The sequence below is a fragment of the Pseudomonas sp. ERMR1:02 genome (genome assembly GCF_002277815.1).
In the GTDB taxonomy this organism is placed as follows: Bacteria; Pseudomonadota; Gammaproteobacteria; order Pseudomonadales; family Pseudomonadaceae; genus Aquipseudomonas.
Window position 1 is genome coordinate 573,604 of the sequence record NZ_NKJI01000001.1, and the last position, 57,671, is coordinate 631,274.

The window sequence follows — 57,671 nt, forward strand, 5'->3', positions numbered from 1 at the left end:
CCCTTCACCGGCGCATCGCCAGCCACATAGTAGTCAGCCTTGCTGCGCGGCAATGGCTTGCGGCCGCGGATCTTGTCGGCGATTTTTTCGGCCATCATGATCGTCGGCGCGTTCAGGTTGCCGGTGGTGATGATCGGCATGATCGAGGCATCAACCACGCGCAGGCCTTGCAGGCCATGCACGCGACCTTCGCCATCGACCACGGCCATCTCGTCGGTGCCCATCTTGCACGAGCAGGACGGGTGGAACGCGGTTTCGGCGTGCTCGCGGATGAACGTGTCCAGTTGCTCATTGGTTTGCACTTCAATGCCGGGGCTGATTTCGCGGCCACGGAAAGCGTCCAGTGCAGGTTGCTGCATGATTTCGCGGGTCAGGCGGATGCCGTCGCGAAATTCCTGCCAGTCCTGCTCGGTGGCCATGTAGTTGAACAGAATGCTCGGGTACTGGCGCGGGTCCTTGGACTTGACCTGGATGCGACCGCGGCTCGGCGAACGCATGGAGCCCATGTGCGCCTGGAAACCGTGCTCTTTCACACCGTTGCTGCCGTTGTAGTTAATCGCCACCGGCAGGAAGTGGTACTGAATGTTCGGCCATTCGAATTCCGGACGGGTGCGGATGAAACCACCGGCTTCGAACTGGTTGCTGGCGCCGATGCCGGTGCCGTTGAACAGCCATTCGGCACCGATGGCCGGTTGGTTGTGCAATAGCAGCGACGGGTACAGCGAGACCGGTTGGGTGCAGGCGTATTGCAGGTACAGCTCAAGGTGGTCCTGCAGGTTCTCACCGACGCCCGGCAGGTCGTGGACCACCGGAATGTCGAGACTTTGCAACAGTTTCGCCGGGCCCACGCCGGAGCGTTGCAGAACCTGCGGCGAAGCGATGGCGCCGGAGCACAGCAGCACTTCTTTACGCGCTTTGACTTCAACGCGCTCTTCCGCGGCGCCGACCAAGTAACGCACGCCGACCGCACGCTTGCCTTCGAACAGAATCTTGTCGGTCAGGGCGTGGGTGACGATGGTCAGGGTCGAACGCTTCTTGGCGGTGTCCAGGTAACCGCGAGCGGTGCTGGAGCGACGGCCTTTGGGCGTCACGGTACGGTCCATCGGGCCGAAGCCTTCTTGCTGGTAACCGTTGAGGTCTTCGGTACGCGGATACCCGGCCTGCACGCCCGCTTCAACCATGGCGTGGAACAGCGGGTTGTTGCCGGCTTTAGGCGTAGTCACGCTAACCGGACCTTCGCCACCATGGTAGTCGTTCGGGCCGATATCACGGGTTTCCGCCTTGCGGAAATACGGCAGGCAATCGAGGTAGGTCCAGTCTTCCAGGCCTGGCAGTTTGGCCCAGCCGTCGTAGTCCATCGCGTTGCCGCGGATGTAGCACATGCCGTTGATCAGCGAGGAACCGCCCAGGCCCTTGCCGCGACCGCATTCCATCCGGCGACCGTCCATGTGTGGTTCCGGATCGGTTTCGTAGGCCCAGTTGTAGCGACGGCCTTGCAGCGGGAACGCCAAAGCGGCTGGCATTTGCGTGCGGAAATCCATGCGATAGTCCGGGCCGCCGGCTTCGAGCAGCAGGACGGTGACGCCTTCGTCTTCAGTCAGACGGGTCGCCAGGGTGTTACCGGCCGAGCCGGCCCCGATGATGATGTAATCGAATTCTTGGGACATTGAATGCACCCTCTTTGAATATGGTCAGGTCCGGCGAGTGCTGCGCACTCGATTCGCGGGCAAGCCTCGCTCCTACAGGTTTTGCGTCATGCGCAAAATCTGCGGCAACCTCGATCCTGTAGGAGCGAGGCTTGCCCGCGAAGACGGCTTCGCGGGCAATACAAAGCTCGGGTCTTAGAACACCGAGGCGTAATCGCCCAGCTCGACCTGTACCGATTTGATGCGGGTGAAGTTGTTCAGCGAGCTGATGCCGTTCTCACGGCCGACACCCGACTGCTTGTAACCACCGACCGGCATCTTGGCGTCGGATTCGCCCCAGGCGTTGATCCAGCAGATACCGGCTTCGAGTTGATGAATCACACGGTGAGCGCGGTTCAGGTCCTTGGTGACGATACCGGCGGCCAGGCCGAAGTCGGTGTCGTTGGCACGGCGGATCACTTCTTCTTCGGTTTCGTAGGTGAGGATGGCCATTACCGGGCCAAAGATTTCCTCACGGACGATGGTCATGTCGTCGGTGCAGTCGGTGAACACGGTCGGTGCGACGAATGCGCCTTTGGCGAATTCGCCGTCAGTCAGACGCTCGCCGCCGCACAGCAGGCGTGCACCTTCTTCTTTGCCCTTGGCGATGTAGCCCAGCACGCTTTCCATGTGGGCAAAGCTGACCAGCGGGCCGAAGTTGGTGTTTTCGTCTTCCGGGTTGCCGATGCGGATGCGCGCAACGCGCTCGGCGATCTTGGTTTCGAAAGCGGCTTTCAGGTGGCTCGGTACGAACACGCGAGTACCGTTGGTGCAAACCTGACCGGAGCTGTAGAAGTTGGCCATCATTGCGGTATCGGCAGCGCGATCGAGATCGGCGTCGTCGCAGATGATCAGCGGGGATTTGCCGCCCAGTTCCATGGTCACGTCTTTGAGCGAAGAGCTGGAAGCGCTGGCCATGACTTTCTTGCCGGTGTCGGTGCCGCCGGTGAACGAGACTTTCTCGATGCGCGGGTGCTCGGTCAGCCAGGTGCCGACTTCGCGGCCGCTGCCGGTCAGGACGTTGAACACGCCTGCTGGCAGGCCGGCTTCGGTGTAGATCTCGGCCAGTTTCAGGGTGGTCAGCGAGGTGACTTCGCTTGGCTTGAAGATCATCGCGTTACCAGCCGCCAGGGCCGGTGCGGATTTCCACAGGGCGATCTGGATCGGGTAGTTCCACGCGCCGATACCGGCCACCACGCCCAGCGGCTCGCGACGGGTGTAGACGAACGAAGTGGTGCGCAGCGGAATCTGCTCGCCTTCGATGGCCGGAACCAGGCCAGCGTAGTACTCCAGCACGTCGGCGCCGGTGACGATGTCGACGTAACGGGTTTCGGAGTACGACTTGCCGGTGTCCAGGGTTTCCAGGGCGGCCAGTTCGTCGTTGCGCTCACGCAGGATGTCCACGGCGCGACGCAGAATGCGCGAACGCTCCATGGCGGTCATCGCAGCCCAGATTTTCTGGCCTTTTTCAGCGCTGACGACAGCGCGCTCGACGTCTGACTGGGTCGCACGTTGTACTTTTGCGAGGACTTCACCGTTAGCCGGGTTGATGGCTTCGAAAGTGGCGTCGCCGCCAGCGTCACTGTAGCCGCCATCGATGTAGAGTTTTTGCAGTTCGAAACGGGCCATAAAGTCCTCGCAAGAGCATAAGTGGTTGGCGCGGTCCGGGGGTTGAGCGTTCTGTGTCTGCTCTAACTCACCCGCTTGGCCAGTTGGAAATCCATGTATTCGTAAGCGATTTGTAGCGCCTGCCCGGTATCGAAAGCGTCTCCCGACAGCGCGCCGCGCAACCACAAACCGTCAATGAGCGCTGCCAGACCACGAGCGGCGTTGCGCGCATCATCGAGCGGCAACACACGGCGGAACTGGCAGCACAGGTTGGAATACAGACGGTGATCGTTGATCCGCTGCAACCTGTGCAAAGACGGCTGGTGCATGCTGGTGGCCCAGAAGGCCAACCAGGTTTTCATTGCCGGGCCATTGACCTGGCTGGCGTCGAAGTTGCCTTCGATAATCACCTGAAGATGGGCCCGTGGGCTGTCATCTCCCAACGCCAGACGGCGCGCGGTGACGTTCTCGCTGAGGACGCTCATCAGATACCGCATCGTGGCGGCGATCAGGCCGTTCTTGTCCTGAAAATAGTGACTGATGATGCCATTCGAGACACCGGCCAAACGGGCGATCAGCGCAATGCTGGCGTCCCCATTCCGACCTGATCGACCGCCAGAAGGGTGGCTTCGATCAATTGCTGGCGGCGGATGGGTTGCATACCGACCTTGGGCATCTTGCACATCTCCTTAGGCCTTCCGGCAGACGCAAAACGTCTATCGGATTGAGGGCCAGTCTATTTTGTTTTGATTGAACGTTCAATCAACAAAGAATAAGATCTGCGACAATTCGTCGCTGCCTACAGGTTTTTCCTACGTGTAGTTGGCGGAAAAACGACATCCCAAAAGGCTCGAAACCCAAGCGCACTGGCGCTCCCGGGCTTCGGGCTTTTTTCGGGCTGTCTTTATATCACCCACTGGTCGGCTGCCCACTAACCGATTGGTCGGGTAACCCATTGCCTTGCGTTCTTCTCCCGCACTGCCCGGAGCCTCTGTGCCATGAGTTCTGCCTCGCTAATAAAGACCCCACCCGAGAAGGTGACGGTCAACGGTTGGGTGTTTTACACCTCGACCGCGTTGATTCTGTTGTTGACCGCCATTCTGATCATCGCCCCGCAAGAAGCGGGCAGATTGCTCGGTATTGCTCAGGCCTGGTTGTCCCGCAGCTTCGGCTGGTACTACATGGTGGTGATCGCTGCTTACCTGGTGTTCGTCGTCGGCCTGGCGTTTCGTCCTACGGCAAACTGAAACTGGGCAGCAAGGACGACACCCCGGACTTCAGCTACGGCGCCTGGGCGGGGATGCTGTTCTCGTCGGGTATCGGCATCTCGTTGCTGTACTTCGGTGCATCCGAGCCGCTGGATCACTATTTCAACCCGCCCGAAGGTGTGGCCGGCAGCAACCTGGCGGCCCGTCAGGCGGTTCAGCTGACGTTCCTGCACTGGGGCCTGCATGGCTGGGCGATCTACGCACTGGTTGGTTTGGCGGTGGCGTACTTTGCCTACCGTCACAACCAGCCGCTGGCGCTGCGTTCGGCGTTGTATCCGCTAGTGGGCGAGCGTTGGGTCAAGGGCGCGGCCGGGCATGCGGTGGACGGCTTCGGCATGTTCGTGACCCTGCTGGGTCTGGTGACCAACCTGGGGATTGGTTCGCTGCAAGTGTCATCGGGCCTTGAAAACCTGTTCGGCATGGAACACAGCAACACCAACCTGCTGATCGTGATCATCGTGATGAGCACCGTGGCGACCATCGCTGCCGTGTCGGGTGTGGAAAACGGCATTCGTCGTCTGTCCAACCTGAACATCGTGCTGTTCAGCGGCCTGCTGATTTTGTATTGCTGTTCGGTCCGACCCTGCACCTGCTCAACGGTTTTGTGCAGAACGTCGGTGACTACCTGAACGGCGTGGTGCTGAAGACCTTCGACCTTTACGTGTACGAAGGCGACAGCGAGAAGTCCGACCGCTGGTTGGGCTTGTGGACTCTGTTCTACTGGGCCTGGTGGATTTCCTGGGCCCCATTCGTAGGCATGTTCATCGCGCGTATTTCCCGTGGTCGCACAGTGCGTGAGCTGGTGGCAGGTGTGCTGTTGATTCCACTGGGTTTCACCCTGGCGTGGCTGTCGATCTTCGGTAACTCGGCTCTGGACCTGGTGATGAACCACGGGGCGGTGGAACTCGGCAAGACGGCGCTGGAACAGCCGTCGATGGCGATCTACCAGTTGCTTGAGCATTACCCGGCGTCGAAGGTCGTGATCGGCGTCTCGATTTTCGTTGGTTTCGTGTTGTTCCTGACCCCGGCGGACTCCGGCGCGGTGATGATGGCGAACCTTTCGTGCAAGGGCGGTAACGTCGATGAAGACGCCCCGCACTGGCTGCGGATTTTCTGGTCGGCAGTGATCACCCTGGTGACCATCGGTCTGCTGTTCGCCGGTAACTTCGAAGCCATGCAAACCATGGTGGTGCTGGCCGGTCTGCCATTCTCGTTGGTGCTGGTGTTCTTCATGTTTGGCCTGCACAAGGCCATGCGTCAGGACATGGAGGTCGAGCAGGAGCAAGCGGAATTGGCGGCACGCAGTCGTCGTGGTTTCACCGAGCTTCTGACCGAGCTGGATCTGCAACCTGGGCAGTCGCAAGTGCGTACCAGCGCAACGGCAGACAAGATTACGAGTTGATGGGTTTCACCCAGGATCAGATCACCCGTGACGTGCTCGATCAGTTCGAAAGCCATCGGCAGCTCCTTGGCCGGGTGTATAGCTAAGTTCTGATCCAGGATCGTTCCCACGCTCTGCGTGGGAATGCCTCAAGGGACGCTCCGCGTTCCAGCCACGCTGTGATTTCTGGCCTGGCACCGATGGGACGCAGAGCGTCCCGGGCTGCATTCCCACGCGGAGCGTGGGAACGATCATCACCCGATATCCCCAGACACAAAAACGCCGCGATGTTCTCGCGGCGTTTTTGTGTCTGTAGCCTTAGCCCAGGTTCTTGCCGAGCAGCGCGTGGTACAGCTCGCTGTCGCCGAGAATCCCGACCACATGGTTGTTGTCGTGCAGCACCAGCTTGTTGCCGGTCTGGTAGCGAATCTGCAGCGCGTCGCGCATGCCGATGTTCGAATCCACCAGTGTTGGCCGACGACCCAGACCTTCAACAGCCTGGCCCGGTACCCAGTTCTGCAGATCGAGGGCCGAGCCGTTCTGGCGTGCGCCCTTGATGGTGTTGCCTTCAGCCAGGTCCAGCCACGAATCGCCGCCCGGATCCAGGCAGACCGAACCGTTGATGCGTTTGCAGTTGTCCAGGGTGCGCATCAGGCTGCGACCGCACAGTACGTTCAGCGGGTTGGTGTGGGCCACGAAGGTCCGCACGTAGTCGTCTGCCGGGTTGAGGACGATTTCTTCAGGCTTGCTGTACTGGATGATCCGGCCGTCTTTCATGATCGCGATACGGCTGCCCAGCTTCAGGGCTTCATCGAGGTCGTGGCTCACGAATACGATGGTTTTGTTGAGCTTGCGTTGCAGTTCCAGCAGTTCGTCCTGCAAGCCCTGGCGGATCAGCGGGTCGAGGGCCGAGAACGGTTCGTCCATCAGCAGAATGTCGGCGTCCATCGCCAGGGCACGGGCCAGGCCCACACGCTGCTGCATGCCACCAGAGAGTTCATCGGGTTTCTTGTTGCGCCATTGGGTCAGGCCCACCAGTTCGAGTTTTTCATCGACCAGTTTCCTGCGTTCCTTCTCCGGCCGGCCCTGCATTTCCAGGCCGAAGCTGATGTTCTCGCGCACGGTCAGCCAAGGCATCAGGGCGAATTTCTGGAACACCATCGCAATGCGCTTGGTGCGCATCATTTTCAGTTCGGCGGCGGAGCAGGACGCAATGTTGATCTGCTTGCCTTCGTGCTCGACGAACAGCTTGCCACGGCTGACGGTGTTGAGACCGTTGATGCAACGCAGCAGGCTGGACTTGCCGGAGCCGGACAGGCCCATCAGCACGCAGATTTCACCTTTTTCGATATCCAGGCTGGCCTTTTCGACACCGACGATCTGCCCGGTTTTTTTCAGGATCTCGCTGCGGGTCAATCCTTGATCAAGCAGCTTAAGCGCTTCGCGTGGATCTTTGGTGAAGATCACGTCGACGTCTTCAAAGCGAATAATGCTCATGCGTCACCCCCTACTTTGGCGTCGGGTTGTTTGCAGATACGGTCGAGCATGATCGCCAGCAGTACGATCGCCAGGCCGGCTTCGAAGCCCAGGGCGATATCAGCGGTATTCAGTGCGTTGACCACCGGTTTGCCCAGGCCGTCGGCGCCCACCAGTGCCGCGATCACCACCATCGACAACGACAGCATGATGCACTGGGTGATACCGGCCGCGATGCTTGGCATGGCGTGGGGCAGTTCGATCCGTGTAAGCAGTTGACGACGCGAGCAGCCGAAGGCCTTGCCGGCGTCCATCAGTTCTTGCGGGACATCGCGGATGCCCAGGTAGGTCAGGCGGATCGGCGCGGCAATCGCGAACACGACCGTGGAGATCAGGCCCGGCACCACACCCAGCCCGAAGAGGGTCAGGGTAGGAATGAGGTAAACGAAGGTCGGTACGGTCTGCATCAGATCGAGCACCGGACGCATCATGGTGTAGAACATCGGTTTATGCGCGGCGACGATACCCAACGGTACGCCGATGACCACGCAGACCAGGGTGGCGAACAACACCTGGGCGAGGGTTTCCATGGTTTCCTGCCAATACCCCAGGTTGAGGATCAGCAGAAAGGAGGCAATGACAAAAACAGTCAGTCCCCATTTTCGTTGGATGAAGTGTGCAAGTAGTGCAATCAGGCCGATCAATGCCAGCGGGTTGAACCAGGTCAGCGCAAACGTCACGCCGTGGATCATCGTTTCCAGTGTCACAGCGATTGCGTCAAAGGTGCTGGCGCCGTGTTGCGTCAACCATTCAACGAAGCGTGCGATGTACTGGCCTAGGGGTATTTTCTGATCAATCAGCATGGTAGTGAACGTCCGCATGCAAGGAAATAAACAGCCCGGGCGACCTGGGTCGCCCGGCATAAGCGATTACTGAGCAAGCTTGGCTTTCACGGCGTCCAGGCCAGGTTTACCGTCAATGGTGGTCACGCCAGCGAGCCAGGTATCGAGCACCTGTGGGTTCTTTTTCAGCCAGGCCTTGGCGGCCGCGTCAGGCTTCATCTTGTCGTCAAGGATGTTGCCCATCAGGGTGCTTTCCATGTCGACGGTGAACTCCAGGTTTTTCAGCAGCTGACCCACGTTGCTGCATTCCTGGGCATACCCTTTGCGAGTGTTGGTCAGGACGGTGGCTGCACCGAAATCCGGGCCGAAGTAATCGTCGCCGCCGGTGAGGTACTGGATTTTGAAGCGCTTGTTCATCGGGTGGGGCGCCCAGCCGAGGAACACGACGGCGGTGTCGCGTTTCTGAGCGCGGTCGACTTGCGAAAGCATGCCGGCTTCGCTGGACTCAACCACTTTGAATCCGGCGTCTTTGAGGCCGAAGGCGTTCTTGTCGATCATACTCTGGATCAGACGGTTGCCGTCGTTACCCGGTTCGATGCCGTAAATCTTGCCGTCGAGCTCTTTCTTGAACTTGGCGATGTCGGCGAAATCGTGCAGGCCTTTGTCGTAGAGCGCCTGGGGTACAGCCAGGGTGTATTTGGCGCCTTTGAGGTTGGTGCGCACGGTTTCCACGGTGCCGGCATCACGGTAAGCCTTGATGTCGTTTTCCATGGTCGGCATCCAGTTCCCCAGGAAGATGTCCATGTTCTTGCCGTCGGCCAGGGACTTGTAGGTCACCGGCACGGAAATCATCGTGGTTTTGGTTTTGTAGCCCAGGGCATCGAGCACGACGCTGGTTGTGGCGGTTGTTGCGGTGATGTCGGTCCAGCCGACATCGGAGAAGTTTACGGTGCTGCATTGGGCCGGTTCGGTGGCATGCGCAAGAATCGGCAGACTAAGCATGGCGGCCAACAACAACGACGGGGAACCTTTCATGGATGGACTCCTTGGTGTTTTTTTTGGCAGTGTTCCGATTGGACCACCGCACTTATAGGTTGCGGTTGGATGGCGTTCTGGAGACAGCTCTACCGCAGCGCCTTGCAATCGAGTCGATATGATCATGTACCAGTGAAAATCTGACGCCTACAGGGTGCGTCGTAACCAGTACAGGGATGGTCGCTTCCAGTGTCGGTAACGTCGCTTACAGATTTTTTCAGGCCCTTTTCCCCCTCTGCTTCGCAAAAAAATGGCGAAAACATGGCGTAAAACGCACGCGGCGTTTGTGGACATGAGTGCGTCGGTTAGAGACGTCGAACGACACGACAAAAGCCTGATGATGCGGTTATCTCGGCGGATTGCAGCTTGAGCGTAGCAGCTCCGCCACCGGGCGCTTTTGCGTCTGGAGTTGGCTCATTCAGGAGTTCGGCAGTAATGGCTATCAGCGTTTTCGACTTGTTCAAAATCGGCATCGGCCCTTCCAGTTCGCACACCGTGGGGCCTATGCGGGCGGCGGCGCTGTTCGTGCAGGGTTTGCGTGAGCAGGGGTTGCTGGAGGAGGTGCGGCGCGTCGAAGTGCAGCTCTTTGGTTCGTTGTCGGCCACCGGCATCGGCCACGGCAGCGACAACGCGGTGATCATGGGCCTGATGGGCGAGTGGCCGGATGCGATCGATCCGTCGCAAATTGGCATCCGCATTGCCACCCTGCGCGAAACCCACACGCTGTTGCTCGACGGTCGCTTGTCGGTGCCATTCATCTGGGCTCGGGACATGCGCCTGATCGACGAAAACCTGCCGTTCCATCCCAACGCCATGACGCTCATTGCCGAAGGCGATGACGGCGAGCTGCATCGCGACACTTACTATTCGGTTGGCGGCGGTTTCGTCGTCGATGAAGCACAGGCCTCCAGCGGTGTCGTCGACCTCGATCGCACCGTGCTGCCCTATGATTTTTCCAGCGCCGCCGAACTGCTGGAGTTGTGCAAAAAGCACAACCTGCGCGTGGCTGAATTAATGATGGCCAACGAGAAGGTCTGGCGCAGCGAAGAGGAAATCCGAGCCGGGCTTATGAAGCTCTGGCGCGCCATGCAGGACTGTGTGGAACAGGGCCTGCGCCACGAGGGCATCCTACCCGGCGGCCTGAACGTGCGCCGGCGTGCGGCCAAACTGCATCGCAGCTTGCAGGAGTTGAACAAGCCCAACGTGATCGGCTCGACCCTCAGTGCCATGGAGTGGGTCAACCTGTTCGCCCTGGCGGTCAACGAAGAAAACGCCGCCGGCGGGCGCATGGTCACGGCGCCGACCAATGGCGCCGCGGGGATCATTCCCGCAGTGCTGCACTACTTTATGAAGTTCAGCGAGGTCGTGACCGACGCCAATGTCGTCGACTACTTCCTTAGCGCGGCGGCCGTCGGGATTTTGTGCAAGAAGAACGCCTCGATTTCCGGAGCCGAAGTTGGTTGCCAGGGCGAAGTCGGCTCGGCCTGCGCCATGGCGGCGGCGGGGCTGGCGGAAATCCTCGGCGCCACGCCGGAGCAATTGTGCAACGCGGCGGAAATCGGCCTGGAACACAACCTCGGGCTGACGTGCGACCCCGTGGGTGGTCTGGTGCAGGTGCCGTGCATCGAGCGCAATGCGATTGCCGCCGTGAAAGCGATCAATGCGGCGCAGATGGCTTTGCGCGGCGATGGTCAGCACTTTATCTCGCTGGACCGGGTGATTCGCACCATGCGTGATACCGGTGCTGATATGCATGACAAATATAAGGAGACATCGCGGGGTGGGTTGGCTGTAAGCGCGGTGGAGTGTTGATTCAGTAATATTGGGGGGCCTTCTTCGCGGGCAAGTCGGATCGCCGCCCGCTCGCTCCTACAAGAGCAATGAAATACCCGTAGGAGCGAGGCTTGCCCGCGAAGGCGTCAGACCAGTCAAAACTGCGCGTTAAGTGAACACCCGATCCAAACCACGCCACCTTTTGGCGCGTCGCAAACAGGTAAACGACTTCCTCAGCGTCAGGGATCCGAACCGGCCCTGACCGCCCGTCACCCGTGCCTGCGGTGACACACTTTCCCTGCTGCTGGCAGCCCGGTTCCCACAAGTGCTACCGATTTGCTCACACGCGTCGGGGCAGGGCACTTGTCGTCGTTGATGGCACTTATAACCCCTACTCGCCGCGCGTCATATATAGACACATTCCGACGTCGTTTTTAGGAGTTATTGAACGCGCATTCAAATTTAGGCATGGCAATTGCTCTGTCATTACAAAGCCCGTCTCCCACGCGAGAACGATGGCAATAACAAGAGCCTCCGCCTGAGGCCATCACCCGCTTTGTGTGAGGAGATACCGCGATGACGTCGTTCAACTCCGGGGCCCAACCCCAGAACCGTGCGCCTCAATCCATCGGCTTTCTGCTGCTGGACAATTTCACGCTGATTTCCCTGGCCTCCGCAGTCGAACCACTGCGCATGGCCAACCAGTTGTCCGGCCGCGAGCTGTATCGCTGGACCACCCTCACCGTCGATGGCGGTCAAGTCTGGGCCAGTGACGGTCTGCAGATCACTCCTGACGCCTCCATGCACAAAGCGCCCCCAATGGACACAGTGATTGTCTGTGGCGGTATCGGTATTCAACGCACTGTCACCCGTGAACACGTGTCATGGCTGCAAAGCCAGGCGCGTCAGTCTCGTCGCCTCGGTGCGGTCTGCACCGGTAGCTGGGCCCTGGCGTGCGCCGGTCTGCTGGACGGATTCGATTGCAGCGTGCACTGGGAATGTCTGGCGGCGATGCAGGAAGCCTTCCCGCGGGTGGCCATGAGTACCCGCCTGTTCACCCTCGACCGTAACCGTTTCACCAGTTCCGGTGGCACCGCGCCGCTGGACATGATGCTGCACCTGATCAGCCGCGATCACGGTCGTGAACTGTCCGCCGCGATCTCTGAGATGTTCGTCTACGAGCGCATCCGCAACGAACAGGATCATCAGCGCGTGCCGCTCAAGCACATGCTCGGCACCAACCAGCCGAAACTGCAGGAAATCGTTGCGCTGATGGAAGCCAACCTTGAGGAGCCGATCGATCTCGACGAGCTGGCGGTGTATGTCGCCGTGTCCCGTCGTCAGCTGGAGCGGCTGTTCCAGAAGTATCTTCATTGCTCGCCGTCGCGTTACTACCTGAAGCTGCGGCTGATCCGTGCGCGGCAGCTGCTCAAGCAAACGCCGATGTCGATCATCGAAGTGGCGTCGGTGTGTGGCTTCGTGTCCACGCCGCACTTCTCCAAGTGCTACCGCGAGTACTTCGGCATTCCGCCACGTGACGAGCGCGTAGGTTCCAATACCACGCAGCAAGTGGCGATGATGCCGTTGCCGCAAGCGCTGGTGCTGTCGCCGCTGTCCGGGCCGTTGTCGGCGTTGAGTCAGGCGCGTAATGAGTCGACTTTTGCCAGTGTAAGGCTCTAAACCGAGGCGTCTTCATCGCGAGCAGGCTCACTCCCACAGTTGACCGAGTTCCAACATTGGAATGCGGTCGAATGTGGGAGTGAGCCTGCTCGCGATAGCGATTTAACGGGCGGTGTGACTCTGTTGGTATTCCGCGAGAGCTGGCAGCAACTGCTTGTCGATGGCCTGGCGCACAGCCGGCAGGATCGTCGCGCTGCTGGTGTACATCTGCTTGACCATGGTGCGCAGCACTATTGCCCGTTCGTTGTTCAAACCTCGTACCGCAAACTCGCAAGCCTGCTCGGCTGTGGCGCCGTTTGGCACTTGAAAGCCCAATGACTTGAGCTGGCCCAACAGGTCTTCCTGGTCAATCAAATCGGCGTGCATCATGACGCAAATCCTTCTTCTGGGAACGGTGTCGTGGCTCGATTCTGGTAGTGGCACGCAGAGGCGGCAAGGGCGATTTGTCGCGATGGCCGCAATGGCTATGAACATGTCGTTTTCGGCTAACTTGCTTGCGAGGGGAGTGGGCACACTGGACTCAGCTTGCTTCACGAAGGTTTGGTCACCCTCGCACGGCAGCTCCTCAACAGTACCCTCTGCCTCGATCCTGTCACGGCTTGATCGGGGCTTTTTTTTCTGTGAATCAGGAATATCTCGGGTGTCTGGCCTGACGCATTCGCGAGCAAGCCCGCTCCAACATTCAACCGCATTCCTCTGATGGAACTCGGTCAAATGTGGGAGCGGGCTTGCTCGCGAAGAACGATGACGCGGTTTACCTTTGCAACACCAAAATCCGCGACAACAACTCATCCCGATCGACATAGCACCCCTGGAAATGCCGCGCCCCGGTAGCGGGATCGAAAGCATTGCGAGCATGCAGGGTACGGCGGTTGTCGAAGCACCACAGTTCGCCGGGATTGAGCCTTTGCATCAGCCTGAACCTGGGTTCGCGGGTCATCGCGATAAAGCGGCGATAGGCGCGATACAGCCTGGGCATCTGTTCCACCGACGCATCGAACGGGCCGCGCAGAAAGTTCGCCATGCGGATTTCCGACACCTGCCCTAAAGCGTCCAGGGCGATGATCGGTGCGAGGCAACGGTAGTCGCTGTGGCGATCCTTGTTGCGAAACTCCACGGGGATCTCGCAGAGGCTTTTGAATGACTCCGGATCCTCTCGGCGCAAGGCGTCGGCGATGGCAAAACCGTCGACAAAAATACTCTCGCCTCCTTCAGCGTCGTTGACCAGGCAATGCAGAAATTGCAGCCCCGGTTGCAACTCCCGGGTTGGCAAATCGCTGTGCAACGGCAGATTGAAAGCGGTGTAGGCGTTGCTGTCTGCATCGGCCTTGGATTGCACGTTGAACAGCACGCCGAAATTGCTCTCGCGGATGAAGGAAATCCGCTGCGCGATCAACTTCAGTGAGCCGGGTTCGGTGGGCACACCACGGACCTGCGTCAGGCCTGTATCCCGCACGGCCAGCAGCCATTGCAACAGCGCATCGTTGTCGCTCATCAGCGCCTGATACTCGAACACCGGCAGCGCCAGATCACTATGCCAAAGCCGGGCTTTTGGCTTGCCTGCCAGGCGTTCGGCACGGGACTCGTCGTCATAGGCGTGGGCACGCAGCCAGCCGGGGTCGAAGCGGCTGAGGTGGCCGTCCTGCCACTGCACGCGCAGGCAGCCTTCAGCATCGACGCTGGTCTCGACAGGTATCAGGTTTTCCGGAACGTCGACGATTTCCAGCACCTGTTCGCGGGTCACCGTGTAAACGCATTGCGGGCACGGGCAGTTGTCCCGCAGCCATTGATGATGAAAGGGGCTGACACGGTCATCGGCCCACTTCACCAGAACACGATCGGCCATGGCTTGCACGCCTGTCAGCGCGCTGATCAACGGATAAGTACGAAAGTCGGCAAAAGCGGCGGCGGTGTTCATGCGATCTCCTTGTTATTTTTTTGGCGGTAATGCGATCACTCGGCCGACATAGGCGGGGGTTGGCAGGTCGGTCTGCTCGGCGACGATGGCTTGCAGTTTGCCCAAGGTCAATTCGCTGAACGGTGTGGAACTTGGCCCGGCGAGGCCGACGTGCAGCAGCATTTGCTCGTTGCCCGCCAGCTCCTTCGCGTCGCCCACCAGGTGCAGGCTGTGGTAGAGGTGCAGGCGTTTGCTGTCGTGGCCGATGATTTGCGTATGCACTTCGACATCGGCGTCGAGCTTCACCTCGTGCAGGTAGTTGAGGTGCAGTTCGAGGGTGAACAGCGAGTTGCCGCTGGCTTCGCGGTTGTTGCTGTCCAGCCCTAAGCGATCCATCAACGCGTCGGTGGCGTAGCTGAAGATCAGCAGGTAGAAAGCGTCGCGCAGATGGCCGTTGTAGTCGACCCAGTCGGGGATGATTTTGGTTTGATAGGTAGTCAGTGCGGGCATGTCGTCACATCCGAAATTGGTTGAAACCTGTAGGAGCGAGGCTTGCCCGCGAAGGCGGTATTCCTACCGCAGGAGAATCGTCGGATGTACCGGCCTCTTCGCGGGCAAGCCTCGCTCCTACAAGTGTTTGCGGTGTTTAGTCGGCGAACGCCATCCCATGCTTCTCTTTGGTGGTCTTCACCGCCTCCAGCACCGCCAGCAGGCAGTCATCACGATAGCGCTCCAGCGCCGAAATGCTGTGTTTACCCAATTGATCGCTGGTGCCATCCACCACATCGTCGATCAGTTTGTCGGTCAGTTCAGGCGCCGGCAGGTAGGTCCACGGCAACTGCAAGGCCGGGCCGAACTGTGCCATGAAGTGGCGCATGCCGGCATCACCCCCGGCCAGGGTATAGGTCAGGAACGTACCCATGAACGACCAGCGCAGGCCGGCGCCAAAACGGATGGCGTCGTCGATCTCGCCGGTGGTCGCCACACCATCGTTGACCAGATGCAGCGCCTCGCGCCACAGCGCTTCGAGCAAACGGTCAGCGATGAACCCCGGCACTTCCTTGCGCACATGCAGAGGGCGCATTCCGAGGAACTCATAGACTTTCATTGCCGCTTGCACAGCTTCGGGGGCGGTGTTTTTGCCACCGACCACTTCCACCAATGGCAGCAGATAAACCGGGTTGAACGGGTGCCCCACCACGCAGCGTTCAGGGTGCGTGGCGCTCTCGTAAAACTCACTCGGCAACAGGCCCGAGGTACTCGAACCGATCAACGCATTGGGCTTGGCCGCGGCGCTGATTTTGCTGTGCAGTTCCAGTTTCAGCTCAAGACGTTCCGGAGCGCTTTCCTGAATGAAATCAGCATCGCGAACGCATTCTTCGATGGTGGCGACGAAGCGTAGGCGATCCTGCGAGGCGCCGGGCGCCAGGCCTTGTTTTTCTAGCGCGCCCCAGGCGTTGGCGACGCGTTTGCGCAGCGCCGCTTCGGCACCGGGCGCCGGGTCCCAGGCCACCACGTCGAGGCCATGAGCGAGAGCGCGCGACACCCAGCCGCTGCCGATGACGCCGCTGCCCAAGGCTGCGAAGGTTTTGATTTCGGTAATGAAGGTCATGGCAACTTCCTTAAAAAATCGGTGATCCCTTGTAGGAGCCGGCTTGCCAGCGAAAGCGGTTTCAGCAGCACTAACATTGCGTCGGCTGTACCAGCCTCTTCGCCAGCAAGCCGGCTCCTACAGGGTGATGTGTGTGATTAACCGCGCTTTGTCAGGCCCATTTTTTTGCGGCCTTCAGCCGGGGTGAGGACCCGGGCGCCGAGGCGACTGAGGATTTCGCCGGCGCGTTCGACCAGTTGGCCGTTGGTCGCCAGTACGCCCTTGTCCAGCCACAGGTTGTCTTCCAGGCCGACTCGGACGTTACCGCCGAGCAACACCGCCTGCGCCGCCATCGGCATCTGCATGCGGCCGATGCCGAAGCCGGCCCAGACCGCATCGGCCGGCAGGTTGTCGACCATGGCTTTCATGGTGGTGGTATCCGCCGGGGCGCCCCAGGGGATGCCCAGGCACAACTGGAACAGCGGGTCGTCGAGCAGGCCTTCCTTGATCATCTGCTTGGCGAACCACAGGTGACCGGTGTCGAAGATTTCCAGCTCGGCCTTCACGCCAAGCTCTTGAATTCGCTTCGCGCCCGCTCGGAGTTGCGCGGGGGTGGACACGTAAATGGTGTCGCCATCGCCAAAGTTCAGGGTGCCGCAATCGAGGGTGCAGATTTCCGGCAGCAGTTCTTCGACATGGGCCAGACGGGTCAGCGGGCCGACCAGGTCAGTGTTCGGGCCGAACTCCATCGGGTTCTCGCCCGCGCCGATCTCCAGGTCACCGCCCATGCCGGCAGTGAGGTTGACGATGATGTCGACGTCGGCTTCGCGGATGCGCTCCATCACTTCGCGGTACAGCGCCACGTCACGGCTGAACTTGCCGGTTTCGGGATCGCGAACGTGGCAGTGAACCACGGTGGCGCCGGCCTTTGCGGCTTCCACGGCGGCAGCGGCGATTTGTTTCGGGGTGACCGGCACGTGTGGGCTCCTGGCGGTCGTGTCGCCAGCACCGGTGAGTGCGCAGGTGATGATGACGTCGTGGTTCATTTGGCGGTTCCTTACAGGCTGTGCTTTTTAGGTGAAAAGCCGGGCGTGATGGTGCCGTTCGCAGCCCGGTCGGGCTGCGAATCGGTGGTTCGGTTCAGGTCTATTTTCGGGTGAGCTATTTGCTGGTCAGCTTCAGATTTTCAGCAGCCGGTTTGCCATCGAAGGTCGTCACGCCTTCGAGCCAGCGCTGTTTGTCCTGCGGGTGATCTTTCAGCCATTGCCTGGCCGATTCGAAGGCGTCCTTGTGATCCAGCAGCGGCTGCATCATCCGGCTCTCGTCTTCGGCGGTGAAGGTCAGGTTGCTCAGCAGGCGGCCGATGTTCGGGCACTGCTCGGCGTAGGTCGGCGCGGTAACGGTCCAGACCGTGGCCATGCCTTCGTTCGGGCCGAGGGCGTCGTCGCTGCCGGTGAGGTAGGTCATTTTCACGTTGACGTTCATCGGGTGCGGCGCCCAACCGAAGAACACCACGGCTTCGTTGCGGCGTACGGCGCGATCCACTGCCGCGAGCATGCCGGCTTCACTGGACTCAACCAGCTGGAACTTGCCCAGGCCGAACTGATTTTTGGAGATCATCGCCTTGATCTGGGTGTTGGCACCCGAGCCCGGCTCGATGCCGTAGATCTTGCCACCCAGTTCCTTTTCGAACTTGGCGATGTCGGCGAAAGTTTTCAGGCCTTTATCGGCGAGGTAAGTAGGGACGGCGAGGGTGGCGCGGGCGTCCTTCAGACTCGGCGCCTGAAGCACCTTGACCTGGTTGGCGTCGACGAATGGGGTGATGGTCTGGGTCATCAGCGGGTTCCAGTACCCCGTGAACAGGTCCAGGCGCTGATCGCGAATCCCGGCGAAGATGATTTGCTGGGAGGCGCTGGTTTGTTTGGTGTTATAGCCGAGGCCGTCGAGCAATACCTGGGTCATGGCACTGGTGGCGATAACGTCGGTCCAGTTCACTACACCCATGCGCACGTTCTGGCACGCGGCGGGGTCGGCGGCCATGGCACTGGCGCTCAGCAAAGCGGTACCGCTGAGTGCAAGAACACAGCTGCTGATCAGTCGTTTCATCTCAGGATTCCTCGGCAGTTTCGTTATTGTGGGTTCCGGTGTCTGATGCGCCGGTGATGTCACGTTACGCAGCAAAGCACCTGTGAAAGCGCACTGCGGCGACCGACTCTTGCACTGCAGCGACCTGTCCTCTTGAATGCCGCCTGCAAGTGGCGTATCAACGTCCTCACGCTACCCGTCCTCTCGTTACCCGGCTTTTCGTTACTTGCCTATCGAGTGCGCTCCATGTCCCAGGATTACTATTTCTTGTTGATGCCGGGTTTCTCGGCCATTGGATTTATCTCGGCCATCGAGCCGTTGCGGGTCGCCAATCGCTTTCGCGGCGAGCTCTATCGCTGGCACGTGCTGAGCGCTGATGGCGGGGCGGTGCTGGCCAGTAACGGCATGTCGGTCAACGCCGATGCGGCACTGGAACCGCTGAAAAAAGGTGCGACGTTACTGGTGGTCGCCGGCTTCGAGCCGCTGAAGTTCGCCACACCGGCCCTGGAGCACTGGCTGCGTCGCCTGGACAACGAAGGCGTGACCCTCGGCGCCATCGACACCGGCAGCTTTATCCTTGCCGAAGCCGGCCTGCTCGATGGCCATCGCCTGACCCTGCACTGGGAAGCCATCGATGCCTTCAAGGAGTCCTATCCGCAGCTTAGCGTCACTCAAGAGCTGTTCGAGATCGACCGTCGACGCATCACAAGCGCGGGCGGCACCGCCTCCATCGACCTGATGCTAGATCTCATCGCCCAGGCCCATGGCCCGGAACTGGCGATCCAGGTCAGCGAACAGTTCGTGCTAGGCCGCATCCGTCCGCGCAAAGACCACCAGCGCATGGAAGTCGCCACGCGATACGGCATCAGTAATAAGAAACTGGTGCAGGTGATTGGCGAGATGGAGCAGCACAGCGAACCGCCGCTCAGCACACTGGAGTTGGCGGAATCGATCAAAGTGACAAGGCGGCAGTTGGAGCGCTTGTTCCGCCTGCACCTGAACGACACTCCGAGCAATTTCTACCTGCGGTTAAGGCTGGAGAAGGCGCGGCAGCTGCTGCGGCAGACGGATATGAGTGTGCTGGAGGTAAGCATTGCGTGCGGTTTTGAATCGCCTTCATATTTCACCCGCAGTTATCGGGCGAAATATGAGCGGTGCCCGCGAGAAGATCGGCGTACCGCGAAGGCATAAACACCACAAAACCCTGTAGGAGCTGGCTTGCCAGCGAAGGCAATCTGAAGAACGCCGTGATGCTAAGGGCCCTTTCGCCAGCAAGCCGGCTCCTACAGATCTGTGTCGTTATTTTTTCATTAACGCTGAACAGGCCGCCTTATACGCCTCATGCTGATACTTGTTCAGCGTCTGCGGCAGCTCAAAACCGTGTTTCTTGGCCTGCGCATTGATGGTCTGCGGCGACAGCAGCGTCACCTCGCAACTCTCCAGCAACTGGAAGACACCCTCGATCTTGAATGTGGTCGGCCCGCCGGCGAATTCGCCTTTCTTGCTGCGCTTCTTGATCGCGATCCGATCTATCGAATTCTCGCGAACAAAGGATGCGACCTGAGCGGCAAACACTTTGACGTTGGCGGCTTCGTCGTCATCGTCCAGAGCGATTTTCTTGGTGGTGAGCGCGATGTGGCTCAGTGCTGATCCATCGAGGGCCGCTACGGCGATGATCGCTTCGCTGCCTTTGATTTCGATGCCGCAGATTTTCATATCAATCCCTTCAAAGCCTAAAGCTCAAGTTGGTTAGCCGTGATGCCAAAAGCAGCGGCAATTTTTTCACGAGTAGCCCTTCGAGGCTTCGCAACGGTCTCTTGCTGGGCAAAAGCCGGTTGCGAAACACCCATGCGTTTGGCTACTTCATCCTGCGTAAGGTTCAAGTGCTCGCGCCATGCGCGGATCGGTGTCGCGCCTTCGACGATGCGGCTGACAACTTCGTGGGGGATCAGATCGGGCTCAATCTTCTGTGCCACGTACTGGGCGTAGGGAATGACCACAAAGGCCGGGTTTCCGTCTGCATCATTGATGATTTGAACGTCAGTAGGTGCGTTCATCGCGTTTTTTGACCTCTTGAATACTGACCACTTTGATTGCGCCATCCCAATCGAACATGACTCGGTAGTTACCTACCCGAAGTCGATAGGCATAGTCATGACCGACCAGCGCTTTGACATTGCCTGTATCCGGCATATCAGCCAGCGCTGTTACGGCATCACGAACCTTGACCTGGTGAGGGGAGTGCAATTTCAGAAGCTGCTTAACGGCCTTTCGAGTTCAGTAAATACTGTTCATGGGAGAATATAAGTCTTTTATAAGATTTATCAATCTTTACTTATATTTGTTCCGCGGCCAATTAACGAAGCATGTCGGGATGTTGCCCGGCGGGGAGTGTATGAGGCCGGGGTATTCGGGTGTTGTAGGTATAAGCAATGCAGTGTATAGGACATTGCATCCGCAATAGATCGAAAGCCAGCGAATGTGCCGGCTTCTGACGGAAGTTCAGAGCTATTCCTGCCCAATCGACTCCAAAAACTCCGACCGCTCATCACTCACCCGCGCCACGCAATCATTTTGCGCAATAGTGAATGCCTTGCTGCCGGCGGTGGCCGGGAAGACTTCGACGGCGCAGTCTGCATCGCGGGTTTTCAGCCATTGTTGCTGGGCGGTCTTGATTTTGGCGGTGATGTCGGCCAGTTGTGCGGGATTCTTGCCGTAGAGCGACTGCATGCGCTCGTTCAGGCTTTTGTAATTTTCGCTCAGCAGTTCTTCGGCGGTGGTTTTGCTGAAAGCGGAGCATTCCAGGGTCTGAACGTCGTTTTCGACTTTATCGCAGGGGTTGTCGTCCGCCTCTTGCGCCGCGTGTACGCCAGTCGCAATCAGTGCCAGTGCCAGGATGATCGATTTCATTTACGTCGCCGCCCTTTGTTTCAGTAAGGCAAAAAGAGATGCGGCGAATTCTGGCCCATGCGGACGGCCTTGAACAGGTCGCCAATTGTGCCCGGCGACGACCCTTTGTCGCGGATTGACGCTTTCGGCAATTCCCCTGTCGTTTTTGCACCCGGCTGCCAAGGCACCGAGGCATATGCTGGCCCCAAAGCGCCGGCACACGATTCGGCGCATGAATCGCTAATAGGGGACAGCCTGATGAGCCCAGCCGAATTGCACGCCGACAGCATCGTTATCGACGGGCTGATTATTGCCAAGTGGAACCGTGAGCTGTTCGAAGACATGCGTAAGGGCGGTTTGACCGCGGCCAACTGCACCGTGTCGGTGTGGGAAGGTTTTCAGGCGACTGTCAACAACATCGCCGCCAGCCAGAAGCTGATCCGCGAGAACAGCGACCTGGTGATTCCGGTGCGTACCACTGCCGACATCCGCAAGGCCAAGGAGCAGGGCAAGACCGGCATCCTCTTCGGCTTCCAGAATGCCCACGCCTTTGAAGACCAGATCGGCTATGTCGAGGTGTTCAAGCAGCTCGGCGTCGGTATCGTGCAGATGTGCTACAACACTCAGAACCTGGTGGGCACCGGCTGCTACGAGCGCGATGGCGGCCTGTCTGGCTTCGGTCGTGAAATCGTCGCCGAGATGAACCGTGTCGGCGTGATGTGCGACCTGTCCCACGTCGGTTCCAAGACTTCCGAAGAAGTCATCCTCGAATCGAAAAAACCGGTCTGCTACTCCCACTGCCTGCCGTCGGGACTGAAAATTCATCCGCGCAACAAATCCGATGAAGAGCTTAAGTTTATTGCTGACCACGGCGGTTTTGTTGGCGTGACCATGTTTGCACCGTTTCTGGCCAAGGGCATCGATTCGACCATCGACGACTACGCCGAAGCCATCGAATACACCATGAACATCGTCGGCGAAGACGCCATCGGCATCGGCACCGACTTCACCCAGGGTCACGGCCAGGACTTCTTCGAATACCTGACCCACGACAAGGGCTACGCCCGCCGCCTGACCAGCTTCGGCAAGATCATCAACCCGCTGGGCATCCGCACCGTGGGCGAGTTCCCGAACCTGACCGAGACACTGCTCAAGCGCGGCCATTCCGAGCGCGTGGTGCGCAAGATCATGGGCGAGAACTGGGTCAACGTTTTGAAAGACGTCTGGGGCGAATAAGCCGCAGCACTTCTGAATCCTTTCCCCGGGCCGTTCGCTGCCTGGGGCTACACCAAATTTTTCTGGAGTTAAGTTTCCATGGCCAAGATCGCCCCGCAATTGCCTATCGAAGTCGACAGCGAAACCGGTGTCTGGACCTCCGACGCCCTGCCGATGCTGTATGTGCCGCGCCATTTCTTCGTCAACAACCACATGGGCATCGAGGAAGTACTGGGCGCCGACGCTTACGCCGAGATCCTCTACAAGGCCGGCTACAAATCCGCCTGGCACTGGTGTGAAAAAGAAGCCGAGTGCCACGGCCTGGAAGGCGTCGCGGTGTTCGAGCACTACATGAAGCGCCTGTCGCAGCGCGGCTGGGGCCTGTTCAAGATCCAGGACATCGACCTCGACAAAGGCACCGCCAGCGTCAAGCTCGAACACTCGGCGTTCGTCTACGTGTACGGCAAGGTCGGGCGCAAGGTCGACTACATGTTCACCGGCTGGTTTGCCGGCGCGATGGACCAGATCCTCGCCGCTCGTGGCAGCAAGATCCGCACCGTGGCAGAGCAAGTCTACGGTGGCTCCGAAGAGGGCCACGAAGACGGCTTGTTCACCGTCAAGCCGTTGTAAGTCGAGGAACCCGCCATGGCTTTCGAAGCAATGTTCCAGCCGATCCAGATCGGCAAACTGACCATCCGTAACCGCGTGCTCAGCACCGCGCACGCCGAGGTCTATGCGACCGACGGCGGCATGACCACCGACCGGTACGTCAAGTATTACGAAGAGAAGGCCAAGGGCGGGATCGGCCTGGCGATCTGCGGTGGTTCGTCCGTGGTAGCCATCGACAGCCCGCAGGAGTGGTGGAGCTCGGTGAACCTGTCCACCGACCGCATCATTCCGCACTTCCAGAATCTTGCCGACGCCATGCACAAGCACGGCGCCAAGATCATGATCCAGATTACCCACATGGGCCGTCGCTCCCGTTGGGACGGCTTCAACTGGCCAACGCTGATGTCGCCATCAGGCGTGCGTGAGCCGGTGCACCGCGCCACCTGCAAAACCATCGAGCCGGAAGAAATCTGGCGGGTGATCGGTAACTATGCCCAAGCGGCACGCCGCGCCAAGGCCGGTGGCCTGGACGGTGTCGAACTGTCGGCCGTGCACCAGCACATGATCGACCAGTTCTGGAGCCCGCGAGTCAACAAACGTACCGACGAATGGGGCGGTAGCTTCGAAGGCCGCATGAAGTTCGGTCTGGAAGTGTTGAAAGCCGTGCGCGCCGAAGTCGGTGACGATTTCTGCGTGGGCATGCGTATCTGTGGTGACGAGTTCCACCCGGATGGTCTGTCCCACGAGGACATGAAGCAGATCGCCAAGTACTACGACGACACCGGCATGCTCGATTTCCTCGGCGTCGTGGGCTCGGGTTGCGACACCCACAACACCCTGGCCAACGTGATTCCGAACATGAGTTACCCGCCGGAGCCGTTCCTGCACCTGGCCGCCGGCATCAAGGAAGTGGTCAAGGTTCCGGTGCTGCACGCGCAGAACATCAAGGACCCGAACCAGGCCACCCGTATTCTGGAAGGCGGTTACGTCGACATGGTCGGCATGACCCGCGCGCACATCGCTGACCCGCACCTGATCGCCAAGATCAAGATGGGCCAGATCGACCAGATCAAGCAATGCGTCGGCGCCAACTACTGCATCGACCGTCAGTATCAAGGCCTGGATGTGTTGTGCATCCAGAACGCGGCGACCTCCCGTGAGTACATGGGCCTGCCGCACATCATCGAAAAAACCACCGGCGTGAAACGCAAGGTCGTGGTGGTCGGTGCCGGTCCTGCCGGGATGGAAGCCGCCCGTGTGGCCGCCGAGCGTGGTCACGACGTGACCCTGTTCGAGAAAAAGGAATTCATCGGCGGGCAAATCACCACCGCGTCGAAAGCGCCGCAGCGTGACCAGATCGCCGGTATCACCCGCTGGTATCAGCTGGAACTGGCAAGGTTGAAAGTCGACCTGCGCCTGGGCACCGCGGCTGATGCGCCGACCATCATGGACCTGCGTCCGGATGTGGTGGTGCTCGCGGTTGGTGGTCATCCGTTCCTGGAGCAGAACGAACACTGGGGCGCGGCTGAAGGCCTGGTGGTCAGCAGCTGGGACGTGCTCGATGGCAAGGTTGCGCCGGGCAAGAACGTGCTGGTCTACGACACCATTTGCGAATTCACCGGTATGTCGACCGCCGACTTCCTCGCTGACAAAGGCAGCCAGGTCGAGATCGTCACTGACGACATCAAGCCAGGCGTGGCGATCGGCGGTACGTCGTTCCCGACTTACTACCGCAGCATGTACCCCAAAGAAGTGATCATGACCGGGGACATGATGCTGGAGAAGGTCTACCGCGAAGGCGACAAGCTGGTGGCAGTGCTGGAAAACGAATACACCGGCGCCAAAGAGGAGCGGGTGGTGGACCAGGTGGTCATCGAAAACGGCGTGCGCCCGGACGAAGAAATCTACTACGCGATGAAGGAAGGTTCGCGCAACAAGGGTCAGATCGACGTCGAAGCCCTGTTCGCGATCAAGCCGCAGCCATGCCTGGAGCAGAGCGGCGACGGCTACCTGCTATTCCGCATCGGCGACTGCGTGGCGCAGCGCAATGTGCACGCCGCCATCTATGACGCACTGCGGCTTTGCAAGGATTTCTAACCACGAACTGATCGTTCCCACGCTCTGCGTGGGAATGCCTCAATGGACGCTCTGCGTCCGCTCTTGGGACGCGGAGCGTCCCGGGCTGCATTCCCACGCGGAGCGTGGGAACGATCATTGATCAATGAGTCCCGTGGGAGCTCCTCATGTTGAACACCCTTCTTCCAATCCTGTTGTTCGCTGCCTTGGGCCTCGCGGTTCTGGGCGCGTTGCGGCGGGTGGCCATGTGGCGCCGGGGCCGGGCCTCGAAGGTCGACCTGATCGGCGGCCTGTTCGCCATGCCCAAGCGCTATATGGTCGACCTGCACCACGTAGTGGCGCGGGACAAATACATCGCCAACACCCACGTCGCCACGGCCGGTGGCGCGGTGGCGTCCGTCGTGCTGGCGATTCTGGTGCATGGTTTCGGTCTGCATAACCGCTTCCTCGGTTATGCGCTGTTGCTGATGACGGCGGTGATGTTCGTCGGCGCGATCTTTGTCTATCTGCGTCGACGCAATCCACCTTCGCGCCTGTCGAAAGGCCCGTGGATGCGCTTGCCGAAAAGCCTGCTGGCGTTCTCGGCGTCGTTCTTCCTGGTGACCTTGCCGGTGGCGGGCATCCTGCCGGAAAACTTCGGTGGCTGGCTGTTGGCGGTGATCCTCGGCATCGGTGTGCTGTGGGGCGTGTCGGAACTTTTCTTCGGCATGACCTGGGGCGGGCCGATGAAGCACGCCTTCGCAGGTGCGCTGCACCTGGCCTGGCACCGTCGCGCCGAGCGTTTCGGTGGTGGCCGTTCCACCGGTTTGAAGCCACTTGATCTGGAAGACCCGGCCGCACCGCTGGGCGTGGAAAAGCCCAAGGATTTCACCTGGAACCAGTTGCTCGGCTTCGACGCCTGCGTGCAGTGCGGTAAATGCGAAGCCGCGTGCCCGGCGTTTGCCGCCGGTCAACCGCTGAACCCGAAAAAACTGATTCAGGACATGGTCGTCGGCCTGGCCGGTGGCACCGATGCCAAGTTCGCTGGTAGCCCGTATCCAGGAAAAGCCATTGGCGAACACGCCGGCAACCCGCATCAACCGATCGTCAACGGTCTGGTAGACGCCGACACGCTCTGGTCGTGCACCACCTGCCGCGCCTGCGTCGAGGAATGCCCGATGATGATCGAGCACGTCGACGCCATCGTCGACATGCGTCGCCATCTGACTCTGGAAAAAGGCGCGACCCCGAACAAGGGCGCCGAAGTCCTGGAAAACCTGATCGCCACCGACAACCCGGGCGGTTTCGCACCGGGCGGGCGGATGAACTGGGCGGCGGACTTGAACCTCAATCTGCTCAGCGAAAAGAAATCCACCGACGTGCTGTTCTGGGTCGGCGACGGCGCCTTCGACATGCGCAACCAGCGCACCTTGCGCGCCTTCGTCAAAGTGCTGAAAGCGGCAAAAATCGACTTCGCCGTGCTGGGCCTCGAAGAGCGCGACAGCGGTGACGTGGCCCGACGCTTGGGCGATGAAGCGACTTTCCAGTTACTGGCCAAGCGCAACATCCAGACCCTGGCCAAATACAGCTTCAATCGCATCGTCACCTGTGATCCGCACAGCTTCCACGTGCTGAAAAACGAGTACGGCGCCTTCGACGGTAATTACCTGGTGCAGCACCACAGCACTTACATGGCCGAAATCATCGATGCCGGCGCGCTCAATCTTGGCCAGCACAAAGGCAGCAGCGTGACCTATCACGATCCGTGCTACCTCGGCCGCTACAACGGCGAGTACGAGGCTCCGCGCGAGGTACTGCGCGCCCTCGGGATCGAGGTCAAGGAAATGCAACGCTCCGGTTTCCGCTCGCGCTGCTGCGGTGGCGGCGGCGGTGCGCCGATCACCGACATTCCGGGCAAACAACGTATTCCCGACATGCGCATGGAAGACATCCGCGAGACGGGCGCCGAACTGGTGGCCGTGGGTTGTCCACAGTGCACCGCAATGCTCGAAGGCGTGGTCGAACCACGGCCGCTGATCAAGGACATCGCCGAACTGGTGGCTGACGCACTGCTTGAAGACGAAGCGCCGAAGTCCACTACACCGGCCAAACGTGAACCCGCGGAGGCCCACTGATGAGCGACATAATCCGCCGCGACCCCCGCGCCGAATGGATTGCCCGTAACCGCCTGCACCCGCTGCATGCGGCCATGCAACCGGCGCAACACAGCTGGATGGGACCGAACGGCGTCATCCGCAAGAATCTCCATGGCATCGGCTTTATCGGTCCCAACGGAATCAAGCGCATCGACCGCAGCGGCGCTCAACAGGGCGGGGCGGTCAAACGCTCGGCCGCCATTGAAGTGCAGTTGCCGCTGCATCAGGTGCCTGCACCAGCGTTTTACATTTGCGTGGCACCGGACATGGTCGGCGGCCGCTTGAGCAGCCACGACCGCGACTTGCTCGGTCTGGCCCATCAATTGGCCGGTACGGACGGCGCGGTATTGGCCGTGGTCTTCGGGGAACACAAGGAAAGCGCATTTGCCACTGCTGGCGTTGATCGCTTGCTGCTGCTGGAAGGCGACGAATTCAGCGGTTATGCACCGGAACAACGAGTCCAGGGTCTGCGGGCTGTGGATAACCAATTCAATCCGCGTCACTGGTTGCTGCCGGACAGCCGCAGCGGAGGCGGAGAATTGGGTCGGCGCTTTGCCGCTGCCCTGGGCGAACGCCCGGCCACGCGGGTCTGGCAGGTCAAGGACCAGGAGTGCATCGGCCGCGCCGGTGCCGGTTTGCAAGACCTGGCCCGCCCGGTCGCACGCTTGATTCTGGCTGCCGTCGAATGCGCCGAACCGGTCAGCGAAACCCGGCACGAAGCCTTGCCGGTGGAGTTATCCACAACCGTCGCGCGCAGTCTCTCGCGCATCGAGGACCTGGGCGCGGTGGCGGTGGACCCGGCAGCGATTCCCATGGCCGAAGCCGAGTTCATCTTCTCCGGCGGCAACGGGGTCAAGGATTGGGATTTGTTCCACCAGACCGCTGCCGCGCTCGGCGCCACCGAAGGCGCATCCCGGGTGGCGGTGGACGATGGTTTCATGGCCCGCGACCGTCAGGTCGGGGCATCCGGTACCTGGGTCACCGCACGGGTCTACGTGGCGGTGGGGATTTCCGGGGCGATCCAGCACCTGCAAGGCATCGGTGCCTGCGACAAGGTGGTGGCAATCAACCTCGACCCTGGCTGCGACATGATCAAACGGGCCGACCTGTCGGTGATCGGCGAGAGCGCCGAGATTCTTCAAGCCTTGATCGATGCGGTAGCGGCTTACCGTAACGAAGCCAAGCGCGATGCGGCTTAAGGGAAGGAAAGGGTTATGAGCACGAAAATCATCAGCCTGGTGTCCATCGGCGCCCACCCGACTTCCGGTCGTCCGCGTCGCGCGGAACAGGATGCGCGGGCGGTGGAACTGGGTCTGCAACTGGCTGGGGATAACTTGCAGGTGCTGCATGCCGGCGACGTCGCTGAGCCGGCGCTGCGCGCTTATCTGGGCATGGGCCTGGAACAGCTTCATGTGCTGGAACAACCTGAGGGTGCCGACGCGTTGCAGGCCCTGACCGCGTACTTGCGCGACGCCGGGGCTCAGGTAGTGCTGACCGGCAGTCAGGCGGAAACCGGCGAAGGCTCGGGCATGTTGCCGTTCCTGCTGGCCGAAGGCCTCGGCTGGCCGCTGGTGGTAGGGCTGGCACAGGTGGAATCCATCGATGGCGGTTCGGCGTTGGTGCTGCAAGCCTTGCCCCGTGGTCAGCGTCGTCGATTGAAGGTACGGCTGCCGTTTCTGGCAACTGTGGATAACGCTGCGCCCAAACCTCGGCAGAGCGCCTACGGCCCGGCGCGGCGTGGGGTGTTGCAGGCCGATGAAGTGGAAGTCATCGATGACGAACTGCTGGCGGTCGCCACACTGCAACCGGCCAAGCCACGGCCAAAACGCTTGAAAGTGATCAAGGCCAAGAGCGGCGCAGACCGGATGAAGGCCGCAACGGCGAAAGCCAGTGGCGGCGGTGGACAGGTGCTCAAAGGCGTTACCGCACAAGCTGGGGCTGAGGCCATCCTCAAGTTGCTGATTGAAGAAGGCGTAGTTCGCTAACGCAAATCTCCTGTAGGAGCGAGCCTGCTCGCGATGGTGGTCAACGATGACGCGGGATGACTGAATGACCTTGGTGTCCTCAGGTTTTTCGCGAGCAGGCTCGCTCCTACAATTTTGATCTTCGGTGAGCGCTAAACCCTGCGGTTAACACCGATCCAACCGGATGCCCGCATTACCAGAATTCATGGGGAAACAATGGCAGTTGAATTTCGTTCGGCAGTCCGCGCGGATGCGCGGGAGATTGCCCGGTTGTTTCAGATTTCATCAGAAGGCGCTTCAGATTACATCTGGAGCCAGATAGCAGAACCCGGCCAGACCCTGCTGGACGTCGGCGCCATCCGCTACGCCCGTGACGATGTGGATTTTTCCTGGCAGAACTGCCTCATTGCCGAGGCGCACGGGAATGTCATTGGCATGATGCACAGCTACGTGATGCGTCACGACCCGTTCGCAGCGCCGGTGACCGATCCGGTGTTGGCACCCTATGCCACGATGGAAATCCCCGACACCCTCTATATTTCCAGCCTGGCGCTGCATGAGGGCTGGCGCAATCAGGGGCTGGGCAAGGTATTCCTCGCCTACGCCTACGACCGTGCCAATCAGCTGGGGCTCAATGGCCTGAGCCTGATCGACTACGCCGCGAACACCGGTGCCCGGCGTTTCTACGAACGCCATGGCTTCCGCATCGTCGATACCTGCCAGATCACACCGCATCCGATGATTCGGGTGACGGGTGAGGCCTATCTGATGTATCGGCCTTAGGGCCGATCCTGCCCAACTTGCCCGCAATGGCGATGATTTGTCGGCTGTAACACGTCCCCTGTAGGAGCGATGCTTGCTCGCGAAGAACGTCTGGACAACGCGATCATCCAGACGGCACGCGTTATCGTTGTCGTCCTTCGCGAGCAAGCATCGCTCCTACAAAAGCAAGTCCATGCATTGTCACGTTGAACTACATTTTCACTGTGCGCTGGTCAGGGTGCAGAATGCGGTAACGGAGTTCTCAGAGGTTCAGCGCTTGTTCATAGAACCTGGTTTTTATGAGTGGGTGGGCTATGAAGCTCTTAACGCTGGTGTTGCTTGTATGGGGCGCCATTGCATCGACAGGATCGCTGGCTGCGTCCGACCAGGACTTCTATCGATGGCTTGATTCCGAGCAGGGCCAGAACGCCTCCCTGACGCAAATGCGCGAGCGTTGCGACCGCGTGCAGGATGCCGGGAAAAACCTCGATTGTTCAGTGTCTGTCCTCGCCCGCATGTTCGAGCTCAAGGCGGCCAATCAGTTGCCTGATTATTATCTGGCGATCAAGCGCCAACACGCTCGAGCCATAGAAGCCGATACAGAGCTGAATGTCCTGTTCTCAATGTTCGGTGATCAGTCCCTCGCGACCCTGCGGACAACAGGCGATTTCACGGTAAAACGAACATCGAAGCGCGAAGTGCTGAAGATTCATCCGTACGCCAGCGACCATTTCATCGCGCAAGAGGTGTTGCCATACATCGATGTCAGTGCCGCCAATGGTCACTCGGCGCGATTCGTCCTCGACACGGGCGCTCCGCAAACCCGGGTAAATGTCGACACTGCCAGGTTGATGGGGATCAAGTTGTTAACCGACTCCCAGTACGCCTACAGCACGTTTTATGGCGAGAGCAATCTGTCGACCAGGCTTGGGGTCATCGAGTCGCTGAGGATCGGTTCAAGCGAATTCAGGAACGTGCTGGTGTTCGTCAGTGACCGAGACAACCTGTTGGGCCTGGATCTGATCAGCAAGTTGGGACGGCTGAAAATCACCCGCAAGACCCTGGAACTCAATCCCGCGCTTTCCCCGCGCTGCGACTCACCGATTACCTACACCCGCATGGATCTCAACCAGCGATTGACCATCGCCGCCAGCCTTGATAACCGCACGACCCAGGCAATCGTCGATACCGGCAATGTCGATTACCTGACCTCCGCCTTGCCCGGTGAGCAAGTCAACGTGGTGCAGACATTGATCCCTGGGAACTCCCCGCTCGAAACGGCCGAAAGGCGACGCTATCAAAGCTTCAAGGGCGTGCTGAACCTGCCGGGCCACAGCCTGCCGATCACCTACAAACACTACCCGGGCTTCACCATCCCACCGTCCTGGGTGAGGGGCGGTATGTGCCGTCGGTACTGCTTGGGTGGCAAGCGTTTGATGATTTCGAATTGAGCCTGGATATCGGCTCGGGGCGGTCGTGTTTTAACAAGGTTTGATGGGGTGTGGGTTTTTACAGGTGTTTACCCACAATCCCTGTTAGCGCTTCTGTGGATAACGTGTTCGGCCCTTGCTGAAACCCACGGTATTCGGGGGTTGCAGGCCTTCGTTCAAAAAATAACCAGCCTAAGTTGCGGTTTTTCATCGCTTTTTTCAGAGGATAAGTAACAGAGTTGCCCCCAATCTCTGTTGGCGCTTCTGTGGATAAGATGTTCGCTGACCGCTACAGGCCATGCAAACCGTGGCTTTCGAAGGGTTGGTTAAAAAACGTCCAAACTGCGGGTTGTGGCCAGCTCTGCACGCTGAAAACGCAGGAAATTCGCGGTCTTCAGCGGTTTTCCACAACACCCCTGAAGTTGCCCCCAAAGTCTGTTGGCGCTTCTGTGGATAAGGTGTTTGCCATACGCTACAAGCTACGTACTACAAGCTTTTCAGCGGGTTGATCAATAAATGATCAGGTGCAGAAAAAAACCGTCGATTTGAATAAGTCACGGATTTTCTTCAGATTCTGTGGAGAAAATTTGCAGTCTTTCCACAGTTGTCCCCATTTGCTGTGGATGGAGATGTGGATAACTTGTTTGCGGAAGGCTGGGGGTCGCACAGCGTATAGCGCTGAACGGAATAGAACATATTTCGTTCAGTTATTGAACTGTGTCTCAAGCGTTGAGCGGGCTTCTTTCAATTCAGCGAAGACTTCCTTTGAAGATTTCCGTGAGCCTTTACTACGCATCTAGGTTATTTGCTGACGTTCCTTCTACCTTGGGGCAACGCACCAGCATTGACCGCATGCTATTGCATAAAATTATTATGCTAGTCTAAACCGATAATATGGGTTAAGCCTGTAAACTAGTTTGCGCGATAAATACTAAATTCTCCTTTGAACGTTAACCTCAAGTGATCAACAAATTCAAACTTCCCAGTCAGATTTGTCGTGCTCATCGTATACTTAGTTGTAAAAAATCCACTTCGTCCGGCGTGAATGGACGTAGGGGTAAATAAAATCACAGTCGCTTCGTCAGATTCTGCCTGAAAACTCACTTTAATTGTGCCGATTATTACTTGCTCAAAGGGAAGGGCGGCCGAAATATATAGTCGTTTTCCGCTGCTTGAATCTTCAGCCTCTATCAGGAAATGTAAGGTGTCAGGGTTGTGTTTATAAAACGATAACGATGCATTAAAATCATAAGGTGCAAATGGAAGGGTGCATTTGAAGGATCCATTTTTTTGACTGTTGTTTAGTTTGTCTTCGATGTTTTTCTTCTGCTCTTTGTGGAGAAGTTGCAGCATGGCAATATTCCTTTGTCTAATTTTTCCAGAAGTGGCTGAAAACCGAAGCACTTGGTGTCCTGTGACGTTGAGTAAGCATAAGCGGGAAAATCCATCCCGCAACTATCAGAACTGATAGTTGCGATAAAAAACTATCTGTGATGCGCTGCATAATTTTCTGTGAAGTCGCGTCAACTCATTACTATCAGTTCTGCTAGGTGTGCAGCCACAACAAGAGGAGGTACTGTGGCATATAAAATTTTCTTGAGGTGCGCTGTCATGGTAGATAATGAATCTTTGGATAGTGATTTTTCGGATGGAAACGCCATTGAACCGACTAAAAGTGCAATTAACTACAGTCGCTGGATGACTGATTCGTTGAAAGATATCGGGCACATGAAATTGTGGCAACTTGCTTTGCCTTGTTCACACAATGCAGGGGCTGACAAGGGCGCAATCGACTTTATCGGGGAGCAATGGACAGCTTGTCAGGATAGCCGCTTTCTCAATCAACTGAGAGCGGGGGCTCGAGTTGTGGATTTACGTCTTGTCGACAACAGTTATAAAAAAACAACTGGAAGGCATTCACCTCAAACTAAATTTTATGAGGTTTTTGAGTTTCAGCATGGCGGTTGGGGTAATCGGCGCCTGGAGCATTTGATTAGTGATATCAAAACTTTTGCAGAAGCGAATCCTTGCGAAATTATCTGGCTCGACTTTCACGAATATAATAAAGGGAGAAATTTTGCCTACAACAGTCTCGAGCGTTGTCTGAAGTACTTTGCGTCGATAAAGTCTCGCATGTTGCCGGTGATTGCTTTTGAAAAAACATTGAATGATATTTATAAAGATCATCCAGGCCGTAATATTATTTTTAGTTTTGCTCATGGTACTAGGCCTGAATGGATGCCAGCCCCGCCACCAGACCCAGAAGATCCAGAAGACCCTTATGATCCAAGAAAGACACAATTGATGTGGGGAGCGATTCCCCATCGGTGGAATTTTGATGATTACAGCGAAAAAGGCATTCAAGAAATGATTGTTCGTACCATGGCGTCGCCTCCAACCACATATCCTTGGACATTGAGTGCGACTGTCTACATTGGCGGGATCCATGGTGGGCCGAAACACTTGGGCCGCGATCATCCTATTCGGACAATACCGTTCGCAGAGGGCGGTCGAAAGGTCAATATTATGCAGGTCGATTTTATAGAGCGAGAAGAGACTCGGGTGGGTGTTGTCGACCGATGTATTGCACTTAACTTACAGATAGCTCGAGATAAAACGCCGCCAAGCGCACCTACAAATTTTATTGTCAGACAGCAAAGACTGACTGATCAGGGGGCCGAGTTAGGTTATTACGAGAATACCGTGAGATTTTCGTGGGATGATTCAAGTGACACACTTGGTGTGCGTAATTATCAGATTTTTCAGAATGGTGCGCCTATTTTTACTGTTGGCGGTAACCAATACCTAGTTAAGGACTTAAACAGATTAAATAGCTTATTCAAAGTCCGGGCAATTGATATTGCTGGAAATATTTCAGATTTTTCAAATGAAGTGGAATTGCTTCAAGATACAGTACCTCCAACTATGCCGACAGGGCTTAAGGTTACTAAATACGGCTATCCGACGGTGCGAATTGAATGGATCAAATCGACCGACGGGAACGGAGTTGGAGTTGCGGGTTATGAAGTGCGAGTCAATGGAGTCTTCAAGAAGGCAACAACTGACATTTCATTGGAAATGAATGACATACCTCAAGACTTGCAACAATTGATCGAGGTTCGTGCAAAAGACAGGAACGGGAATTATTCCGAGTGGCAAGGCATCTTGCGTCCCGCGCTGCCCAGGTTAATTAATCCACAGATCGTCTTCGTTCCTCTCGAGATGGATCCGAAGCTGTTTTCTGCATTGATCACTTGGGACCGAATTCCTCTGCCTCAACCAATGGGCATGCATCTATCCCTTCAATTTATCTCGGGCGGCGTTGTGCTTCCAACGATTCCTCAAGACTACAGTCTGCCGCCAACATTCAAAGAATATGCAACGGCGGGTGAAAAATTTGAAATCAAAGCGTCGGTGTTTTTGGAGGACACGGGAGAGCATTCCCCTCAAGTGGTGGTAGATCTTGATGTTGATCTAATGTTTCCACCGCCGGTTACTAACTTCAGGATATCTTCTGAGGCCGAAATAAGTATGGTTTTAACTTGGCAAAAGTCCTCCGGTGCTAATGTTGTAAATTATGCGATCTCGGCAAATGGAAACTCACCTTTTCTAGTGCCGGCTTCTGCAACAAGTTGCGAGTTATCCAAAGTCGATTTGGCAGAGTATCCGATTGAAATTTGGGCGATAGATGTTTATGGAAATACATCAATTGTGGAATCGGTCACAGCAACTGGACCAAAACTGCCAACACCTGAAATTTGCTCTCCCGCCGGCGGTTCAGTTGTTTTTACGACTAAACCAACAATAAGCGGGGCCAATGGTGCGCCCGGTGCAACCGTTAGTCTCTATAAAGATGGTACGACCGCTGTGGTGTACGGTACTGCTGTTGTTGACCCGTCAGGTAAGTGGTCCACTGTTCTAGATGTCGCGCTTGCGCCTGGGCGCTTCACGATAGTCTGTCATCAGACTCTCAATGGTCAGACATCAGGGTATTCGTCAACTGTCACGTTTACGGTTTATGCAGTTCCCGAAATAACCTCGCCCGCCAAAGATTCCGTAGTACTAACGGATAAACCGTCCGTCAGCGGAGTCAACGGTGCGCCCGGTGCAACCGTTCATCTCTATAAAGACGGTACGACCGCTGTGGTGTACGGTACTGCTGTTGTTGACCCGTCAGGTAAATGGACCTGTGTTCTGGATGTTGCGCTTGCGCTTGGGAGCTTTACGATAGTCTGTAATCAGACTCTCAATGGTCAGACATCAGGGTATTCGTCAACTGTCACGTTTGCGGTTTACTCAGCTCCCGAAATAATCTCGCCCACCACAGATTCCGTAGTACTAACGGATAAACCAACAGTCAGCGGAATCAACGGATCGCCCGGTGCAACCGTTCGTCTCTATAAAGACGGTACGACCGCTGTGATCTATGGTACTGCTCTTGTTGACCCGTCAGGTAACTGGTCCACTGTACTGGATGTCGCGCTTCCGCTTGGGAGCTTTACAATAGTCTGTAATCAGACTCTCAATGGTCAGACATCAGGGTATTCGTCAACTGTCACGTTTACAGTCGAACAGGAAAAACCAACCTCGTTAACTATATTTAATGTCAACTCTGATACCGTCCAGGCTAGATGGGCAGGGGGCGCCAATAATGCTGTTGGTTTTATTTATTACGTAACTGGCCAGCGGGAGTACCGCACTGAAAGTAGAAATGTTGTGCTAGGCGGGTTAGCTCAAAATACGTCATATACATTCAATGTAATAGCCGTAAATGCAACGGGCGGGCGATCTGATCCCGTAGCTGCAACGTTTAAAACGACTAGTGTGCCGGGTATGCCAGCTACACCGCGCGACTTGACTTTATCCACTCTAGGGCCAAATGCTGCGTACTTCACCTGGTCGCGGTCCGAGTTTCAAAACGTGAGTTATGTTTATTGTTTGAGCGGGCGGCAGCGGGAGTTAGCTGATCATTTTCATAACTATTGCGATATTAGTGGGTTGTCAGCAAATACTTATTATGTGTTAGAAGTTTGGGCCGCAGAGGGTACAGTGCTATCCAATCCTACCTCAATTACTTTTAAAATCTGAGGCGGTGTCACTACTGTGTCGTGATACTTTTTGGCGCTCAATGTAGATTTGCAGAGGAAAGCGAGTCAAGTTGGAACACTATTTCTTTGATTCAAAAGGGATAGCGACATTGAGGCTCGTGCATCATAGATGCACGAGCCTCAGCTTCGATCATCTCGATCTGTTCAAACCTAGCCCTGAACCGGAACTCCTTTGAGGTACGGCGCAGGCTCGGCACCCAGGTTGTTCAGCAAACGCTCACTGTACCAATCCACAAAGTTCACCACCCCAAACTCATAGGTCTTGGAGTAAGGCCCTGGCTGGTACGCGGTGGAGTTGATCCCGCGCTGGTTCTCTTCGGCCAGGCGACGATCCTGATCGTTAGTCGCATCCCAGACCTGGCGCATGCGCTCCACGTCGTAGTCCACGCCTTCGACGGCGTCCTTGTGGACGATCCACTTGGTGGTGACCATGGTTTCCTGGGCGCTGATCGGCCACACGGTGAACACGATGATGTGGTCGCCCATGCAGTGGTTCCAGGAGTGCGGCAGGTGCAGGATGCGCATCGAGCCCAGGTCCGGGTTTTGGATGCGGCCCATGAGTTTGGCGCAGCCCTGCTTGCCGTCGATGGTCATCGACACGGTGCCCTTGAGCAGTGGCATGCGCACGATGCGGTTACGCAGGCCGAAGCTGGCGTGGGCGTAAGGGATCTTCTCGGCTTCCCAGGAAGCGGCGGAAGCGGCGACGTGGTCCTTGAACGCCTGGTCGGCGCGTGGGTCGGTGACGTCGTCCCACTCCAGCAGGGTTTTCAGCAGTTCCGGGTGCGACGCGTTGCAGTGGTAGCACTCGCGGTTGTTTTCCAGCACCAGTTTCCAGTTGGCCTTTTCCATCAAGGTGGTGGTGATCGCCACCTTGGTGTTCTCCATGTCGTACGGTTCCATGTAATGGTTCAGCGTCGACAGGAAGTCATCGATGGCCGGCGGGTTCTCCGCCAGGCTGATGAAGATGTAGCCGCCAGCGGTCTTCACGTTCACCGGTTTGAGGCCGTACTGCTTCATGTCGAAGTCGTCGCCCATCTCAGTGCCGGCGAACAGCAGGCGACCGTCCAGTTCGTAAGTCCACTGGTGGTAGTGGCAAACCAGTTTGGCGACCTTGCCCTTGTCGCTGGTGCACAGGCGCGAGCCACGGTGACGACAGACGTTATGGAACGCATGCACCACGCCTTCGGCGCCACGGATCACGATGATCGGGTTCTTGCCAATCTGCAGTGTCAGGTAGTTGCCCTTGGTCGGGATCTCGCAAGTCATGCCGGCGATCAACCACTCCTTCTGGAAAATCTCCTGCATGTCGATATCAAACAGGCGCTCGTCAGAGTAAAACGGCTGCGGCAGCGAGAACGTGCGCTCGCGCTCTTGCAGCATCTGGGCGGTGGCCTTGCGTGCGGGTTCCAGCGGATCGCCCAGGCTCAGGGTAGTAGTGACGTCCATCGTTTAATCCTCAAGGCCATCTGCGTGGCCGGCGAAAGTGGCTAATCAGGTGTGCTGCTAACGGTTGCTACGCAAGGTGTAAAGATTGTGTCTTGGTATAGAGCGAGTGTGGGGCCGGCGCTGGCCAGAACCTTATCCATGGGCGACATGGTGCAATCTGTTCCCGACGCGCAAGCCCCGGTAGTTGGGGGCTGGTCGCGATAAGCATGTGAATGTCGCAGATAGGTAAATGGGTGATCTGCGCTATACGCAGAATCGCCAACATGAAGGCCGACAGTCGGCCGTGGAGATCAGCATGTCCAACAGCTTCCTGAACCCGGTAACCACCCAGACCTGGGCCAATGGTCGGCACATCGTCCGTTGCGTCAAAGTCATCCAGGAAACCTGGGATGTGCGCACCTTCTGCTTCATGGCCGACCAGCCAATCTTGTTCTTCTTCAAACCGGGGCAGTTTGTCACCCTGGAGCTGGAGATCGAAGGCCAGCCGATCATGCGCTCGTATACCATTTCCAGCTCGCCGTCGGTGCCGTACAGCTTCTCGGTGACCATCAAGCGTGTACCGGGCGGCAAGGTCTCGAACTGGTTGCACGACACCTTGCACGAAGGTCAGGAGCTGGCGGTGCACGGGCCGGTCGGGTTGTTCAATGCCATGGACTTCACCGCGCCGAAGGTGCTCTACCTCAGCGGCGGCGTCGGTATCACGCCCGTCATGTCGATGGCGCGCTGGTACTACGACACCAACGGCAATGTCGACATGGTGTTTATCCACAGCGCCCGTTCGCCCAAGGACATCATTTATCACCGCGAGCTGGAACACATGGCGTCGCGGATCGAAAACTTTAGCCTGCACCTGATCTGCGAGAAGCATGGTATGGGTGAGCCATGGGCCGGTTATCGCGGTTACCTGAACCACAGAATGCTTGAATTGATGGCGCCGGACTTCCTTGAGCGCGAAGTGTTCTGCTGCGGCCCGACACCGTATATGAATGCGGTCAAGCGCTTGTTGGAAGCCGCTGGCTTCGACATGTCGCGCTACCACGAAGAATCCTTCGGCGCGACCCCACCAGAGGCGCGTGCCGACGCCGTTGAACATGCCGAACAAGCGGCCGAGGCCCCGGAAGTGGACGCGGCGGATCTGCATCAAGTGGAGTTCATCGCGTCTGGCAAGAGCATTCGTGTGGCACCTGGCGAAACCGTGCACGCGGCGGCGGCCAAGGTCGGTTTGCTGATCCCCAAAGCCTGCGGCATGGGCATCTGCGGCACTTGCAAGGTATTGAAACTGGGCGGCGAAGTCGAGATGGAACACAACGGCGGAATCACCGAGGAAGACGAAGCCGAAGGGTACATCCTGTCGTGCTGCAGCGTGCCGAAGGGTGATGTGCGGATTGAGTTCTAACCCCGCCAACTGATCGTTCCCACGATCTGCGTCACAACGGTGTCCGGCAACGCACCGGTGGTGAAGCTGGAACGCGGAGCGTCCCTTGAGGCATTCCCACGCGGAGCGTGGGAACGATCGCCGTTCACCGCAACCTGATCGTTCCCATGCTCCGCGTGGGAATGCAGCCCGGGACGCTCTGCGTCCCAGTCGCGCCGCAGTTATCCGGCCATACACGTCAGAACCAGCGCTGAATCTCGATCAATCCGTCCATCCCTGCATAGTCCCTCGCACTGGAATACCGCCAGTGCTCCGGCAATTCCACATACCCACGTTTCACCGGGTTGTTGTGGATGTAGTCAAGTTTCTGGCGCATCACTGATTCGCTGTAAACCATCTCTGCGTGTGCCCCTTCCTGCCATAGCTGATAAACCCGATCCTGTTTGTGCGCCCGTTTGCTGAAGCGCAGCCGCTGTAAAGCTTTTTCCGCGCCTTTGCTTTGTAAGTCATTGATGATCTGTCGCGCGGTGAAGGATTTGAACTGGCTCAGGCACTTGCTCAGGTCAGGCGCCTGGGCAACGAAGTGCAGGTGGTTTTCCAGGATCACGTAGCCATACAGCTGCAGGCCGTGGTGGGTTTGCTGATATCGCCAGCAGTCGAGCAGGTGGTCGACGATGTAGGGGCGGATGAACAGCGGTAGCCATTCCATGAGGGTGCAGGTGAGGAAGTGGGGTTTGTCAGGTTCGGTGATGGAGTAGCGGCTTCGGCCCATTGGATTCTTCCTTGAATCTTTCGGTGGGGCAGGGATGGAACGCGGAGCGTCCCGAGAGGCATTCCCACGCGGAGCGTGGGAACGATCAGGTTGCGGCGGGGAATGCGGACGCGCTAGAGGATGAGTCTGCTGTGGCGGTGGGAAATGTCAGCGCGAAGGCTCAAGTCGCCACCAATGATCGTTCCCACGCTCTGCGTGGGAATGCAGCCCGTGACGCTCTGCGTCACAGCGGTGTCAGACTTGTCATCAGTGGCGAGGCTGGAACGCGGAGCGTCCCTTGAGGCATTCCCACGCGGAGCGTGGGAACGATATTGCGTGAGATATCAGGCGCTCATTACTTCCCGGATGTCCCGAGCCAGCTCGCGCACGCGCTCTTCTTCGGTATCCCACGAGCACATGAAGCGCGCGCCGCCGTTGCCGATGAAGGTGTAGAAGCGCCAACCCTTGGCGGTCAGTGCGGCGATGGCCGGTTCCGACAGTTGCAGGAACACGCCGTTGGCCTGCACCGGGAACATCAGCTCCACGCCTGGAATGTCACTGACCAGTTCGGCCAGCAGTTGCGCGCAGTGGTTGGCGTGGCGGGCGTATTTGAGCCAGGCGCCGTTTTCCAGAATTCCCACCCAGGGCGCGGAAAGGAAGCGCATTTTCGACGCCAGCTGCCCGGCCTGTTTGCAGCGGTAGTCGAAGTCTTCAGCCAGTGTGTGGTTGAAGAACAGAATCGCCTCGCCCACGGCCATGCCATTTTTCGTGCCGCCAAAGCACAGCACATCGACCCCGGCCTTCCAGGTCAGGTCGGCTGGCGAGCAGCCAAGGTAAGCGCAGGCGTTGGAGAATCGCGCGCCGTCCATGTGCAGGTTCAGGCCCAGTTCTTTGCAAGTCACGCTGATGGCGCGGATTTCATCCGGGGTGTAGACGCTGCCGACTTCGGTGGCTTGGGTCAGGGTCACGACTCGGGGTTTCGGGTAGTGGATGTCCTGGCGCTTGAGGGCGATTTCGCGGATCGATTCCGGTGTCAGCTTGCCGTTTTCGGTGCGAGCGATCAGCAGTTTCGAGCCGTTGGAGAAAAACTCCGGTGCGCCGCATTCGTCGGTTTCGACGTGGGCGGTTTCCGAGCAGATCACGCTGTGGTAACTCTGGCACAGCGACGACAGGGCCAACGAGTTGGCGGCGGTGCCGTTGAAGGCGAAGAACACTTCGCAGTCGGTTTCGAACAATTTGCGGAAATCGTCGGACGCGCGGGCGGTCCACTCGTCGTCGCCGTAAGCGCGCTGGTGGCCATGGTTGGCCTGCTCCATGGCAGCCCAGGCTTCAGGGCAAATGCCGGAATAGTTGTCGCTGGCGAATTGTTGGCTCTTATCGGTCATGGCCTGCTTCCGTGGTCGAGGCGCCTATGGTGAAGCGTCTCGTGGTCAATGATGGTGCGCACTTTACCGAAGATCGTCCGGGGAGCGCACGGGATGCACTGTCAGAAAATTACAAGGATGCCGGGCAATTATGCACATGACTATGCACGTAAAGCAGCGCGACAGTGCACTGGATCTGCTCAAGTGGCTGGCGTTGCTGTGCATGGTGCTCGATCACCTGCGATATGTCGTTTACTCCGCCGATTGGTTGTATGTGCCGGGGCGTCTGGCGTTCCCGTGGTTTTGCCTGGCAATGGCGGCCAATCTGGCGCGAACGACCACGTTCACGACAAGCAGACAGTGGCGCTATCTGGGCTGGTTGCTGCTGTTTAGCGCGGTGAGTGAAATTCCCTACCGGATGTTCATTCTCGATCCCAACGTGTTGAACGTTATGCCCACGCTTGCCTTGGGTTTGCTGGTGGCACGTGGCTGGCTCGACCGGACGCTTCAAGCGCGACTGCTGGGGGCCGCGGCCCTGATGCTGGCGGGGCTGTTTTCCGGGCGATTGATGTTTGGCTTTTTCGGCGTGCTGTTGCCGCTGGCGATGCTGCTGGTGATCCGGCGTCCCTGGTATTTTGCGCTGTTGCCGGGGCTGGTCTGTCTTGCGGCCAATCAATGGCAGGTGCTGTATGACGCCGTTCGATTGAGTAACCACGTGGCGATGGCGGCGATTGCCACTTGTCTGATTGCGCCATGGCTTGGGGTGTTCTTGTTGCGACATGCTCAGGGCGTAAAAGCACCGCCCATGCGGCGCTGGGCATATGCCCTGTATCCCGTGCATTTCCTTGCGTTGCTGGCCTTGCGCGAAGCCCTGTCGTAACCCTGTAGGAGCTGGCTCGCCAGCGAAGGCGGCGGCACATCCGGCGTTGATGGTGGCTGACCCACCGCTTTCGCTGGCAAGCCAGCTCCTACAGGGGAGCAGGGTGATCTTGCGAGCGTGCCGGGGTGTCCATTTCCCGCCATGTCGTAAACGCACCTTTACGTGGCGCCCATAGGCATTTGACCTGTCTGCACCGGTCATACCATCGCTATCAAAGGGCACTGCCGTAAAGCCAGTGCCTTACCGAGACGAATGGCGCACAGATGCCGCTGGGAGAGACGCGATGTTCAGCAAGCAAGACCAGATCCAGGGTTACGACGATGCACTGCTGGCGGCGATGAATGCCGAGGAGCAACGTCAAGAAGATCACATCGAACTGATCGCGTCGGAGAACTACACCAGCAAGCGCGTGATGGAAGCGCAAGGCAGCGGCCTGACCAACAAATACGCCGAAGGCTATCCGGGCAAGCGCTACTACGGTGGCTGTGAGCACGTCGACAAGGTTGAAGCCCTGGCCATCGAGCGCGCCAAGCAACTGTTCGGCGCCGACTATGCCAACGTGCAGCCGCACTCCGGCTCCTCGGCCAACAGCGCCGTGTACCTGGCCCTGCTGCAAGCCGGCGACACCATCCTCGGCATGAGCCTGGCCCACGGCGGTCACCTGACCCACGGCGCCAAGGTTTCGTCCTCGGGCAAGCTGTACAACGCCGTGCAGTACGGCATCGACACCAAGACCGGGCTGATCGATTACGACGAAGTCGAGCGCCTGGCCGTCGAATGCAAACCGAAAATGATCGTCGCCGGTTTCTCGGCCTACTCCAAGACCCTCGACTTCCCACGCTTCCGTCAGATCGCCGACAAGGTCGGTGCGCTGCTGTTCGTCGACATGGCTCACGTCGCAGGCTTAGTCGCTGCCGGCCTGTACCCGAACCCGCTGCCTTATGCCGATGTGGTCACCACCACCACCCACAAGACACTGCGTGGTCCGCGTGGCGGCCTGATCCTGGCCAAGTCCAACGAAGAAATCGAGAAGAAGCTCAACGCTGCGGTTTTCCCCGGCGCCCAGGGCGGCCCGCTGATGCATGTGATCGCCGGTAAGGCCGTGTGCTTCAAGGAAGCGCTGGAGCCTGGTTTCAAGGCCTACCAGCAGCAAGTGATCGACAACGCCCAGGCCATGGCCGGCGTATTTATCAAACGCGGCTACGATGTAGTGTCCGGCGGCACCGATAACCACCTGTTCCTGGTCAGCCTGATCCGTCAGGGCCTCACCGGCAAAGAGGCGGATGCAGCACTCGGTCGCGCCCACATCACCGTGAACAAGAACGCCGTCCCGAACGATCCACAGTCGCCGTTCGTCACCTCCGGCCTGCGCATCGGCACCCCGGCGGTGACCACCCGCGGCTTCAAGGTTACCCAGTGTGTCACGCTGGCTGGCTGGATCTGCGACATCCTCGACAACCTCGGCGATGCCGATGTCGAGGCCAATGTCGCCGAGCAAGTATCGGCCCTGTGCGCGGACTTCCCGGTTTATCGCTGAGTGCGGTTTTGGAGTAAATGACTATGCAACGCTACTCAGGCTTCGGCCTCTTCAAACACTCTCTCAGCCACCATGAAAACTGGCAGCGCATGTGGCGCACGCCAACCCCTAAAAAGGTCTACGACGTAGTCATCGTCGGCGGTGGCGGGCACGGTCTGGCGACCGCCTACTACCTGGCCAAGGAACACGGCATCACTAACGTGGCCGTGGTCGAAAAAGGCTGGCTGGGCGGCGGTAACACCGCGCGCAACACCACCATCGTTCGCTCCAACTACTTGTGGGACGAGTCGGCGCACCTGTACGAACACGCGATGAAACTGTGGGAAGGCCTGTCCCAGGACCTGAACTACAACGTGATGTTCTCCCAGCGCGGCGTCTACAACCTGTGCCACACCCTGCAGGACATCCGTGATTCCGAGCGTCGGGTCAGCGCCAACCGCCTCAATGGCGTCGACGGTGAACTGCTCGATGCCAAGCAAGTCGCTGACGAGATTCCGTACCTCGATTGCTCGAAGAACACTCGCTACCCGGTGATGGGCGCGACCGTCCAGCGTCGCGGCGGCGTGGCCCGTCACGATGCCGTGGCCTGGGGCTTTGCCCGTGCCGCTGACGCACTGGGCGTGGACCTGATTCAGCAGACCGAAGTGATCGGTTTCCGCAAGGAAAACGGCGTGTGCATCGGTGTCGAAACCAACAAGGGCTTCATCGGCGCCAAGCGCGTCGGCGTGGTCACTGCCGGTAACTCCGGACACATGGCCAAACTCGCCGGTTTCCGTCTGCCGATCGAATCGCACCCGCTGCAAGCGTTGGTGTCCGAGCCGATCAAACCGATTATCGACAGCGTGATCATGTCCAACGCCGTACACGGTTACATCAGCCAGTCCGACAAGGGCGACTTGGTGATCGGCGCCGGTATCGACGGCTACAACGGCTACGGCCAGCGTGGTTCGTACCCGGTGATCGAGCACACCATCCAGGCCATCGTCGAAATGTTCCCGGTGCTGTCCCGCGTACGCATGAACCGTCAGTGGGGCGGCATCGTCGACACCACGCCGGATGCATGCCCGATCATCTCGAAAACCCCGGTGCCGAACATGTTCTTCAACTGCGGTTGGGGCACCGGTGGCTTCAAGGCAACACCTGGCTCGGGCAACGTATTTGCCGCGAGCCTGGCCAAGGGTGAAATGCACCCGCTGGCCGCACCTTTCTCCATCGACCGTTTCCACAACGGTGCGTTGATCGATGAACACGGCGCTGCTGCCGTTGCCCACTAGCCGTCGACCTAATAAAGAGGAGAAATTCCCATGTTGCATATCTTCTGTCCTCACTGCGGCGAACTGCGCTCCGAAGAGGAATTCCACGCATCCGGCCAGGCGCACATCCCGCGTCCACTGGATCCGACCAGCTGCACCGACGAGGAGTGGGGCGACTATATGTTCTTCCGCGACAACCCTCGCGGTCTGCACCATGAACTGTGGATTCACGCCGCCGGTTGCCGTCAGTACTTCAACGCCACCCGCGACACCGTGACCTACGAGATTCTCGAAACCTACAAGATCGGCACCAAGCCACAATTCACCGACAAGACCGATAGCCCGAAAGCGGCCACCACGGCTCTGGGAGAGAAGGTATGAGCCAGATCAATCGCCTGTCCAACGGTGGACGGATCGACCGCAACAAAGTGCTGAGCTTCACCTTCAATGGCCAGAGCTACAAAGGTTTTGAAGGCGACTCGCTGGCGGCAGCCCTGATTGCCAACGGCGTCGACATCATCGGTCGCAGCTTCAAGTATTCCCGTCCGCGCGGCATCTTCGCCGCCGGCTCCGAAGAGCCAAACGCGGTGCTGCAGATCGGCGCCACCGAAGCCACGCAGATTCCTAACGTACGCGCCACGCAACAAGCGCTGTACCAGGGCCTGGTCGCCACCAGCACCAACGGCTGGCCGAGCGTGAACAACGACATGATGGGGATTCTCGGCAAGGTCGGCGGCAAGCTGATGCCACCGGGCTTCTACTACAAAACCTTCATGTACCCGCAATCGTTCTGGATGACTTACGAGAAGTACATTCGTAAGGCCGCTGGTCTTGGCCGTTCGCCGACCGAGAACGATCCGGACACCTACGACTACATGAACCAGCACTGCGACGTGCTGATCGTCGGCGCCGGCCCTGCCGGTCTGGCGGCTGCACTGGCGGCTGCGCGCAGCGGTGCCCGCGTGATCCTCGCCGATGAACAGGAAGAGTTCGGCGGCAGCCTGCTCGACTCCCGCGAAAGCCTCGACGGCAAACCGGCCGCCGAGTGGATCGCCAGCGTCATCGCCGAGCTCAAAGACACTCCGGACGTGCTGCTTTTGCCGCGCGCCACGGTCAACGGCTACCACGACCATAACTTCCTGACCATTCACGAACGCCTCACCGATCACCTCGGCGACCGCGCACCGATTGGCCAGGTGCGTCAGCGCATCCACCGCGTTCGCGCCAAGCGTGTAGTGCTGGCGACTGGTGCTCACGAGCGTCCGTTGGTTTACGGCAACAACGACGTGCCGGGCAACATGCTGGCCGGCGCTGTTTCGACTTACATTCGCCGTTACGGCGTGGCACCGGGCAAAAAACTGGTGCTGTCGACCAACAACGACCACGCCTATCGCGTAGCGCTGGATTGGCTCGACGCCAGCCTGCAAGTGGTGGCGATCGCTGACGCCCGCAGCAACCCTCGCGGTGCGCTGGTGGAAGAAGCACGCGCCAAGGGCATCCGCATCCTCACCGGCAGCGCCGTGATCGAGGCTCGTGGCACCAAGCGCGTGACCGCTGCCCGTGTTGCTGCGATCGATGTAAAAGGACACAAAGTCACCAGCCCTGGCGAGTGGCTCGAGTGCGACCTGGTTGCCAGTTCCGGCGGCTACAGCCCGGTGGTTCACCTGGCTTCGCACCTGGGCGGCAAGCCCATCTGGCGCGAAGATATCCTCGGTTTCGTACCGGGCGAAGCACCGCAGAAACGCGTGTGCGTCGGCGGCATCAACGGTGTCTACGGTCTCGGCGATTCCCTGGCCGATGGTTTTGAAGGGGGCGTGCGCGCCGCCAGCGAAGCCGGTTTCGGTGTTGTCGAAGCGACGTTGCCCAAAGCTCTGGCGCGTCTGGAAGAGCCGACCTTGGCGCTGTTCCAGGTGCCTCATGAAAAGAATTCCGCCCGTGCGCCGAAGCAGTTCGTAGACTTCCAGAACGACGTCACCGCTGGCGGCATTGAACTGGCGACCCGCGAAGGCTTTGAGTCGGTTGAGCACGTCAAGCGCTATACCGCACTGGGCTTCGGCACCGATCAGGGCAAGCTCGGTAACGTCAACGGCCTGGCTATCGCCGCCCGTTCGCTGAACGTGACCATCCCGCAGATGGGCACCACTATGTTCCGCCCGAACTACACGCCGGTGACTTTCGGCGCCGTGGCCGGTCGTCACTGTGGGCACATCTTCGAGCCGGTGCGTTTCACCGCACTGCATCACTGGCACCTGAAAAACGGCGCCGAGTTCGAAGACGTCGGTCAGTGGAAGCGTCCTTGGTACTTCCCGAAAAGCGGTGAAGACCTGCACGCTGCGGTCAAGCGCGAATGCAAAGCCGTGCGCGACAGCGTCGGCCTACTGGACGCCTCGACCCTGGGCAAAATCGACATCCAGGGCCCGGACGCGCGCGAGTTCCTCAACCGCATCTATACCAACGCCTGGACCAAGCTCGACGTGGGCAAGGCGCGTTACGGCCTGATGTGTAAAGAAGACGGCATGGTGTTCGATGACGGCGTGACTGCATGCCTGGCCGACAACCATTTCGTGATGACCACCACCACCGGCGGCGCTGCACGCGTACTGCAATGGCTGGAAATCTACCAACAGACCGAATGGCCAGACCTGAAGGTGTACTTCACTTCCGTGACGGATCACTGGGCAACCATGACCCTGTCTGGGCCGAACAGCCGCAAGCTGCTCAGCGAAGTCACCGACATTGATCTGAGCAACGAAGCGTTCCCGTTCATGACCTGGAAAGAAGGTGTGGTGGGCGGTGTGCCGGCGCGGGTATTCCGGATTTCGTTTACCGGTGAGCTGTCGTACGAAGTCAACGTTCAAGCCGACTATGCGATGGGCGTGCTGGAAAAAATCGTCGACGCCGGCAAGAAGTACAACCTGACGCCGTATGGCACCGAAACCATGCACGTCCTGCGGGCCGAGAAGGGCTTCATCATCGTCGGCCAGGACACCGACGGCTCGATGACTCCGGACGACCTGAACATGGGCTGGTGTGTTGGTCGCACCAAACCGTTCTCGTGGATCGGCCAGCGCGGCATGAACCGTGAAGACTGCGTGCGTGATCAGCGTAAACAGCTGGTGGGCCTGAAGCCGATCGATCCGAACAAGTGGCTGCCGGAAGGCGCGCAGCTGGTGTTCAACACCAAGCAGGCGATTCCGATGACCATGGTCGGTCACGTGACCTCCAGCTACGCGCACAACTCCCTGGGCTATTCGTTTGCCATGGGCGTGGTCAAGGGCGGCCTGAACCGCATGGGTGAGCGTGTGTTTGCGCCACTGGCGGACGGCAGCGTGATCGAGGCGGAAATCGTTTCTTCGGTGTTCTTCGATCCGAAAGGCGATCGCCAGAACGTCTGACACTGATCGTTCCCACGCTCTGCGTGGGAATGCATCCCGGGACGCTCCGCGTCCCAAGAGCGGACGCAGAGCGTCCATGGCGGCATTCCCACGCAGAGCGTGGGAACGATCAACATAAGAAAGGTGCTTTATGACCGCAGCCAATGTTTACCAACAACGCCCAACCTCCGGGGCCAAGGCCGAGTCGTCGCTGCATCACGCCGACCTCGCCAGCCTGGTGGGCAAGGGTCGCAAGAGCGCCGGTGTGATCGTGCGCGAGAAAAAACTCCTCGGCCACCTGACCATCCGTGGCGATGGCCACGATGCCGCGTTCGCCGCTGGTGTACACAAGGCGCTGGGCATCGAATTGCCGGGTGCGCTGACCGTCATCGTCAAAGGTGAAACCAGCCTGCAATGGATGGGGCCGGATGAATGGTTGCTGATCGTCCCGACCGGCGAAGAATTCGCTGCCGAGAAAAAACTCCGTGAAGCGCTGGGCGACCTGCACATTCAGATCGTCAACGTCAGCGGTGGTCAGCAGATTCTCGAACTGAGCGGCCCGAACGTGCGCCAGGTGCTGATGAAATCCACCAGCTACGACGTGCACCCCAACAACTTCCCGGTGGGCAAGGCTGTCGGCACGGTGTTCGCCAAGTCGCAACTGGTGATCCGCCACACCGCCGAAGACACCTGGGAACTACTGATCCGTCGCAGCTTCTCGGATTACTGGTGGTTGTGGTTGCAGGATGCGTCGGCTGAGTTCGGGCTTAGCGTTCAGGCTTGAAGATGATCGTTCCCACGCTCTGCGTGGGAATGCATCCCGGGACGCTCCGCGTCCCAAGAGCGGACGCAGAGCGTCCATGGCGGCATTCCCACGCAGAGCGTGGGAACGATCAACAGGAGTCACCGCACTATGAGCCGCGCCCCAGACACATGGATTCTGACCGCCGACTGCCCCAGCGTGCTCGGCACGGTGGACGCGGTGACCCGCTTTCTTTTCGAGCAGGGCTGCTACGTCACCGAACACCATTCCTTCGATGACCGGCTCTCGGCTCGTTTCTTCATTCGCGTGGAATTTCGCCAACCTGACGGCTTCGACGAACAGTCGTTCCGCGCAGGCTTGCAGGAGCGAGGTGAAGCCTTCGGCATGATCTTCGAGCTGACCCCGCCGCACCATCGACCAAAAGTAGTGATCATGGTCTCCAAGGCCGATCACTGCCTCAACGACTTGCTGTACCGCCAGCGCATCGGCCAGTTGTCCATGGACGTCGCGGCTGTGGTTTCCAACCACCCGGACCTCAAGCCGCTGGCCGACTGGCACCAGATTCCGTACTACCACTTTCCCCTGGACCCGAACGACAAGCCTTCACAGGAGCGTCAGGTTTTGCAGGTGATCGAAGAATCCGGCGCCGAGCTGGTGATCCTTGCCCGCTACATGCAAGTCCTGTCGCCAGAGCTGTGCCGCAAACTCGATGGCAAGGCGATCAACATCCACCATTCCCTGCTGCCGGGTTTCAAGGGCGCCAAGCCTTACCACCAGGCGTACAACAAGGGTGTGAAACTGGTGGGCGCCACGGCGCATTACATCAACAACGATCTGGATGAAGGGCCGATCATTGCCCAGGGCGTCGAGGTCGTGGATCACAGCCATTACCCTGAGGATTTGATCGCCAAAGGGCGGGATATCGAAGGCCTGACCTTGGCGCGGGCGGTGGGTTATCACATCGAGCGAAGGGTGTTTTTGAACGCCAATAGAACCGTCGTTCTTTAGATTTTTGGGGCCGCTTCGCAGCCCATCGCCAGCAAGCCGGCTCCTACAGGATTGAGGTTCGCCGCAACAAACGAAACGACCGCGATCCCCTGTAGGAGCTGGCTTGCCAGCGAAGAGGCCATAACAGACAACACAAGACACACAGGCAATAACCCGAGCAATCAACGCGCCGCCGATCCCTGGCGACGCGACCGCTACATAAAAACAACAGCGAGGTGAAAGCATGTCTGGCAATCGTGGTGTGGTGTATCTCGGCGCTGGCAAGGTCGAAGTACAGAAAATCGACTATCCGAAAATGCAGGACCCGCGCGGCAGGAAGATCGAGCACGCTGTCATCCTGCGCGTGGTGTCCACCAACATCTGTGGTTCCGACCAGCACATGGTGCGCGGTCGTACCACCGCTCAAACCGGTCTGGTCCTGGGTCACGAGATCACTGGGGAAGTGATCGAGAAGGGCCGTGACGTCGAAAACCTGCAAATCGGCGACCTGGTGTCCGTACCGTTCAACGTGGCTTGCGGGCGCTGCCGTTCCTGCAAGGAAATGCACACCGGTGTCTGCCTCAGCGTCAACCCGGCCCGTCCCGGCGGTGCCTATGGTTATGTCGACATGGGCGACTGGACCGGCGGCCAGGCTGAATACGCGCTGGTGCCGTACGCCGACTTCAACCTGCTGAAACTGCCGGATCGCGATCGCGCGATGGAAAAAATTCGCGACCTGACCTGCCTCTCCGACATCCTGCCGACCGGTTACCACGGCGCAGTGACTGCCGGCGTCGGCCCGGGCAGCACCGTGTACATCGCAGGTGCCGGCCCGGTGGGTCTGGCGGCTGCTGCTTCTGCTCGCCTGTTGGGCGCGGCAGTGGTGATCGTCGGTGACGTCAATACCGTGCGCCTGGCGCACGCCAAGGCTCAGGGTTTCGAAATCGCCGACCTGTCCCTCGATACCCGTTGCACGAGCAAATCGCCGCGCTGCTGGGTGAACCAGAAGTGGATTGCGCCATCGACGCCGTAGGCTTCGAAGCACGCGGCCACGGTCACGATGGTGTCAAGCACGAAGCCCCGGCCACCGTGCTCAACTCACTGATGGGCGTGGTGCGTGTTGCCGGCAAAATCGGCATCCCGGGCCTCTACGTCACCGAAGATCCAGGTGCCGTGGACGCCGCCGCGAAAATGGGCAGCCTGAGCATTCGCTTCGGCCTGGGCTGGGCCAAATCCCACAGCTTCCACACCGGCCAGACCCCGGTGATGAAGTACAACCGCCAATTGATGCAGGCAATCATGTGGGACCGCATCAACATCGCTGAAGTGGTGGGTGTGCAGGTGATCAGTCTGGATCAAGCGCCGGAAGGGTATGGCGAGTTCGATGCGGGTGTGCCGAAGAAGTTTGTGATTGATCCGCATAAGTTGTTTAGTGCGGCGTAAGGGTTGTGAGTAAGGAGGGCGACGTGAAGTCGCCCTCCTTGTTTCTGATATCTAGGTATTAACCCTTGGCCTCATCTTAGGGATACAAATAAAATTTTCGATCTGGAGCATAATAGCCGTAACGCGTTAGTTTGATATCTCTATATGTGCTTTCGTACAAAGTCGTCACCCCCGAATTGGGAAGTGTTGGAGTGCCTCGGACGTAGTCGACGCCTATTCGTTTGTTATGGAAGTTTTTCACGGAAACTTTAAGCACTATTCCGCCATTGTCTTTCATTAAGTGCTGTCCTGTATAATCTTGAGCGCCACTTAAGCTGTCTGATACGTAAAAGCCTTCTCCATTTAGTAGATTTTCGAACGAGCTATTACTGAAAGAATGGTTATCCATAACGCCATTTGTCATTAAATTGGTTGCTCCTTTTCTCGAAGTTCCGTGATGTCCAATAAAAGTATATCCGTCTTTAGATGCGGGCCGTGCTGGAAATACGGGCTGCGCTGTTCTAGATTTTTTGGGCGTCCTGCCAATAATATTTTGATGCCTTTTATGGGATCGAGACCCTTTGGGAAGAACCAGGCGTGGCCAGTTGGATCTGTCCGGTTGAGGGGGTCGCCCCCACAATATGCATACGCATTAACCCCCCCTTTCCCAAATGGACTTAAGCTATCCGGACTGATAAACCGCATCAGTATGGGGCTAAACATTCGATAACCATTGCCCAGCATATAACACCCGGTCAGAGGATCAGGATGTACGCCCTTAAAACCGAGCAGGCTGGGCAACGTATTTCCAGGACGCAAATGTCCGTAAGCTGTATAAGCAAAATGGCGACGCTGCGCTGCATTGAATTCGTTCAATACCGAACCCAGTCGATCAGAACCTAGCAGGCTTGTTTTTGTGGATCCGGTTTGTTGTTCTCGTTGTGCCAGCGCCTGATCACCGTGCTGCATTACAGTCTGCTGCAAGGAGCCTTGGATACGATTCGCCAGACGATCTTTCATATAGAAAAGTTGCGAGCTGCTCGGTTTTGTCGCTTCGAACGTTACCAATCGATCCAGCGCGTCGTACTGGTATTTTGTCTGCATGATTCAAACACCAAGGAAGTAGTTTTTACTGTCTCGCAATTCTCCAGGTCTGCCAACTATCAGAACGGATAGTGTCACAACGCCGCCAATGCTCCTTGATAGAGAACCGGCCCCGTCGGTTGCCCAGTTGGCGAGCCACCCTTTGGCTCAAGGCTGACCGCCAGTGAAACCGGTTTGCCGATCAACGCTTTCTGCGTGTCGTTCAGCTCAACTTTGCCTTTGCCACCCGCTGGAATCACGCCGAGGGAAACCGGTTTGCCGTCCGCCGGAATCGCCCATAGCTCCAGGCTACGCTGCGGATCTATCGCCGCCAGCGTCAACGGTTCGACTTGCAGGTAGTTCTCATGAGCCCGGACCTTCAGCGCAGGCTGCGCGTCGGCGCTGACGAGGGTGGCGCTGTAACGGGCGTCGTCGCGGTTGTAGATCACGCCCAGGGTGACGGCGATTAGCAGTGAACAAACCGCCACGGTCACTCGTAGCCAGTTCCAGAATGGGCGCTTTTGCGGGACATGCAGTTCTTGCGGTTCGATTCGCGCCGTAATGCCTTGCCAGACCCGATCCGGCACAGGTTGCTCGGGAAGCGCAGCGGTCAGGCTCGCGAGGTTTTCTTGCCATTGAGCCAGTTCCACACGCAGCGCCGCATCCTCCAGCAATAGCTGTTCGAAACGCCGACGCGCGACCGGGGGCATCAGGCCGATGGCGTAGTCGGCGGCGAGGGCGCGGCGCAGGGTCTGAGTTTGATAGTTCATGATTCAAGGCACCTGCGCAGGCGTTCCATGCCGCGACGGATCCAGGACTTCACCGAGCCCAGCGGCGCCGCCAGGTGTTCGGCCAGTTCGGCGCACGATAACCCCTGAAAGTACGCGACGGTGATCGATTGGCGCTGCATGCCTTCGAGGCTGTCCAGGCAGCGGTTTAAAGCGCTGGCCTCGCGGGCACTGTTCAGTTGTTCGTCGGCCGACGGGCTTTCGTCCACCAGCGCCTGTTCTTCGAGATCACCCAGTGGCCGGTCGCGATGCTTGCGCAACTGGTCGATGGCTTGATTGCGGGTGATGTTGATCATCCAAGTCAAGGGGGCCGACAGGTGCGCTTCATAGCGCGAGGCGTTGTTCCAGATGCGCACGAAGCTTTCCTGCAGCACTTCTTCCGCCAGGTCAGTGCGTCCCATGAAGCGCAGGGCAACGCCATGCAAACGCGGGCCGACACTGCGGTAAAGCGTCTCGAAAGCGCGGCGGTCACCCAGTGAACATTTGGCTAGGAGCTGCCTGAGAAGATCGGCGTCGGCGATGGGATAACGGTTCTCCAGGCAATCGAAGCAGGTTGCGTGAGGGGCCGGTTGCAGGCAGAGGTTAGTTCACGGCGCGCAGTTGTTCCATTCACGGGCGGACACCTCGGCAAACCCGCCGACCCCGATGCACGGGGTCGGCGGCACGGCTCAGCTTTTCGGCATCAGCACTTTGTCGATGACCTGTATCACGCCGTTGGACTGGTACACGTCATAGGTAGTGATGTCGGCGACATCACCTTTTTCATCCTTGATGGTGATGTTGTGCGGACCGTTCATCATTGCCCACAGCTTGCCGCCGGCGACGGTGGTGAGTTCGGTTTTGCCACCACCGGCCTTGATCTTCTCGGCTAGGGTCGCCATGTCGAGTTTGCCGGCGACGACGTGGTAGGTGAGGATTTTGGTCAGGGTTGCCTTGTTTTCCGGTTTGAGCAGCGTATCGACGGTGCCGGCGGGGAGGGCGGCGAATGCCGAATTGACCGGTGCGAATACCGTGAATGGGCCTTTGCCTTTGAGGGTATCGACCAGACCGGCCGCTTTCACGGCGGCTACCAGCGTGGTGTGGTCGGCGGAGTTGACCGCGTTATCGACGATGTCTTTGCTCGGCAGCATGCTTTGGCCGCCGACCGTCACACTGTCATGGCTCATGGTTGCCGCTTGCGCCGTGTTCAGGGCGAACGCGCCGCCAAGGGCCAGGGTCAGCAGGCTGGCAATCAACGGGGTTTTGATCGAAGTGCGTTTCATGGTGATGATCCTTTTGGGGAGGGTCGGCCAGGAATGTCTGTCCGTGATTGATATACGTGCGTGGGGGCAGACTGGATGCAGCGACGGGAAATTTTCTCGATTTCTGTAGGAGCGAGCATGCTCGCGATGGAGGTTAACGAATACGCGGGCGACCTGATTTACCGCGGTGCCCTTGAGTCCATCGCGAGCGTGCTCGCTCCTACAGGAGAGCGGATGGGTGGGGGGAACAATGTCGGGGCATGCCAGTCCAACGGACAGTTTTTCGCCGCCCATTTCCGGGCGGTTTTCATTGAGGATGTCTGGATGAAGATTTCACGCGGTTTTGCACTGGCATCGCTCCTGACCCTGGTCGCCAGCCCGGTCTTTGCTCAGTTCAGCCTGAGCGATGCGGCCAATGCCATTTCCGGGATGAACGGCGGCAACGCAGCCACGCAAGCTGCGCCGACTTCAGAGACAGCAGACCTGCTGGGCGCTCTGAGCCAGTTGAACGTGACGCCACAACAAGCCGTCGGCGGCGCCGGGGCGATGCTCGGCCTGGCGAAGAATCAGTTGAGCTCGACCGATTACTCGGAACTGGCCAAAAGCGTGCCGGGTATCGACATTCTCTCGGGGGGCGGTGAACTGGGCGCGCTCGCCGGTTTGCTCGGCTCAAACGGCAAGGCCGCAGGGCTGGATAACGCCTTGGGCAACGTCAAGGACACCAATGACCTGAACAGCGCCTTCAGCGCACTGGGCATGGAAAGCGGCATGATCGGCCTGTTTGCTCCGGTGATCCTGCAATACCTCGGTCAGCAGGGCGTCGGCGGTTCGCTGCTGCAAAGCCTGGGCGGGATCTGGGGCGCCGGGATAGGCACTTAATAGAAAACCATTTGATCAGCGGCTTTCGGCGGACAAAAGGGCATCGAGCTGCCGCCCATGGCTGCAAAAACGGTTGGGCTCGCCGTGATAAATAGCTTCGGGCGGCAGGCCAAATTGGGGTGACGAATGTTTCACGTGGGCATGGATATGCTGGATTGAAATTGATCAGTTCAAATGGCTGTTGTGATTGCACTGGCCTCTTCGCGGGCAAGCCTCGCTCCTACAGGATTGGGTGTGTTCCCACTACCTGCGGCACGACGCTAAACCTGTAGGAGCGAGGCTTGCCCGCGAAGCGATCTGACGAACGAACGAATAGCTGGCTGACTGTCTAAAATTCCGCTGCCCATCTCTCAAGGACAACGATCAAGTGAAATCCCTCCTCGCACTGCTGTCCCTCATAGCCTTGCCGGTTTTGGCCGCTGAACCGACCCTTTACGGACGCTACGAATACATCGCCCTGCCGGAAATCGGCGGCGAAGTGCTCAAGGCCAAGATGGACACCGGCGCGTTGACCGCGTCGCTATCGGCCAAAGACATCGAAACCTTCACTCGCGACGGCGAGAACTGGGTGCGTTTCCGTCTGGCTACCAAGGATGCGAGCAACAAGGTTTACGAACACAAGGTTGCGCGGATCAGCAAGATCAAGACTCGCTCTGAGGAAGAAGAGGATGACAGCGAAGCGGCTGCGCCTACCAAGCGGCCGGTGGTGGATTTGGAGTTGTGCCTGGGTAATGTCAAGCGCACGGTCGAGGTGAACCTGACTGACCGTAGCAGCTTTAATTATCCGTTGTTGATAGGGGCGAAGGCGTTGCGTGAGTTTGGGGCGGCGGTGAATCCGGCTCGGCGGTTTACGGCGGATAAGCCGGATTGTTGATCTCGCTGAAACTTCTGGCTTTGGGATTTCAGGTTACATTTAAGGACATAAGATCAAGTCAGGTTTAGTTGGTAGCCTGACTCCGAAGCGCCTATTGATTTTGACGCATGGTTTTTTGTTTCTGATGCAGGTCCCAATTCAGCGCACCTAGAGTTGTCTCATTTGTTCTATGTATTTCCTTTATATTCTTTGGCCTAAATTTCCCCTCTCTTGTCCCTACTAGAATGTCAGAATAGATGTCGTTGCTTTCATTTAAATGAGTAATTATCGTATTCATGTCATCTATACTTCGTTTAGAGGGTGCCTGGCTAAAAATTTCATTAGTTTTTAGTTGTTGTCTTTTAATGGTCTCTTCCAACAAAAAAGTTTTTGGCTTAACTTTTTCTTTCTTTGCCAACTGACTAATCATTTTTTCGCCGCCTAATTTATCGGCGGTGTCTTGAATGGCAGACAGGGTTGATGTTGTTATCGACTTTGGTCCTGAGTGATGTGATTTAGCATTTTTAATCATTTTTGAAATTAGGCTCCCGACTATAAAGTGGCCGGAAGGGTCCGTTTGATTTACTGGATCACCCCCGCAATACGCATACGCATTCCGTCCCCCCTTTCCAAACGGACTTAAGCTGTCCGGGCTGTTAAACCGCATCAACACCGGATTGAACTGCCGATACCCCTTCCCCAAATGATAATGCCCGGTCATCAGATCCAGCAGTTCGCCGTTGAATCCGAGCAAGCTAAGCAAGCCGTTCCCAAGGTTGCGATGTCCATAAGGTGCGTAGGCGACATCATCAGACCGATTCGCATCAAGGGCGCTCAACACCGAAGACTTTTGATCGGTCGCCAGCAGAATTGTTTTGCGTGAGTGCGTAGGCATTGGTCAATCCCTGTGCTGGCTTCCGAACAAAGTAATGCCAGCATCGGACTTTTTTCAGCCATTGCCTACTATCAGAACTGCTAGGTACTACAGACCACGCCGCTGATTTACCCTTGCCGATTGACGCCGAATCCCCCTTGGTTCACCGTTCGCCCATTCAACTGCCGGGCTCGGATGCCATGCCACATATCCTGATTGTCGAAGACGAAGCAGCGATTGCCGACACCCTGATTTTTGCCTTGCAGGGTGAAGGGTTCACCACCACATGGCT

The 57,671-nt window shown here is 58.3% G+C and carries 45 protein-coding genes and 5 pseudogenes (2 of these 50 only partly in view); 25 read left to right on the forward strand and 25 right to left on the reverse strand.

What is annotated here, in order from left to right; genetic code table 11:
* The 3 genes and pseudogenes from betA to betI all read right to left on the reverse strand — a co-directional run.
* A protein-coding gene (gene betA, locus CES87_RS02800; RefSeq protein ID WP_128604865.1) for a choline dehydrogenase crosses the window boundary here: on the reverse strand, nucleotides 1–1,667 show its 5' portion. The gene continues 34 nt to the left of window position 1, outside the view; the window shows 1,667 of its 1,701 coding nt (coding positions 1–1,667); the start codon lies at nucleotides 1,665–1,667; the stop codon falls past the left edge of the window.
* A 174-nt stretch (nucleotides 1,668–1,841) separates the two neighbouring features.
* The gene (gene betB / locus CES87_RS02805) at nucleotides 1,842–3,314 is read right to left on the reverse strand and encodes a betaine-aldehyde dehydrogenase (RefSeq protein WP_128604866.1); all 1,473 of its coding nucleotides are present in this window, start codon (nucleotides 3,312–3,314) and stop codon (nucleotides 1,842–1,844) included.
* Between the two features lie 62 nt (nucleotides 3,315–3,376).
* A pseudogene (gene betI, locus CES87_RS02810) lies at nucleotides 3,377–3,969 on the reverse strand (transcriptional regulator BetI).
* 379 nt (nucleotides 3,970–4,348) lie between these two features.
* On the opposite strand from betI, the pseudogene CES87_RS02820 reads away from it, so the two are divergent.
* Nucleotides 4,349–6,049, forward strand: a pseudogene (locus CES87_RS02820) (BCCT family transporter).
* A 211-nt stretch (nucleotides 6,050–6,260) separates the two neighbouring features.
* Here CES87_RS02820 and choV read toward each other — a convergent pair.
* From choV to CES87_RS02835, 3 genes are all read right to left on the reverse strand, one after another.
* Nucleotides 6,261–7,439, reverse strand: a complete 1,179-nt coding sequence (gene choV / locus CES87_RS02825) for a choline ABC transporter ATP-binding protein (RefSeq protein ID WP_128604868.1) — start codon at nucleotides 7,437–7,439, stop codon at nucleotides 6,261–6,263.
* Entirely contained in the window at nucleotides 7,436–8,281 is an 846-nt protein-coding gene (gene choW, locus CES87_RS02830) for a choline ABC transporter permease subunit (protein WP_128604869.1), read from the reverse strand. The genes choV and choW overlap by 4 nt, the downstream gene beginning before the upstream one ends.
* A 66-nt stretch (nucleotides 8,282–8,347) precedes the next feature.
* Complete coding sequence (locus CES87_RS02835) at nucleotides 8,348–9,295, reverse strand: choline ABC transporter substrate-binding protein (protein WP_128604870.1); 948 nt, start codon at nucleotides 9,293–9,295, stop codon at nucleotides 8,348–8,350.
* Between the two features lie 435 nt (nucleotides 9,296–9,730).
* Here CES87_RS02835 and CES87_RS02840 point away from each other — a divergent pair, with 435 nt between their 5' ends.
* Both CES87_RS02840 and CES87_RS02845 read left to right on the forward strand, forming a co-directional pair.
* Entirely contained in the window at nucleotides 9,731–11,107 is a 1,377-nt protein-coding gene (locus CES87_RS02840) for an L-serine ammonia-lyase (protein WP_128604871.1), read from the forward strand.
* A 537-nt stretch (nucleotides 11,108–11,644) separates the two neighbouring features.
* The gene (locus CES87_RS02845) at nucleotides 11,645–12,748 is read left to right on the forward strand and encodes a GlxA family transcriptional regulator (protein ID WP_090325880.1); all 1,104 of its coding nucleotides are present in this window, start codon (nucleotides 11,645–11,647) and stop codon (nucleotides 12,746–12,748) included.
* A 102-nt stretch (nucleotides 12,749–12,850) separates the two neighbouring features.
* Here CES87_RS02845 and CES87_RS02850 read toward each other — a convergent pair whose 3' ends face one another.
* The 6 genes from CES87_RS02850 to choX form a co-directional block, all read right to left on the reverse strand.
* Nucleotides 12,851–13,117, reverse strand: a complete 267-nt coding sequence (locus tag CES87_RS02850) for a hypothetical protein (protein WP_128604872.1) — start codon at nucleotides 13,115–13,117, stop codon at nucleotides 12,851–12,853.
* A 385-nt stretch (nucleotides 13,118–13,502) separates the two neighbouring features.
* Nucleotides 13,503–14,666 (reverse strand): gamma-butyrobetaine dioxygenase, encoded by a 1,164-nt coding sequence (locus CES87_RS02855; protein ID WP_128604873.1) that lies wholly within the window; start codon nucleotides 14,664–14,666, stop codon nucleotides 13,503–13,505.
* 12 nt (nucleotides 14,667–14,678) lie between these two features.
* A complete protein-coding gene (locus tag CES87_RS02860) occupies nucleotides 14,679–15,155 on the reverse strand; it encodes a thioesterase family protein (protein WP_128604874.1) in 477 nt (158 codons plus the stop codon).
* 136 nt (nucleotides 15,156–15,291) lie between these two features.
* Entirely contained in the window at nucleotides 15,292–16,257 is a 966-nt protein-coding gene (locus CES87_RS02865) for an L-carnitine dehydrogenase (RefSeq protein ID WP_128604875.1), read from the reverse strand.
* Nucleotides 16,258–16,394: 137 nt separating this feature from the next.
* Nucleotides 16,395–17,282, reverse strand: a complete 888-nt coding sequence (locus tag CES87_RS02870) for a 3-keto-5-aminohexanoate cleavage protein (RefSeq protein ID WP_128604876.1) — start codon at nucleotides 17,280–17,282, stop codon at nucleotides 16,395–16,397.
* 115 nt (nucleotides 17,283–17,397) lie between these two features.
* Nucleotides 17,398–18,342, reverse strand: a complete 945-nt coding sequence (choX, locus tag CES87_RS02875) for a choline ABC transporter substrate-binding protein (protein ID WP_128604877.1) — start codon at nucleotides 18,340–18,342, stop codon at nucleotides 17,398–17,400.
* Nucleotides 18,343–18,567: 225 nt separating this feature from the next.
* Between choX and CES87_RS02880 the strand changes: the two genes are divergently transcribed.
* Nucleotides 18,568–19,512: a GlxA family transcriptional regulator gene (locus CES87_RS02880; RefSeq protein ID WP_128604878.1), complete on the forward strand. Its 945-nt coding sequence runs from the start codon at nucleotides 18,568–18,570 to the stop codon at nucleotides 19,510–19,512.
* A gap of 108 nt (nucleotides 19,513–19,620) precedes the next feature.
* Here the strand turns inward: CES87_RS02880 and CES87_RS02885 are convergent, their stop codons facing one another.
* The 4 genes from CES87_RS02885 to CES87_RS02900 form a co-directional block, all read right to left on the reverse strand.
* A complete protein-coding gene (locus CES87_RS02885) occupies nucleotides 19,621–20,037 on the reverse strand; it encodes a DUF3010 family protein (protein ID WP_128604879.1) in 417 nt (138 codons plus the stop codon).
* 17 nt (nucleotides 20,038–20,054) lie between these two features.
* Nucleotides 20,055–20,378: a helix-turn-helix domain-containing protein gene (locus CES87_RS02890; protein ID WP_128604880.1), complete on the reverse strand. Its 324-nt coding sequence runs from the start codon at nucleotides 20,376–20,378 to the stop codon at nucleotides 20,055–20,057.
* Nucleotides 20,362–20,574: a type II toxin-antitoxin system RelE/ParE family toxin gene (locus CES87_RS02895; protein WP_256590820.1), complete on the reverse strand. Its 213-nt coding sequence runs from the start codon at nucleotides 20,572–20,574 to the stop codon at nucleotides 20,362–20,364. The genes CES87_RS02890 and CES87_RS02895 overlap by 17 nt, the downstream gene beginning before the upstream one ends.
* Nucleotides 20,575–20,829: 255 nt before the next feature.
* Entirely contained in the window at nucleotides 20,830–21,231 is a 402-nt protein-coding gene (locus tag CES87_RS02900) for a lysozyme inhibitor LprI family protein (protein WP_128604881.1), read from the reverse strand.
* Between the two features lie 237 nt (nucleotides 21,232–21,468).
* On the opposite strand from CES87_RS02900, the gene CES87_RS02910 reads away from it, so the two are divergent.
* The 8 genes and pseudogenes from CES87_RS02910 (at nucleotide 21,469) to CES87_RS02945 (ending at nucleotide 31,466) form a co-directional block, all read left to right on the forward strand.
* Complete coding sequence (locus CES87_RS02910; protein WP_008033250.1) at nucleotides 21,469–22,446, forward strand: dipeptidase; 978 nt, start codon at nucleotides 21,469–21,471, stop codon at nucleotides 22,444–22,446.
* Between the two features lie 78 nt (nucleotides 22,447–22,524).
* Nucleotides 22,525–23,055 (forward strand): DUF5943 domain-containing protein, encoded by a 531-nt coding sequence (locus CES87_RS02915; RefSeq protein ID WP_060542338.1) that lies wholly within the window; start codon nucleotides 22,525–22,527, stop codon nucleotides 23,053–23,055.
* A 15-nt stretch (nucleotides 23,056–23,070) separates the two neighbouring features.
* Nucleotides 23,071–25,131: a dimethylglycine demethylation protein DgcA gene (dgcA, locus tag CES87_RS02920; RefSeq protein ID WP_128604883.1), complete on the forward strand. Its 2,061-nt coding sequence runs from the start codon at nucleotides 23,071–23,073 to the stop codon at nucleotides 25,129–25,131.
* A gap of 146 nt (nucleotides 25,132–25,277) precedes the next feature.
* Nucleotides 25,278–27,224 carry a dimethylglycine demethylation protein DgcB gene (dgcB, locus tag CES87_RS02925; protein WP_128604884.1) on the forward strand — a complete coding sequence of 649 codons (1,947 nt, stop codon included), beginning with the start codon at nucleotides 25,278–25,280 and terminating at the stop codon, nucleotides 27,222–27,224.
* Complete coding sequence (locus CES87_RS02930) at nucleotides 27,224–28,444, forward strand: electron transfer flavoprotein subunit alpha/FixB family protein (protein ID WP_128604885.1); 1,221 nt, start codon at nucleotides 27,224–27,226, stop codon at nucleotides 28,442–28,444. Before dgcB ends, CES87_RS02930 begins: the two co-directional genes overlap by 1 nt.
* Before the next feature lie 15 nt (nucleotides 28,445–28,459).
* Entirely contained in the window at nucleotides 28,460–29,230 is a 771-nt protein-coding gene (locus CES87_RS02935; protein WP_128604886.1) for an electron transfer flavoprotein subunit beta, read from the forward strand.
* A gap of 195 nt (nucleotides 29,231–29,425) precedes the next feature.
* On the forward strand, nucleotides 29,426–29,992 hold the full coding sequence (locus CES87_RS02940) for a GNAT family N-acetyltransferase (protein ID WP_128604887.1): 567 nt from the start codon (nucleotides 29,426–29,428) through the stop codon (nucleotides 29,990–29,992).
* 278 nt (nucleotides 29,993–30,270) lie between these two features.
* A pseudogene (locus tag CES87_RS02945) lies at nucleotides 30,271–31,466 on the forward strand (retropepsin-like aspartic protease).
* A gap of 847 nt (nucleotides 31,467–32,313) precedes the next feature.
* On the opposite strand, the gene CES87_RS02950 reads toward CES87_RS02945, so the two are convergent.
* Entirely contained in the window at nucleotides 32,314–32,754 is a 441-nt protein-coding gene (locus CES87_RS02950; RefSeq protein ID WP_128604888.1) for a hypothetical protein, read from the reverse strand.
* Nucleotides 32,755–33,012: 258 nt separating this feature from the next.
* On the opposite strand from CES87_RS02950, the gene CES87_RS02955 reads away from it, so the two are divergent.
* Complete coding sequence (locus CES87_RS02955) at nucleotides 33,013–36,489, forward strand: hypothetical protein (RefSeq protein ID WP_128604889.1); 3,477 nt, start codon at nucleotides 33,013–33,015, stop codon at nucleotides 36,487–36,489.
* A 170-nt stretch (nucleotides 36,490–36,659) separates the two neighbouring features.
* Here the strand turns inward: CES87_RS02955 and gbcA are convergent, their stop codons facing one another.
* Entirely contained in the window at nucleotides 36,660–37,955 is a 1,296-nt protein-coding gene (gene gbcA, locus CES87_RS02960) for a glycine-betaine demethylase subunit GbcA (RefSeq protein WP_128604890.1), read from the reverse strand.
* A 295-nt stretch (nucleotides 37,956–38,250) separates the two neighbouring features.
* Here gbcA and gbcB point away from each other — a divergent pair, with 295 nt between their 5' ends.
* Nucleotides 38,251–39,351 (forward strand): glycine-betaine demethylase subunit GbcB, encoded by a 1,101-nt coding sequence (gene gbcB / locus CES87_RS02970; protein WP_128604892.1) that lies wholly within the window; start codon nucleotides 38,251–38,253, stop codon nucleotides 39,349–39,351.
* Nucleotides 39,352–39,568: 217 nt separating this feature from the next.
* Here gbcB and CES87_RS02975 read toward each other — a convergent pair whose 3' ends face one another.
* Together CES87_RS02975 and CES87_RS02980 are read right to left on the reverse strand one after the other, a co-directional pair.
* Entirely contained in the window at nucleotides 39,569–40,102 is a 534-nt protein-coding gene (locus tag CES87_RS02975; RefSeq protein WP_128604893.1) for a transposase, read from the reverse strand.
* A 323-nt stretch (nucleotides 40,103–40,425) separates the two neighbouring features.
* Nucleotides 40,426–41,466: a low specificity L-threonine aldolase gene (locus CES87_RS02980; RefSeq protein ID WP_128604894.1), complete on the reverse strand. Its 1,041-nt coding sequence runs from the start codon at nucleotides 41,464–41,466 to the stop codon at nucleotides 40,426–40,428.
* Nucleotides 41,467–41,608: 142 nt separating this feature from the next.
* Between CES87_RS02980 and CES87_RS02985 the strand changes: the two genes are divergently transcribed.
* The 8 genes and pseudogenes from CES87_RS02985 (at nucleotide 41,609) to fdhA (ending at nucleotide 51,682) form a co-directional block, all read left to right on the forward strand.
* Complete coding sequence (locus CES87_RS02985; RefSeq protein WP_128605001.1) at nucleotides 41,609–42,325, forward strand: TraX family protein; 717 nt, start codon at nucleotides 41,609–41,611, stop codon at nucleotides 42,323–42,325.
* 283 nt (nucleotides 42,326–42,608) lie between these two features.
* The gene (gene glyA, locus CES87_RS02990; protein WP_128604895.1) at nucleotides 42,609–43,862 is read left to right on the forward strand and encodes a serine hydroxymethyltransferase; all 1,254 of its coding nucleotides are present in this window, start codon (nucleotides 42,609–42,611) and stop codon (nucleotides 43,860–43,862) included.
* 23 nt (nucleotides 43,863–43,885) lie between these two features.
* On the forward strand, nucleotides 43,886–45,136 hold the full coding sequence (locus CES87_RS02995; RefSeq protein WP_007980419.1) for a sarcosine oxidase subunit beta: 1,251 nt from the start codon (nucleotides 43,886–43,888) through the stop codon (nucleotides 45,134–45,136).
* A 30-nt stretch (nucleotides 45,137–45,166) separates the two neighbouring features.
* Entirely contained in the window at nucleotides 45,167–45,496 is a 330-nt protein-coding gene (locus CES87_RS03000; RefSeq protein ID WP_128604896.1) for a sarcosine oxidase subunit delta, read from the forward strand.
* Nucleotides 45,493–48,510, forward strand: coding sequence for a sarcosine oxidase subunit alpha (locus tag CES87_RS03005; protein WP_128604897.1), 3,018 nt, complete (start codon nucleotides 45,493–45,495; stop codon nucleotides 48,508–48,510). Before CES87_RS03000 ends, CES87_RS03005 begins: the two co-directional genes overlap by 4 nt.
* 130 nt (nucleotides 48,511–48,640) lie before the next feature.
* On the forward strand, nucleotides 48,641–49,273 hold the full coding sequence (locus CES87_RS03010) for a sarcosine oxidase subunit gamma (RefSeq protein WP_128604898.1): 633 nt from the start codon (nucleotides 48,641–48,643) through the stop codon (nucleotides 49,271–49,273).
* 129 nt (nucleotides 49,274–49,402) lie between these two features.
* Nucleotides 49,403–50,260 (forward strand): formyltetrahydrofolate deformylase, encoded by an 858-nt coding sequence (purU, locus tag CES87_RS03015; RefSeq protein WP_128604899.1) that lies wholly within the window; start codon nucleotides 49,403–49,405, stop codon nucleotides 50,258–50,260.
* 223 nt (nucleotides 50,261–50,483) lie between these two features.
* Nucleotides 50,484–51,682: pseudogene (gene fdhA / locus CES87_RS03020) on the forward strand (formaldehyde dehydrogenase, glutathione-independent).
* 402 nt (nucleotides 51,683–52,084) lie between these two features.
* On the opposite strand, the gene CES87_RS32805 reads toward fdhA, so the two are convergent.
* The 4 genes and pseudogenes from CES87_RS32805 to CES87_RS03040 form a co-directional block, all read right to left on the reverse strand.
* Nucleotides 52,085–52,765, reverse strand: a complete 681-nt coding sequence (locus tag CES87_RS32805) for an RHS repeat-associated core domain-containing protein (protein WP_128604900.1) — start codon at nucleotides 52,763–52,765, stop codon at nucleotides 52,085–52,087.
* A 74-nt stretch (nucleotides 52,766–52,839) separates the two neighbouring features.
* Complete coding sequence (locus CES87_RS03030; protein WP_128604901.1) at nucleotides 52,840–53,514, reverse strand: anti-sigma factor domain-containing protein; 675 nt, start codon at nucleotides 53,512–53,514, stop codon at nucleotides 52,840–52,842.
* Nucleotides 53,511–54,145, reverse strand: a pseudogene (locus CES87_RS03035) (sigma-70 family RNA polymerase sigma factor). Before CES87_RS03035 ends, CES87_RS03030 begins: the two are co-directional and overlap by 4 nt.
* 55 nt (nucleotides 54,146–54,200) lie before the next feature.
* Nucleotides 54,201–54,794, reverse strand: a complete 594-nt coding sequence (locus CES87_RS03040) for a fasciclin domain-containing protein (protein ID WP_128604903.1) — start codon at nucleotides 54,792–54,794, stop codon at nucleotides 54,201–54,203.
* Nucleotides 54,795–55,097: 303 nt separating this feature from the next.
* On the opposite strand from CES87_RS03040, the gene CES87_RS03045 reads away from it, so the two are divergent.
* Both CES87_RS03045 and CES87_RS03050 read left to right on the forward strand, forming a co-directional pair.
* On the forward strand, nucleotides 55,098–55,652 hold the full coding sequence (locus tag CES87_RS03045) for a DUF2780 domain-containing protein (protein WP_128604904.1): 555 nt from the start codon (nucleotides 55,098–55,100) through the stop codon (nucleotides 55,650–55,652).
* Nucleotides 55,653–56,019: 367 nt separating this feature from the next.
* Nucleotides 56,020–56,526, forward strand: a complete 507-nt coding sequence (locus tag CES87_RS03050) for an ATP-dependent zinc protease (RefSeq protein ID WP_128604905.1) — start codon at nucleotides 56,020–56,022, stop codon at nucleotides 56,524–56,526.
* Nucleotides 56,527–56,617: 91 nt separating this feature from the next.
* On the opposite strand, the gene CES87_RS34120 is transcribed toward CES87_RS03050, so the two are convergent.
* Nucleotides 56,618–57,400, reverse strand: coding sequence for an RHS repeat-associated core domain-containing protein (locus tag CES87_RS34120; RefSeq protein ID WP_128604906.1), 783 nt, complete (start codon nucleotides 57,398–57,400; stop codon nucleotides 56,618–56,620).
* Between the two features lie 179 nt (nucleotides 57,401–57,579).
* On the opposite strand from CES87_RS34120, the gene creB reads away from it, so the two are divergent.
* On the forward strand, nucleotides 57,580–57,671 hold the 5' portion of the coding sequence (creB, locus tag CES87_RS03060; RefSeq protein ID WP_128604907.1) for a two-component system response regulator CreB. 589 nt of this gene lie beyond the right edge of the window; the window shows 92 of its 681 coding nt (coding positions 1–92); the start codon lies at nucleotides 57,580–57,582; its stop codon lies off the right edge, out of view.

What these genes read in the sequence shown, in the direction of transcription:
- CES87_RS02890 (WP_128604880.1), bottom strand. Translation starts at nt 20,378, where the DNA reads ATGAACGCACCTACTGACGTTCAAATCATCAATGATGCAGACGGAAAC.
- CES87_RS03030 (WP_128604901.1), bottom strand. Translation starts at nt 53,514, where the DNA reads ATGAACTATCAAACTCAGACCCTGCGCCGCGCCCTCGCCGCCGACTAC.
- CES87_RS02985 (WP_128605001.1), top strand. Translation starts at nt 41,609, where the DNA reads ATGCACGTAAAGCAGCGCGACAGTGCACTGGATCTGCTCAAGTGGCTG.
- CES87_RS02845 (WP_090325880.1), top strand. Translation starts at nt 11,645, where the DNA reads ATGACGTCGTTCAACTCCGGGGCCCAACCCCAGAACCGTGCGCCTCAA.
- CES87_RS02950 (WP_128604888.1), bottom strand. Translation starts at nt 32,754, where the DNA reads ATGCTGCAACTTCTCCACAAAGAGCAGAAGAAAAACATCGAAGACAAA.
- CES87_RS02935 (WP_128604886.1), top strand. Translation starts at nt 28,460, where the DNA reads ATGAGCACGAAAATCATCAGCCTGGTGTCCATCGGCGCCCACCCGACT.
- choV (WP_128604868.1), bottom strand. Translation starts at nt 7,439, where the DNA reads ATGAGCATTATTCGCTTTGAAGACGTCGACGTGATCTTCACCAAAGAT.
- CES87_RS02955 (WP_128604889.1), top strand. Translation starts at nt 33,013, where the DNA reads ATGGTAGATAATGAATCTTTGGATAGTGATTTTTCGGATGGAAACGCC.
- CES87_RS02885 (WP_128604879.1), bottom strand. Translation starts at nt 20,037, where the DNA reads ATGAAAATCTGCGGCATCGAAATCAAAGGCAGCGAAGCGATCATCGCC.
- CES87_RS02850 (WP_128604872.1), bottom strand. Translation starts at nt 13,117, where the DNA reads ATGATGCACGCCGATTTGATTGACCAGGAAGACCTGTTGGGCCAGCTC.
- CES87_RS02870 (WP_128604876.1), bottom strand. Translation starts at nt 17,282, where the DNA reads ATGAACCACGACGTCATCATCACCTGCGCACTCACCGGTGCTGGCGAC.
- gbcA (WP_128604890.1), bottom strand. Translation starts at nt 37,955, where the DNA reads ATGGACGTCACTACTACCCTGAGCCTGGGCGATCCGCTGGAACCCGCA.
- CES87_RS02940 (WP_128604887.1), top strand. Translation starts at nt 29,426, where the DNA reads ATGGCAGTTGAATTTCGTTCGGCAGTCCGCGCGGATGCGCGGGAGATT.
- CES87_RS02910 (WP_008033250.1), top strand. Translation starts at nt 21,469, where the DNA reads ATGAGCCCAGCCGAATTGCACGCCGACAGCATCGTTATCGACGGGCTG.
- gbcB (WP_128604892.1), top strand. Translation starts at nt 38,251, where the DNA reads ATGTCCAACAGCTTCCTGAACCCGGTAACCACCCAGACCTGGGCCAAT.
- choW (WP_128604869.1), bottom strand. Translation starts at nt 8,281, where the DNA reads ATGCTGATTGATCAGAAAATACCCCTAGGCCAGTACATCGCACGCTTC.
- CES87_RS03040 (WP_128604903.1), bottom strand. Translation starts at nt 54,794, where the DNA reads ATGAAACGCACTTCGATCAAAACCCCGTTGATTGCCAGCCTGCTGACC.
- CES87_RS02835 (WP_128604870.1), bottom strand. Translation starts at nt 9,295, where the DNA reads ATGAAAGGTTCCCCGTCGTTGTTGTTGGCCGCCATGCTTAGTCTGCCG.
- CES87_RS02995 (WP_007980419.1), top strand. Translation starts at nt 43,886, where the DNA reads ATGCAACGCTACTCAGGCTTCGGCCTCTTCAAACACTCTCTCAGCCAC.
- CES87_RS02980 (WP_128604894.1), bottom strand. Translation starts at nt 41,466, where the DNA reads ATGACCGATAAGAGCCAACAATTCGCCAGCGACAACTATTCCGGCATT.
- CES87_RS32805 (WP_128604900.1), bottom strand. Translation starts at nt 52,765, where the DNA reads ATGCAGACAAAATACCAGTACGACGCGCTGGATCGATTGGTAACGTTC.
- CES87_RS34120 (WP_128604906.1), bottom strand. Translation starts at nt 57,400, where the DNA reads ATGCCTACGCACTCACGCAAAACAATTCTGCTGGCGACCGATCAAAAG.
- CES87_RS02915 (WP_060542338.1), top strand. Translation starts at nt 22,525, where the DNA reads ATGGCCAAGATCGCCCCGCAATTGCCTATCGAAGTCGACAGCGAAACC.
- CES87_RS02930 (WP_128604885.1), top strand. Translation starts at nt 27,224, where the DNA reads ATGAGCGACATAATCCGCCGCGACCCCCGCGCCGAATGGATTGCCCGT.
- choX (WP_128604877.1), bottom strand. Translation starts at nt 18,342, where the DNA reads ATGAAACGACTGATCAGCAGCTGTGTTCTTGCACTCAGCGGTACCGCT.
- CES87_RS03045 (WP_128604904.1), top strand. Translation starts at nt 55,098, where the DNA reads ATGAAGATTTCACGCGGTTTTGCACTGGCATCGCTCCTGACCCTGGTC.
- CES87_RS02865 (WP_128604875.1), bottom strand. Translation starts at nt 16,257, where the DNA reads ATGACCTTCATTACCGAAATCAAAACCTTCGCAGCCTTGGGCAGCGGC.
- dgcB (WP_128604884.1), top strand. Translation starts at nt 25,278, where the DNA reads ATGTTGAACACCCTTCTTCCAATCCTGTTGTTCGCTGCCTTGGGCCTC.
- glyA (WP_128604895.1), top strand. Translation starts at nt 42,609, where the DNA reads ATGTTCAGCAAGCAAGACCAGATCCAGGGTTACGACGATGCACTGCTG.
- CES87_RS03010 (WP_128604898.1), top strand. Translation starts at nt 48,641, where the DNA reads ATGACCGCAGCCAATGTTTACCAACAACGCCCAACCTCCGGGGCCAAG.
- CES87_RS02975 (WP_128604893.1), bottom strand. Translation starts at nt 40,102, where the DNA reads ATGGGCCGAAGCCGCTACTCCATCACCGAACCTGACAAACCCCACTTC.
- CES87_RS02900 (WP_128604881.1), bottom strand. Translation starts at nt 21,231, where the DNA reads ATGAAATCGATCATCCTGGCACTGGCACTGATTGCGACTGGCGTACAC.
- CES87_RS03005 (WP_128604897.1), top strand. Translation starts at nt 45,493, where the DNA reads ATGAGCCAGATCAATCGCCTGTCCAACGGTGGACGGATCGACCGCAAC.
- CES87_RS02880 (WP_128604878.1), top strand. Translation starts at nt 18,568, where the DNA reads ATGTCCCAGGATTACTATTTCTTGTTGATGCCGGGTTTCTCGGCCATT.
- CES87_RS02860 (WP_128604874.1), bottom strand. Translation starts at nt 15,155, where the DNA reads ATGCCCGCACTGACTACCTATCAAACCAAAATCATCCCCGACTGGGTC.
- purU (WP_128604899.1), top strand. Translation starts at nt 49,403, where the DNA reads ATGAGCCGCGCCCCAGACACATGGATTCTGACCGCCGACTGCCCCAGC.
- CES87_RS02840 (WP_128604871.1), top strand. Translation starts at nt 9,731, where the DNA reads ATGGCTATCAGCGTTTTCGACTTGTTCAAAATCGGCATCGGCCCTTCC.
- CES87_RS03000 (WP_128604896.1), top strand. Translation starts at nt 45,167, where the DNA reads ATGTTGCATATCTTCTGTCCTCACTGCGGCGAACTGCGCTCCGAAGAG.
- dgcA (WP_128604883.1), top strand. Translation starts at nt 23,071, where the DNA reads ATGGCTTTCGAAGCAATGTTCCAGCCGATCCAGATCGGCAAACTGACC.
- betB (WP_128604866.1), bottom strand. Translation starts at nt 3,314, where the DNA reads ATGGCCCGTTTCGAACTGCAAAAACTCTACATCGATGGCGGCTACAGT.
- CES87_RS02855 (WP_128604873.1), bottom strand. Translation starts at nt 14,666, where the DNA reads ATGAACACCGCCGCCGCTTTTGCCGACTTTCGTACTTATCCGTTGATC.